Raw genomic sequence first — 57,671 nt, 5'->3', positions numbered from 1 at the left:
GTTTAATTCTTGCATTGTTTCGTTTGAAATTTGATTGGCTAATTTTTTGAAAATACCATCTAATTCAGGATATTCTGCTCGAGCCTCATTGGTCGCTACTGCCGCTCCATCATATGGTGGGAACAGTCGTTTATCATCCTCAAGTACGACTAAGTCCTCAGAAATGATACGTCCATCTGTCGAGTAACCTAAGACGACATCTACTTCTCCACTAGAAACAGCAGAATATACTAAACCAATTGTCATCGGGTATAGGTTTGGAAAATCAAAACCATACACTTCTTGAAAGGCTGGATATCCATCTCCTTCACGGTTAATCCAGGTATTATCCACACCTACTTTGACGTCGTCTGCAAGTGCTTCTAAATCAGATACTTTCTCTAAGCCATATTCTTCCGCATCTTCACGGCGTACCATAAAGGCATAAGTGTTTTCAAAACCATAGCCTGGTGTATACCAAGTCATATCAAATTGATTATCAAATTCATCGATAACTGTCTCCAAGGCTAACTCAGGATCAGTTTCAGCTTCCATCCCTAATTCTCCAGTTAAGGAAGTCCCAGTATAGTTAACTGCAGACACATTCGCATCGCCAGTAATCATAGCTTGATGGTTCATGGTAGACGATCCTAAGTTTGGAATAATATTTGTTGGATAGTCAGTATAGTGTTCGACCATACCTGCAACAATGTGCCCCATAATTTGACGTTCAGTTGTTGAACCCGATACGATGGAAATACCGGAATCTGCTGACCCACCTAAACCTGGTAATGAGCAGGCGGATAAGATTAGCGCCGCTAGTATTGACACTACTGCTGTTTTTACATTATTAAGTTTACGCAAGGGATTCAGCTCCTTCCTTTGAAGAGGTTGTCGGTGAAACCCAAGCTTCCACACGGGCCATGATGAAATCAGCTAATACAGCTAGAATAGTTACCGGAATCGTTCCACCTAAGATTAAATCAGGTCTAAACAGGTTCAAGCCATTGAAAATCATATCACCAAGGCCACCACCACCAATATATGAAGCTAGGGTTGTCCAAGCAATCACATATACCGTTGATAAACGAATACCCGCCATAATAACCGGTACCGCTAACGGTAATTGTACTTGTCGAATAATTTGACTACGGGTTAACCCCATTCCCTTCGCTGCATCAAGTAAATCTGGATTTACCTTAGACATACCAAGATAGGTATTTCTTAAAATTGGCAGCAAGGAATAAATAAATAGCGCTACAATTGCAGGCAATTTTCCTACACCTAGAATAGGTATCATTAAAGCTAACAAGGCTAGTGTAGGAATGGTTTGTAAAACTGATACGATACCAATCACTACGTTGGCTACCTTAGGCACTTGAGACAGTAAAATACCTAGTGGTACGGCTACGATAATCCCAAGGCCTAATGAGATGGCTGACATGTAAATATGTTCCCATAATAATCGAAGCAGTTCGCTACCTTGTGTTGCAAAGAACTCTTGCATTACAAATCAGCTCCTTCGCTTGTGGCGTTAATGGTTGTAGGTTCATTGGATAGGACAGGCTCATCTGTTAAATTTTCAATGTCTTCTTCATCTCCCCAAATGGAGTTGTAAACAAGATTCACTAGGGCTGAACGTGTCACCAATCCAGTTAAGCGACCATCCTTATCAACAACTGGCATGTTGGGAATACGTCCCTTCAAAATACGTGTTGCTGTATCTTGTACCAAAGCATCTTCTTGCACTGGACGAATCTTGGTGTGCATGACATCTGCAACAGAAAGATTTGAATGGGCAGACCGAGAGGCGACATCATTCAAGGTTAACAAACCTTTTAAATGGTGATCATCATCAATAACAAATAATGAATCGACACGGTGATCACGCATAACACCGATTGCTCTAGCAAGGGACATTCCCATGGTTGCTGTTAGAGGACTAGTAATCATGATTTCTTTCACAGTGATAAACTCAGTTTGTGCTTGCATTAAACGTTCTTCCCCTAAGAAACCGCGTACGTGCTCATTTGCAGGGTTACGTAAAATTTCATCTGGCGTATCATATTGAATTAATTCACCTTCATGCCATACTGCAATTCGGTCTGAAAGATTTAAAGCTTCGTCCATATCGTGCGTTACGAAGACGAAAGTTGAACCAAATTCAACTTGTAATTCTTTTACTAGTTCTTGTAGTGCTTCTCGAGTAATTGGGTCTAAGGCACCAAAAGGCTCATCCATTAACACAATTTTTGGATTAGCTGCTAATGCACGAATAACCCCAATACGTTGTTGTTGTCCACCAGATAATTCACTTGGATAACGATCTAGATACTCTAATGGTAGTTCTACACGTTCCATTAAACGTTCTGCAATTGCTCTATTTTTCTTTTCGTCCCATTTTAATAATCTTGGCACGGTCACGATGTTATCGTATACGGTCATATGTGGCATTAAACCTGTTTGTTGAATTACATATCCAATACCGCGACGTAATTTTACTGGATCAATAGCCGTCGTTGGCTCACCATCAATTAAAATTTGTCCACTCGATGGATCATGCATTCTGTTAATCATTCTTAATGCTGTTGTTTTACCAGAACCTGAAGTTCCGATGAAACATACAAATTCACCATCATCAATTGTCAGCGTGGCATCCTTTACGGCAGTCGTGCCGCCTGGATAAACCTTCTCAACATTCTTGAATTCAATCATTCATTAGTCCTCCTAATTTTTCGTTTGTGAAAAAATACCCTTTTAACCTTATCAAAATTTGAGCAAATGCCCAAATATATAGCGGTAATTCAAGTCAAAAAAGCCGACAAATCGCTCTTTTAATCACTTAACCTTTGATGTATCAAGGTATAAATTATAAGGGATTGACGGCTTTTTTCACAAATAAAATAAACTTTTCGGAATAATACAATAATTGTATTATTTTTAGTGAGGAATCTAATTTCCACTAAAGAATTAAAGTGCTTCAATAATGACAGTAGCGGTTGCATAATGCGCTGTATGGCTGATGGTCAAATGAACTTGATCTGTAAGTTTACTTGATCGAATGTAAGGTTTCCCTTGGTCATCATTTGCCACCTCAATATCATGAAAATGTAAGTGGCTAGAGATACCTGTTCCATAAGCTTTCGAAAAAGCTTCCTTAGCTGCCCAACGACCAGCCACATACTCATACCACCTTACATCATTTGAAAACGTCTCATAGACGCTTAATTCATCTGCAGTTAATACTTTGCTGACAAAGCGAGGATTACGCTCAACAGCTTGCTTAATACGCCCAATTTCTACAATATCGGACCCTAAACCAATTATCATACCTATACTTCCTCTTCATTTTCTACCTACCTAGATGGCATCTACTGCTTCCAAGTTGTTTTTCTTATTTTAGCCTATTTCATATAGGCCTGAAAGGTTTTCTTTATAAGAAAAAACCAGCTAAGTCTCAAGGATGATCCCCGAAACTTATCTGGTTTGTTCTATTGATAACTATCTAATTTTAAATTCTGCTGACTTACCCTTAGATGGTTTTCCGCCGCCTTGGCCACCTGATTTTTTACGATCATAGCTGTTACGGTTTTTATCTTTGTTGTTACCTTTGTAGCCACCTTTACGGTCACCACCACCTGAACGTTCGCCGCCGCTACGGTTACCATTGCGGTTACCTGAACGGTTACGGTTGTAGTTACGTTTTTGGCCGTTTCCACCACGGTTAGGTAATGGACGTTCTGGTGTGATTTCAACTTTAACATCAGAAGGATCTTTCACTAATGAACGAATCAAAGCGATAGCGATTTGATCTTCAGTATAGTGTTCTGATAAGTAGTTCACAGCAGCTTGGTATTTATCAGTGTCATCAACATCAGTAAGTTCTTTTACTTGTTCAACAACGTTTGATAATTGACCACGGAATGCTTCTTGTGGCGTAGGTGGACGTAGGGCAGTGATTGGTTTCTTGGTTAAGTTTTCAATCGTACGTAGGTAAGACATTTCATTACCCGTTACGAAAGTAACTGACATACCTTCTTTACCAGCACGACCTGTACGACCAATACGGTGAACGTATGATTCTGGGTCTTGTGGAATATCGAAGTTGTAAACATGTGTTACGCCGGTGATGTCTAATCCACGGGCTGCAACGTCTGTTGCGACTAAGATATCTAATTTACCATTTTTGAAGTTACGTAAAACGCCTAAACGTTTTTCTTGACTCAAGTCACCGTGAATACCTTCAGCAGAGTAACCACGTTCGATTAAACCACGTGCTACTTCGTCAACACGACGTTTTGTACGTGCAAAGACGATTGATAGATCTGGATTTTGAACATCTATAAATTGTGTTAATAAATCGAATTTTTCATAATCTTTACAACGAGTGTAGTATTGATCGATTAAGTCAGCAGTCATCTCTTTTGCTTCAACGTGAACACTAACTGGGTTCTTCATGAAGTGGTCAGCAATACGTTTAATTTCTTTAGGTACTGTTGCTGAGAATAATAATGTTTGACGTTCAGTTGGTAATTCACGAATAATTGATTCAATATCTTCGATGAATCCCATTTTTAACATTTCATCTGCTTCATCTAAAACCAATGTTTCCACATTGTTTAATTTTAGAATACCACGTTTGATTAGTCTAAGATACGACCTGGTGTACCGATTACAACTGGTGGGTTTTTCTTCAATAACTTGATTTGACCACCGATTGATGCACCACCGTAAACAGTAGTTGTGTGCACGCCTTTGAATTTACCTAAACGGTATAATTCTTCACCTGTTTGAACAGCTAACTCACGTGTTGGTTCAATAATCAAGGCTTGTACACTAGTATTGTCATTGATTTTTTCTAACAAAGGCAAACCAAAGGCTGCTGTTTTACCAGTACCTGTTTGCGCTTGTCCAAAGATATCTTGCCCCTCAAGTGCCATCGGAATTGTTTGTGCTTGGATGGGTGTTGCTTCCTCAAAACCCATTTCTTCGACTGCGCGAAGCACTGGCTTTGATAGATTCATTTCATTAAATTTCATCTAGTCTCTCCTTTTTCTACTTGAGTGAACTATTTATCTGTGAAAAATTTTCTCACATAACAAAAATAGTCGAGTATGCCAAATGCACCAGGCTCGACTATTTCTCATTTGATATTTATTACGTTGGTAGTAGACATTTCTACTACTCCTCTAAACATACTCAAGCTAGTACAATATAGCATAGATACTTCAAATGCACAAATGAAATCACCTTGAAATTCAAGACTTTTCATAACTTTGTGAATGTTAACCTATAAATGAAGCCGTCATCATTCTTGTTCTGATGATACTCTTAACGCTTCCACAACTTCGATTAATCCCATCCCATTACTTGCCTTAATTAAAATTTTATCTTCCGGTTCTAGAATGGCTTTGACCTGTTCAATCAAGGCATCCTTATCCGTTTCGATATGCGTAATGTTACTTGGATCAACACCTTTTTGTACTAAAGCATCCATCAACGGACGAATACGTGGGCCGAATAGGAAAATATGTTTAAAAATATTCAACCCAATCACTGTCGCAATTTCCCCATGTAATTCATCGGAGAATGTACCCAGTTCCAACATATCCCCTAAAATGAGAATTTTCTGTGCGCTACCTTTAGTAGGAATCGCTGAGAAATTACGGATAACAGCTTCATTGCAGAAGGACTGGCATTGTAAGTATCGTTCAAGATTTGGGTATCTAAAATACCACGTTCCCAAGCTCCACGATTAGCCGTCATTGAGAAATCAGCTAAATTAGCACGTACTTGTTCCATTGATAAACCTAAACTATAGGCAATAGCAAGTGCTGATAAGGCATTTTGTACATTGTAACCACCTGATAAAGGAATTTCCATTTTTAATTCAGGGGATAAATTCGTAAATAAAGTCGAACGGAATTGATCCATCGTTACATCAAAGGCGAAGATATCTTGTTGATCATCTAAACCAATCGTTAACGTCGATTGTGGCATATCTTGTGGCATTTGATTGACGATTAACGTTTCATCGCCAGGATAAATGAAGGTGCCCTCTTCTTTCAAGCCATCCAAAATTTCTAATTTGGCCTTGGCGATATTGGCACGCGAGCCCAAGAATTCAATATGATTTTCACCAATCATGGTAATGACAGCCACATCCGGTTTGGCCAATTTACTTAGGAAGGAAATCTCACCCGCAGCTGACATGCCCATCTCAAGTACGATAACATCTGTATCTTCAGGCATATCCAAAATTGTTTTAGGTAACCCAATGTCATTATTGTAGTTGCCATTTGTTTTGTGTACCTTTAGCGCTGTTGATAGAACAGCCGCCGTCATATCTTTGGTAGTTGTTTTACCAGAAGAACCCGTAATACCTACGACTTTTGGATCAATCCATGCTAAATATGCGGCTGCAAATTTTTGCATGGCAACCAGGGTATCTTCAACTAGGATGATAGGAAAACCAACAGGTGCTTGTTCAGCTGTATTAGACCATAATGCTGCAACAGCACCATTTTCAATGGCTTTGTCAATGTAGCTGTGACCATCAGTTTCGCCTTTTAAGGGCACGAACAAACTGCCTGGTGTCACTAAACGGGAATCAAATTCCACGGAAGTGATCTCTTCAAATCTGGCCGCTGATGTAAAATCAATGGCCCCAACGGCTTTTACGATATCTTTAATTTGTGTGGGTTTCATAACTACCTCTCTAACTATGAACTTGCGCTAAATGCAGCGGCTACGAGTGCCAACAGCATAGGGATTGGTTCATCTTAGCGTTCTATAGCTTCTGTTTGTGTCTGAGTTACGCTTGCATCGATTATTTTGATAGCTCGCTTTTATAATTCAAATGCTTTTTGAATACTTTGTTTCTTATTATATCTGTTCAAGGCTAATTGAATCAATTCTTCAATCAATTCGTCAAAGCCTTTGCCTGATGCTTCCCATAACGATGGGTACATTGAGAATTGTGTAAATCCTGGTAAAGTATTCACTTCATTGATATAAATGTCCCCGTCTTTGGTTAAGAAGAAGTCAGCACGTGACAAGCCTGAGCCGTCCAATACAAGATAGGCTTCCTTAGCATAAGCCTGTAATTTAGCTACAGTTTCATCATCGATTTTGGCAGGGATAATCATTTCTGTGGTGTTATTGATATATTTTTCATCGTAATCATAGAAACCTTGTTCCTTACCTAGTTCACCTGGCACTGAAACGAAAACTTCTTCATTTCCTAGAACAGCTAACTCAACTTCACGTGGATTTTCAACGCTAGCTTCTACCAAGACGCGACGGTCAAACCGGAAGGCAAGTGCTAATGCTGCTTTTAATTCAGCAGCATCTGTTGCTTGAGAAATCCCTACACTTGATCCCATGTTTGCTGGTTTAACGAATACTGGATAAGTTAGGCTCTCTGTTACTTTTGCAACAGCAGCATCTGCATCATTCTCCCATTCAAAAGCATTTAACGTTGTGAATGGTACTTGTGGTAAGCCAACTTGATTAAATAAGTGTTTTGAGACAATCTTGTCCATACCCGCTGCCGAAGCAAGTACACCTGCTCCTACATAGGCAACATTTAAGGTTTCAAATAAACCTTGGATCGTACCATCTTCACCGTTAGGTCCGTGAAGCGCTGGGAAAATCACTTGATCCTTGTCCTCGTTTAGGATATCTGTTGGTACAACAGCATGGCCATTTTCAGCTTGATTAAAACGTAGGTTGATATCAGCTGCCGGCTTTTCGCTCAAGTTTGGTCCTGCAAACCAGTGACCATTTATATCGATGTAAACTGGTGTAACTGTATGTACATCATATTGAATATGTTGGATAATCGAAGTTGCGGTTAAGACTGAGATGTCATGTTCCGCACTCTTGCCGCCGTATAATACGATAATTTCCATTGATAAATGCCTCCATTATTAAATTGAATATTTTTGACCTGGATTATGCTTCAAAATTCCAGCTTGCTTCTTTTATGTCATAGATTAGTGTACCAAATAATGGTTGTTTTGCCTTGTCGGCTTCCACAAAACGTGGATTGTCTTCTGCTAAATAAACATGGAAGACGCGTTGATTCGGTCCCATATCAGCCCGTCCCTCAAACGTAATCGCTATACCATCATGACTTAACCGCGCTAAGTGACTCAAGATTGGTTTACTTGGAATCGACACTGGTTTACTTGGTGACGTTACGGTCTTCTTGCGAAAAACGAATAACGGCTTTTGTTCCTTCAAGTCTTCTGCCACCCGTTCGGCTAAAACATAGCCCAATTGTTTGGAAAAATCATGAATATCACGGTAATACATTTTGGTCGTTGGAAATGAATTCGGATAGGTCGACCCAAAAAATGTATAGCGATTTCCTAATTTATAAAAGGTTGGTTGATTTAAAGGTGAATCTGTATGGCCTAGAAATAATAATTCTGCAATTTCTTGGTCGGATAACTGTTGGAAAAGTGACTCATATTTAAAGTCAATCCATTTCGTCTTCGCCTGTTTGCTACCTTCTTGGGATTCGATAAAGTCTTTGACCTCTTCTGTACCACTAACAATATGAAAACGAGAAAATTCATCAAAGCGTCCCAAATTTTTAGGATTCTTGATTAGTAACAAGTGATTTGGTAATGTTGTTACTGCAGTCGTAAAATATTTCAAGCCCACCCCTAAAGACTGAACTTGGTTAGAGATTGGGTTTGTAAAAATGTAAATATAATCATTTGTCACAGATGTGCACCTCTTATTCCAAATTATATTTTAACAAATTACATATCAAAACACTATCATTCATCTGGTAAAAGCTTTAAAATACCAATGACTCATAGGAAAATCTATAAGGAGGTTCTTACATGCATTTACTTGCATCTCCATTGCAAAAACAATTTTACACTTATTTACCCAAATCACCAATATATAAAACATATTCCGTGGCTGATTTACCCGTTGCCTACCATAATTTAGTCAATCACCAAAACGGTGGCTATACTTCCAAGAGTTATGTACCAACCAATACCCCCACTGAAGATGCTTTAAATGCGGTCTATATTCCCTATATCGCGGGTATGTTTGAACAACAAATTACCGCCGACTACCATATCCCGAGCATTACGCGACAAGAAGATTTCAAACATCGGATGCATGTACCAGATACAGGCATCATCTTCTATGAAGACCAGGATCGACTAGCCTATATGGATTATACACATGCCCCTAGCGGTAACCAACCATCTGTTGTGTATATGAATGTTGGTTTAGGGCAACAAATTACACTAGCGGAAACTTTTGATGATTTCATCGCCATGTTTGAAGACCGTTACCTAGGTAATCCTGCGCCAACCTTAATTTCTTATCACCGCATCAATGCCGCCATCTTACGTGAATCATCCTATGAAAATATCAATTATTTAATTGATACATACGGTTTATTCTTAAGCAAAGAATGGCAAAACGACTGGCGACAATTAATAGCGCATTATCTGGACAAACCCTTTCACCAGTTCCAAGAAAGCATCCTGGCATATAGCCAAACACACGAACTCCTATTATAGGGATAGGATGAGAGCAATAGCGGTCAGCCCTCAACTGGTGGAAGGTGAATGAAGGTGATGACGCTAGTCATCGACTAGTTCATCTGAAGCAGGCAGAGGGTTGCTATTGCGAACTCGACTACAGGATGAAAGCGCGGGCGTTTAGACAGGTAGCACTGGAGGGAATATGCAGTAGCAAGTGCAACTTGCTGCAAATATTTCCGAAGTGGAGACCTGTCTGCCCAAGCGAACTCGACTAAACAGGATGAGAGGACCGACGCTCAGAAAGGCACCGGTGGAAGATTAGGGCAGACGGTGACGCTAGTCATCGGCAATCTAATCTGAAGCGCAGGCCTTTCTGAAGGTCCGAACTCAACTTTATAGGATGTGAGCAATAGCGGTCAGCCCTCAACTGGTGTAAGGTGAATGAAGGTGATGACGCTAGTCATCGACTAGTTCATCTGAAGCAGGCAGAGGGTTGCTATTGCGAACTCGACTATAGGATGTGAGCGCCTTTCTGGAGGTTGGAAATCATCATTACAGAATGTGAATAAAAGCGGTTGGAACCTTTAGTCCCAACCGCTTTTGCTGTATTGTGAACGAGCTCATTATAGAATAATTTGAGATACTAGAAAATAATGCGAAATTTTATAGTATAAAATTTCATACTATAAATAAATGACCAATATTATTAAATGACAGCTCGTTCTTTATAAATCATAAAATCTATCAACTATGGGAAAATATATTATAAAAAAAGAACATATTTTACAGAACCGCTATTTATTCTTGATAAAAACGCCAAAAATTATAGAATGACAGTCCCATTCTAGAATCGCAGTTTTTTTAACTAGTATAGGACAACTATCCCTCGGTAATGCTCTTGTGTTTTTTCTCCTTTTTTATTTGCGGTCTAATCGACACAGGTTTTCCGAGCGATTTAAGATTGAGTACTCAATCGACTAGAGTATAAAAATAGCCCGCTTCGACCAAAATCGAAGTAGGCTATTTACTTTATTTAAAATATCCTTGCATCTCTGGACTTGCATCTTCAAATGCAACTGTTTCTACTAGTGTTCCTTGTACAATTCGGCGTTGTGTTAAATCAGCCGTACATGTTTGTAGGGTAATAATAGGATCCCCTTCAACCTCTTGAGAAATATATTGGACTTGATCTGGATTCACGTCTTCAACGAAGAATGCATCGTACACATATATATTTTCTAAGTCGGTTAAGTATATTTTATCCCCAACCGAAACTGAATCTGTAATATTATTGAGCAAAATGTCTGTCCCATAACCGATATGGTGACTGGCCAAAGTATAATTCCCTTGCCCCATAACTTGATCAGGGTACATGGTGCCGGCTCCAGAAACTAAGGCCGCGTCTGACATTCCTTTGATAACTGTTGTTTTCAAATTAGCTGTTGGAATTGCTACTGCACCCAAGACTTCTAACCCGGCTTTTCCCGATTTAATATCTTGACGGATTTCATTGACCTCTGCTGCAGAAACATTCCGCACTTCATTAAAATCAAACTGGCCACTTGATGTATCTTCCTCGTTTGCTTGAATTTCCTCTGCGGTAAATTTCTCAATCGCAACATCATTCTGATTGAAATACACTTGTAGTAAAGGTCGCAATTGCAAACCAACCAAGCCTATCCCTAGAACGATTAACGCAAGACCTACAATTCTACGCCATCCCCATTTTTTCAATATTTCCGACACCTCTTCGACTTTATCTTTGTCTCTATTATGGCATAACTCATTTGACAGAGCTATGAAAAATTCGTTTCAAAAAATGTATTCACAGGACTAATTTTGATTTGTACCCATATTTTCCACAAGGATGTGAAAAAGCTGTGCTTATATATCAAGTTTTCAACCGTTTTTACAATAGTTACCCACAAACTGTGTATAACTATCTGGATTTGTGCACAAGTTTTTCCTTATTTATCCCCAGTTATACACATACTTATCCCCAATTGTGTATTTCCCCACAGAAATATATACGTTTTACCCAAAATCATGGGATATTTGTGTATATTTCTGAAATTTCGGGCTTTAACCGCCGACACTTATACACACGCTATCCCAAAATGGTTCGCCAAATAAAAAAAACGACACACAAGTTTACACTTGAGTGCCGCTTTTGTTCACATTCTGTTAAGTCGAGTTCGGAATAGTTCACATCATGAAGTTGAGTTCGATTGGGCAGACAGGTCTCCACTTCAGAGATATTTGCAGCGAGTTTCACTCGCCACTGCATATCTCTTCCAGCGCTACCTATCTGAACGCCCGCGCTCACATCCTAGATTATGTATTCACCGATTCTATTCCAGTTTTTGTCATGCAAGATAATTCGTGCAGGGACACCAACTGCTGTGGCATATGGTGGCACATCATGGATGACAACCGCATTGGCGCCTACTTTGGCATGGTGACCGACTGTCACATTACCCAGAATAGTTGCATTGGCACCAATTTCAGCGTCATGTTTAATGGTTGGATGACGTTTCGCACCCTTGTCGTTACCCGTACCACCAAGTGTTACGCCGTGGTAGAGCTTTACACGATCGCCAACAATAGCTGTTTCGCCAATTACAATACCCATGCCATGGTCAATAAAGACATTTTCACCGATTTGTGCACCAGGATGAATTTCAATACCTGTTTCCTTGCGCGTTGCTTCAGCTTCTAAACGAGCTTCGTAGTATTGCTCTTGCAAGTACAAGTCGTGTGCCGCTTTGTGGCGAATAATTGCCTGGAAGCCAGGGTAAAGAAAGACTTCTTCTACTGAATGCGGTGCAGGATCGTGGTCATAAATATATTGGGCTAGATCTCGATGTTCTTCGTTCAGTTTCTTACTTAGCACTTCCGTCACCGAAGAATCCAGTTGATAGGTAACGTTCACCTGAATCTGGGAATACAGTTACGACAACTTTACCTTTACCTAATTCTTTTGCTAAACGAGTAGCAGCAACATAGTTTGCACCAGATGAAATACCAGCGAAGATACCTTGTGTTTTCGCTACTTCAATCGCTGCATTAATCGCATCGTCGTTAGAAATTGTTACGACTTTGTCTAATACATTTTGGTCTAATACGTCAGGAATAAAGTTTGCACCAATACCTTGAATTTTGTGAGAACCTGCTTTACCTTCTGATAATAAAGGAGAGTCAGTAGGTTCGCCACCCCAGACAACAGTTTCAGCGTTCGCTTCTTTTAAGACGTGACCTACACCCGAAACAGTACCACCAGTACCGATACCAGCAACGAAACCGTCAACGTTTGGTAAGTCTGCAAGAATTTCTTTGGCTGTCGTTTCTTCATGAGCAGTGATGTTAGCAGCGTTTGTAAATTGTCCAAAGACTACTCCACCACGTTCTTCAGCGATTTGTTTAGCAGTATCACCAGCTAATTTCATACCACCAGCTTTATCTGTTAAAACAAGTTCAGCACCGTAAGCCGCAATCAATTGACGACGTTCAATACTCATTGATTCAGGCATAACGATAACAATGTTTAAGCCTAAAGCTGCACCAACCATCGCTAAACCAACACCAGTGTTACCTGAAGTAGATTCAACAATTGTACCGCCTTTTTCAATTTTGCCAGAATTTAATAAATCTTGAACGATATATTTTACTGGACGGTCCTTGATAGAACCAGATGGGTTATTCTTTTCTAATTTGACATAGATGTCTGCAGAATCTTCATCTAAACCATTAATCTTTACTAGGGGTGTGTAACCAATTGCATCTACAATATTTTCAAATAACATAATATCCCTCCAAGAATTCTTATCACTTATATTTGCTGTTACTCGAATGTTACCCTTTTCAAAAAGCTTGGTCAATCACTTTGCTCAACCTAGCATAATCGATTTTCGAAGTGCCTTGATATCCACTAACTATCACCTTGAAACTTGTAGGCCAAACTAACAAGTGTATAATACAAGTACTACATCAACGGAGGTTACATATGGACATTAGATACGCACAACCCCAAGATATTGACGATATTTTACATTTATTAGGCCAAGTAAATCTGATTCACCATCTCGGCCGGCCAGATATCTTTAAGAAGGCAACCAAATATACCCGCGACCAACTCGAAAAACTCATAAAAGACGAGCGGCGACCTATTCTAGTAGCCGTTGAAAACAATCATGTACTTGGCTACATGTTCGGTATCTTCGAAATTACCCATGGTGACAACATTTTAATCGATGACAAAACCCTATATATCGACGATATCTGTGTCGACGAAAACGCCCGTGGCCAACACGTAGGCCAAACCCTATATGAAGCCACCAAAAATTTTGCCCGCGAACACGGCTGCCGTCGCATCACACTAAACGTCTGGTCCTTTAACGATAGCGCAAAATTATTTTATGAAAAGATGGGCATGCACCCCTTAAAAACCACTCTCGAAGATGTGTTATAATGCTAATCAAAAAATCGCTTGGACCTAGTGGCCAAGCGATTTTTCCTTTACATCATCTTTTATTCGGCAACTGCTACAGCTTCAATTTCCACTAAAGCCCCTTTAGGAATTGCTGCAACTTCAAATGCTGCGCGCGCAGGCGTCACACCAGTGAAGAATTCAGCATATACTTCGTTCATCGCAGCAAAGTCATCAATATTATCCAACAATACAGTTGTTTTCACAACATTCGATAAATCCAAACCAGCTTCTTGTAAAATTGCTTGGATATTGGTTAATGATTGACGTGTTTGGCTTTGAATATCAGTACCCGCAAATTCACCCGTAGCTGGATCAATTGGTAATTGACCTGATACGTATACTGTACCATTGGCTTTTACGGCTTGTGAGTATGGCCCTAGGGCTGCGGGTGCGTTAGTTGTTGCGATTGCTTCTTTTGTCATGTGGCATCTCCTCTAATCTAACCTTAATCTCTCTTCTATTATGTAACAAATTGATTTAATTGTCGAGGGTAAATTAGTGATTGGTTATTTTCATATCGTGCGGATTTTATTTCAATTTTTAGTTTCCTTTTACGGTGATTTTGGCTACTTTTTGATGAAATAGTAGCCCTTTTTTCTAATTGTGGAACTATTGTTAACAATAGTTTCCACAATTGACATTGGGGTGTTTTATTTTGCTAAATAGTTTCGCATTTTCGCTTATATGCATTTCAATACATACAATCGTCATGAATTACGGGTGAAAATCCTACGCATAACAAAAAAAGACCCATCGCCGGAGCAATGGGTCTTTTTAATTGGTTGAAGCTTATGCTTCTGGATCTGCGTTTGAGTCTTTGAAACCGTATTTTTTGTTGAAACGGTCCACACGACCATCGGCTTGTGTGAATTTTTGACGTCCAGTGTAGAATGGATGTGAGTCAGATGAAGTTTCAACACGGATCAATGGGTAAGTGTTACCATCTTCCCATTCAACTGTTTCGTTTGAAGAAACTGTTGAACCTGATAAGAATTTGAAACCTGTACTAGTATCCATAAATACTACTGGATGATAATCTGGATGAATATCTTGTTTCATAAGTTTGTACTCTCCTTTTCGCCCTGAACTTCCTCAGCCCAGAGATTATTTTTAACATAACACGAGTAGTCTATCACAATGAGCTATCACTTTCAAGTATATTTTTAACTTTTACGTTTATTTTTATCCTTGTTTAGGAAGGCATCCAAGCGGTCGACAAACTGTTCATTGTTTTCTGTTTTTTTCATTTCTTTTAGCATTTCATTGGTATATACCAACATGTCGCCCTTCATGGTTTGACGTAACTTCCATAGAACTTTCAAGGTTGGTTCATCCAGCAATAATTCTTCACGACGTGTGGAAGAACGACGAATATCGATGGCAGGAAAGACGCGACTTTCTGCTAAATCTCGGTTTAAATGAATTTCCGCATTCCCCGTTCCCTTGAATTCTTCATAAATCATATCGTCCATGCGGGACCCAGTGTCAACAAGTGCCGTTGCTAAAATAGTTAGGCTACCCCCATCTTCAATGTTTCGGGCAGAACCGAAAAATTTCTTAGGTTTGTAAAAAGCTGCTGGGTCAATCCCACCTGACAATGTCCGGCCACTTGGTTTTTCGACCAAGTTGTAAGCACGCGCTAGTCTGGTGATGGAGTCCATTAAAATCACAACATCACGTTTGTCTTCGACTAAACGACGTGCGCGTTCTAATACCAGTTCGGCCACACGTACATGATTTTCTGGCCGTTGATCAAAGGTCGAAGATACTACCTCGCCTTTAATTGAGCGTTCAATATCGGTTACTTCTTCCGGACGTTCATCAATTAAAAGCATAATTAATTCAACCTCTGGATGATTTGTGGTAATCCCATTGGCAATTTCTTTCATTAAAATCGTTTTACCTGCCTTAGGAGGTGCCACGATTAAGCCACGTTGACCAAAGCCAACAGGTGAAATCAAATCAATCATACGCGCTGACAAGCGTCCTGGTGTTGATTCTAACTTTAACTGACGGTCTGGATAAATTGGTGTAAGTGCTGGGAAATGCGCACGTTCTTTGGCTTCGTCTGGATCTTTACCGTTGACAGCATATACATGCATCAAACCAAGATAACGTTCGCTCGCTTTTGGTGGTCGTGCTGTTCCTGAAATAAGATCACCGTTCCGTAAACCAAAACGACGAATTTGTGAGTTAGAAATATAGATATCTTCTTGACTCGCAGAATAGTTAATTGGACGTAAGAAACCAAAATCGGTGCCCGTAATATCTAATATCCCTTCAACGTTCATAAATCCTTGACTTACTTCCTGCGCACGCAAGACAGCCATGATTAATTCACGTTTGTTCATTTGACTGTAGTAAGGAATCTTATATGTTTTGGCATATTCGTAGATGTCCTTCAGTGTCATTGCCTGAAGATGATTCAATCTTAATGTTTCGGCTTCTTTTTGTTCTTCAATTTCATTTGTTGACATAATAGAACCTTCATTTCTATGGGAATATGGCGACATCATAAAAGAAATTATCATGTGCCTGGGGAAAAGCTTGGTCGATGGCGTATGCCTTTTAGCATGTGCATTTGTAAGCCAAAAACACATTTTGCCCTAAAAATAGGAAAAGTCCCTATGTAGCTATAGGGACTCAGGTTTTCCAATTACTTTGGAAATGATAATTAGTCTAGGGCAGAGTAGTCAAAATGAACTAACTCGATGTCTGCTCCGACTGCTGCTAATTTTTTATCGATATGATCATAACCACGTAAGATATTACCTGCACCAAATAATTCTGTTTCGCCTTCAGCCATTAAAGCTGCAATCACTAGACTAGCACCTGCACGTAAGTCAGAAGCAGTCACTGTTGCACCTGTAAAGGCATTTGGACCTGTATATGAAATTTGATCATTTTGAACAGAGATATTTGCGCCCATACGTGCTAATTCTGGTACATGTTTCACACGTTTTGGATAGATCGTATCTAAGATTTTCCCTGAACCTGTTGCTGTTAATAACAGAGGTGTCATTGGTTGTTGTAAGTCTGTTGCGAATCCTGGGTATGGCGCTGTTGTAATGTCGACAGCTTTTAGTTGACCATTTGTTGGATGAACGTAGATGGCATCATCAGTGATGTCCATCTTCACACCCATTTCACGTAATTTCGCTAAGAAACTTTCGATATGTTCAGCAATCACATTCTTAATTGTGACACCATCACCTAATGTAGCAGCAGCGGCAATATAAGTACCCGCTTCGATACGGTCAGGAATTTGTTGATGAGATGTACCGTGCATTTCAGCTACACCTTCAACTCGAATAGTTGAAGTACCTACACCCTTGATTTTGGCACCCATTTTATTTAAGAGCATGGCAATACCAATGATTTCTGGTTCGCGTGCCGCATTTTCAATAATTGTTGTACCTTGTGCACGAGATGCAGCTAACATAATGTTGATTGTAGCACCAACGCTGACAGCATCTAGGTAGATTTCAGCACCTACTAGACCCTTGCCATCTGTTGTTAAATGCATGGCACCAAGTTCGTTCGTTACTGTCGCACCTAAGGCTTCAAAACCTTTCAAGTGTAAATCCATTGGACGTGGTCCTAAATTACAACCACCTGGTAAACCTACGACACCTTCGCCGTACTTACCTAATAAGGCACCCATAAAGTAGTATGACGCACGTAAACTTTGAATTTTACCGTTTGGCATTGGGATATTTTCCATATGCGTTGGATCGATTCGGATGACATTTTCACTGAATTCTACGTCTACATTAAAGTCTTTAAGAATTTCAATTAAAGCAAATACGTCATCAATTTCTGGTACACCTTCAATTACAACAGGTGAATCTGCCATAATTGCTGCGGGAATTAAGGCAACCGCACTGTTCTTAGCTCCGGAAACCGTAATTTCTCCCTTTAAAGGATTACCACCCTTGATGATAAACTTTTCCATTAAAAAACTCCTCACTCATCATTTTTGTTTTTTGTTTTCTTTCAATTTTAGTCTTTCACAGATTGTTATCTATAAGATAAAGGACAAGTATGTCCTAACGATTAGCCCACTTGTCCCAATTAGCGTAATAATGCATGGTTGATTATACCTAATTCTAGGTCATATAACTAGCATAGTCGCCAATTTTAATGGATTTTTTAACTTCTGTGTTATTTTCTTTGCAAAAAATACAGACAGTCAACTAACCTTTGTCCGTCTATTATAACCTATAAGGGGCTAAATGTTCATTTTTAGCTATCAAAATTGACCGCATTTACTCATTTAAGTGATTTTTAGTAAAATTTCAATACAAAAAAAGAGCAATAACCCAAAGGCTATTGCTCAACATGTATATAGAACAAGTTATTCGCTCTAAAGAGTGAATTATGCTTTGTTGCTTGAACCAAACATACGTAAAGTTTGACGAGCAGTTTCAACGATAGCAGCTTTACCGGGTGCTAACACTTTACGTGGGTCGTAAACTTTATCGTCGTTGTTTAAGTTTTCACGAACAGCAGCAGTGAAAACAATTTGTAATTCAGTGTTCACGTTGATTTTAGCGTGGCCACGTTCGATTGCTTTCTTAACTTGCGCTTCAGGAATACCAGAACCACCGTGTAATACTAATGGTACGTTAGTGTATTCAGAAATTTCTTTCATTTCATCGAAACCTAAAACAGGTTCACCAGAGTAAGGACCGTGAACTGAACCTAATGCAGCTGCTAAAGCATCTACGCCAGCTTCGTCAACGATACGTTTACATTCTTCTTTATCTGCGTAGTTGATTCCAGCAGTAACGCCATCTTCAGTACCACCAACAGTACCAACTTCACCTTCAACAGAAACACCGCGTTCGTGAGCGTATTCTACAACTTGTTTAGTCATAGCTACGTTGTCATCGATTGGGTGGTGAGAACCGTCGATCATAACTGAAGTATATCCAGCATCAATTGCACGTTTAGCAGATTCAAAAGATGAACCATGGTCTAAATGCAAAGCAACTGGTACAGTAATATTCATGTTTTCAACTAAAGCTTTTACCATAGCGGCTACAACTTCTGGGCCACCCATGTATTTGCCGGCACCTTCAGAAACACCTAAGATTACTGGTGAGTTTTCTGCTTGTGCTGCTTCTAATACAGCTTGAGTCCATTCCAAGTTGTTAATATTTAATTGTGCTACTGCGTATTTACCGTCTTTTGCTTTTGTAAGCATGTCGACCATATTTTCTAATGGCATAAATAGATCCCCCTGATTTTTAATTTTGATGTGCTCGTGCTTATTGTAACCCTTATCAATTGCATTTTACAAGAGTTTTGACTCATAAAAAATTAAATATTAATTGATGCCATAAAATAACCATTCGCAAACGCATACATCGTTTTTATTATTCTGTTCATACAATTTTTGCAATAATAATCCTAATCGTTTATAGGCTTTTTTGACTGAAAATAATCATTCTCCCCTAAACCAGGCTATTCCACTGACTAAGACTGGCTAGCACTCGAATCTTCATCAGTAGCAATAGCCGCAGTGGTTGTATCTGCTACTTCTGCATCACTTGCACCACTTTTAGCATCAGCTTCCACAGCGTTTTTGTCATCGTGACTCCATGCACCATTCATTGAAGCGCTAGTTGAAGCATCAGTTGTATCTTCCTCAATTTTCACTAACTTTTGTCCTGTTTGTTCTAGATACCACTCAATTACAGGTTGCAAGTCTAAAACATGCTCGTTGATTCCACGATACTTACCATCTTCATCATGAATAGCCACATAATTATGGACAACATAATTTTCTTTATGGATTGGTACGTGTACATGAACACCTTCCATGTTTCCTGACCGCAATTGAGAGATTACCCAAGAAACGTTCTTCACAGCACGTGGTGGGTGAACAGCACCAAGTGGGCTACCAACATCTTTTTCGTAACGAGAAGCAAACATGTCTTGACCAGGCTTCACGCGATTATAATAGATGTATTGGTTATTTTCATCTGCATAAGTCAATTCAAGTGGAATTGTCTTTAGGAACCAGTTTAATTGGTCTACTGTTAACAACCCTCTATCCAGTTTCACATAGGTATCGCCTTCGACAGCGCCCACTTTTGCTGCAGCTTGCTCAACCCAATCCGGTGCGGTCATGTCTACACCCTCAATGGTTGTGTCACAATGCTTAGTTGCAGTTAAATCTTCCTCAGGGAATACGGGGTTATCTTTAAGTGGTTGAACAGATTCAACGTATTTCATAAACTTCTCTAAGCTACCTTTCAAGAAACTTACAGTGCTAGGTTCAACTAAATCACCATTAGCGTTGATTGCCTCTTTACAATTTCCTAATAGGAACTCTTGCCCTGGCATGACTAAAGCATCAATTCCTGGTGCCTCAAGAATTTGACGTAAGTGTAATTGTGATCGTGATGTTCCTTGATCTAGATAAGAAGCACCGATGATTTTTACAGGTTTGTTTTTCAATGGATGAATTGTGAAGGATAACCATTCCAATGCACTCTTCAATGGCCCTGGCGTTGTATGGTTGTGCTCCGCTGTAGCAATAATCACACCATCTGCTTGGCGGATTTTCCGATTCAATGTATGAACAGGCCCCTCCGTCGCTAACTCCGGGTTATCTTGGTTAAATAAAGGTATTTGGTCAATTTCAAGAATCTCTAGATCAAATAAATCAGTGAATTCTCTTTGAATATATTGTAATAATAAACGGTTATATGATTTTTCAGCAGTTGAGCCAACAATTCCAACAATTTTCATTTTGTCACCCTAGTCCTTTCTACTTGGTCCACTCGTAGTTTTCAGCAGCTGCTTTTGTATCAGTTCTTAGCTGCGTAAATTCTTGTGTATGATCAATAAATTGAATAAATTCTTTAAAAATAGCTTCTAATTGTTCAACAGATTTTTGGTCACTTAAATCACCATCATCATCAAAAGCTTGTAAAGAATTTCCTAATAAAAATTCTGAATTTGGTATCACACGTGCTCTAATATCTGGTGAGTCTAGAATTTGGCGCAAGTGCATTTGTGCTCTAGAAGATCCTAAACGACCGTTAGAAGCACCAGTAATCATAATTGGTTTATCTGCTAAGGGATAAATATAATAGCTTAACCAATGTAAGGCATTAGTTAGTGAAGAAGTAATGGAATGATTATATTCTGCAGCACTAATAATGACCGCATCTGCTTGCTCGATTTTTTTCGCGTCCTCTTCAACAATATTTGGAAGTGTCTTATCTTCTGGTTTAGTAAATATTGGATAATCACGGATTTCCAATAATTCAATTTCAGCTTGATCTGCAAAATGTTTCTGAATATATTTAAGAAGTTTTCTATTAGTAGATTTCTTAGAATTTGTACCTACGATTCCGATAATATGCTTCATGATTTTCTGTCCTTTCTTATAGTAGAAATATAACCTGCTAACAAATAAGTTCGACTTTGCTCTCTAAACCAGATGTATAGGTGATTTGTCCTTGTTGGTCAACAACCAACACTTCAATCTGGTCTATTTGTTCTGCTTGATTGATAATTGCTTCCTTAGATAAGGGAAACAATCGCGTAGTCCAAATCTCACCATCTAACGAAGATTCACTTACCACAGTGACACTGCGAACGTCCGCTTGAAAGGGCTTACCATTTGTGGAATCTAAAATATGGTGGTAAAGATGTCCATCCTGTTCGAATACACGTACGTAATCCCCTGACGTTACAACCGATCGGTTACTTAAATCGACAATAGCCTTGTGATAACCACGCGTTTGGTCGGGATCTTGGATACCTATACGCCATTGTGTACTTTCTGTATGATTGGGTCGATGGCCATAGAATCTAAGGTTACCGCCAAGATTAATAGATGCCCTGGTTACGCCTTGATCTTTGAAATAAGCGATAATTTGATCTGCTGCATACCCTTTTGCAAGCGCACCTAGATCAATCGACATCCCTGGCTTAGCAAGGTAAACTGTTTTTTCTATTTCATCCAGATGAATGTCATTCGGGTCTACTAAAGTCAGCCGGTCATCAATCTCTTGTTGGCTAGGTTTACGATAATCCGCAAAACCAATCCGCCACAAGTTAACTAAAGGCCCAATAGCTATATTTAGCTTTCGTTCCGATGCAATACTTTCTTTTTTACCGATTTGAATGAGATGAAATAGCTCTGGATGAACGCGTACAGCCTTTAATCCTGCCATTTGATTAACCGCCATTAATTCAGAAGATAGGTCATTCGCTGAAAAACGCGCTTCCAATTGAAACAAACGCTGGACTGCAGCAAGTAATAAAGAATTACTATTTGGATGGTCAACCATTAGGTCAATCGTCGTACCCATCAAATTTATAGAATGCCGTTGCTCAAAGTCCAAATCACTAGCCTCCAACTCCTTAAACCTCTTCCACCCTAAATAGTAGAAAGTAACCAAAAACTAAACCGCAAACGCCTACAAAAATTTGTACACCTCTTAACGGCATAAGTAACATTGATAAACCCATCACAAGATAAGTTGTCATTAGGATATGAACTTTTTTGCGCTTGCTGATACCACCTTGTCGCTTAAATTCGCCAACATACCGTCCATACAAACGAGTAGATTCTAACCAGTTTTTAAATTGCGGTGAACTTCGCGTGAAAAACCAGCCAGCAAGCAACAAGAAAGGAGTTGTCGGTAGAACAGGTAATATGACACCTACACTTCCTAGGACCACACTTAGCAAGCCCAATATTAGAAAACCCTTTTCTTTAATAGTCCTCATTTTCATTCCTCACCTCTTGAGAAAACATTCACATGATAGGTCTACCTCAAATTACCAAATTACATTTATTTCGTCAATGAAATATCCAAATACTAAAAAGAGAGTGCAACATTTGTGTTACACCCTCTAAAATATGTCTTATTTTATTATCAATCTTGAACAAAATTGTATTACTTATCTAGCGCCTTATGACGAATATTTAATTGATGTTGTTCATAGTTTGCTTGCTTTAGTTGCGGCAAACTCATCATAGCGATAAAGCTGACTAGATAAAGGCTTGCTAAGAAAAGCATTACCATACCTACACCTGAAGCATCTAAGATAAAACCAATGATAACTGATGAAAAACCACCCACTGCACGTCCAACATTCAAAATAGTATTATTGGCGATGGCATTCACTTTAAATGGATACAAACGAGAAATCATTGCACCATAGCCAGCAAACATGCCGTTTACGAAGAAACCTACAATAGCGCCTCCGATTAAGATGGTGAATGCTGAATTGGCAAAGGTGAACAGATACACTGAAACTGCTGATGCAATTAAATACATACCATAAGACAATCTTGGTCCTAGTCTATCTAAAATTTGCCCAAATGTCAGCATGCCCAAGCACATACCCAAGATTGTCGTTACCATCCAAGTAGATGACCCAGAAACTGTCACACCAACTTGTTCTTGCATGATTGTTGGTAACCAGTTCATCATCCCAAAGTAGCCAGCGATTTGAACAGTTGTCATCACCATTAAGATGATTGTTTGATAGGTTTGCCCTGGTGTCTTAAATAATTCGCTAATAGAAGGTTTTTCATTTTCATTAATATCTACTAGGTCTTCTGTGACTTCATCTGTATTAATCCCTAATTCATCTTCTTTAATAGTTAATTTCGCCCATACCACCACTAGGATTGGTAAGATACCGAATAGGAATAAGCCTCTCCAACCAAGTGTTGGCACGATAAAACCTGCAAGTAAGGCTGATGAAATTGATCCGATTTGACCGACAATCCCATTTAAGGATGAAATTCTCCCTAACTGTTTAGCCGGCACAAGTCCAGCCATGATGGAAATCGCTACACCGTACTCACCACCAACCCCGATACCCGCGATAAAGCGTAGTAGGTATAGGTATTGAATATTCGGCGTGAAGAAGATTAAAGCTGTTGCGATAGAGAAAGTTAGAATCGTTAAGTAGAAAACCTTCATTTTGTCCCAACGGTCAGCTAAGACCCCGAATAGTAAACCTCCAGCTAACATCCCTAAGTTGGTAATTGTCGCGATCCAGCCGGCAGCTACACTTGAAATCCCTAGTTGGCTGATGATAGATGACATTGAAAATGATAAGAACATCACGTTCAAATCATCTGTCCCTGATGCAACAATAGCAGCAATCAAGGCATTACGTTGCGATTTGTTTAATTTGTGATCTTCCGCTTGTAATGCCTCTTCTCTTGTATTCTTTTCGATTATTTTTTCCATTTTTGTACTCCTTTTTTGGTAAAACTGGTGTAATTCCCTCATTTAATCACCATAAAAATAAAAATGGGCAAAAAAAAATAAGGTTGTAAATCTGGTAAAGCTATTTATATAGTAGAATTATCCACATTAACCGTGAATTTCTGACCAAGCTTTCGGATCCTTATACCAATCCATCAACTTGTCATAGTACGGTGATAATTTAGGATCTTGCACGGCATGATCAAGGATTTTGACATAGTTCGTTAGCGTTAGTAGTGGGTACCCTGCTGCTTCAAAAGCATCCTTACTTGCTGGTAATAGGTAGTCAAAGATAGCAACTACAGCTAAGACTTGACCGCCAGCTTCTTGGACTTTATCCGCTGCTTTAATGACGCTACCACCTGTTGAAATTAGGTCTTCAATAATAACAACCTTATCTCCTGCGTTCAAAGCACCTTCAATGGCATTTTGTTTACCATGATCCTTAGCCGAAGAACGAACATAAATCATTGGTAAGTTTAACCGATCACTCACAAACGCTGCATGTGGTATGCCCGCTGTTGCAGTACCTGCAATCACATCAACATCCGGGAAATTTTCTTTGATTAAGTCTGCTAAGGCATCCTCAATTACTGAACGCACTTCAGGAAAAGACATGATTAAACGGTTATCTGTATAGATTGGCGACTTCAAACCACTTGCCCATGTATAGGGTTCGTCTGGACTAAAGTTCACAGCTTTAATTTCTAATAATTTTTGGGCAACTAAGTCCGCTTTTGCTAATGTCATGAAAATCCTCCTTATTTTTGTCCTGACCAGTCACTTACAATTTGGTGATAGGTTGCTACAGCATCATCAGCTTGCGTAATGGGGCGGCCAACGACGATATAATCTGACCCGCTACGTGATGCTTTTGCCGGTGTCATAATTCGTTTTTGGTCATCTGCAACTGAACTATCCAATCGAATACCAGGCGTAACCGTCAAGAAGTCTGGTCCGCAAGCGGCTTTAATCGCAGCTGCTTCAAGTGGTGAACATACAACACCATCTAAGCCGGCTGCTTTCGTTAGTTCAGCATAGCGTAATACTGAATCTAAAACTTCACCAGGAATGCCTTGCTCTTGATTCATTTGGTCTGTCGATGTTGACGTCAATTGCGTCACACTAATTAATAATGGACGTTTGCCGTTAGATCCAGCTTCTAAACCGCGTAAGGCAGCTGCCATCATCTCTTTTCCACCTGCTGCATGTACATTCACCATCGCAACACCCGTGCTGGCTAGAATCGCCATAGCGCGTTCAACCGTGTTAGGAATATCGTGTAATTTTAAATCTAGGAAAATATCATGTCCTTGGGCTTGAATACGCTCTAGGAAGGGCTTGCCACCCGCATAGAATAGCTCCATACCCACCTTTACATTCAGTTGCTGACCCTCAAATTGTTGTAAAAAATTAAACAGGTCCTCTTGGTTGGAAAAATCTAGGGCAATAATCGGTTTCTTCGGATCCACAGGGCACTTCCTTTCCATAAATACAAGTTTGTTTTCTAAAAATGGGCAAAAAAAAATAACCAACAACGAAAACAGGTTGCTGATTATACTAGCCGATGCCGGTTATGAAAAATGTTCGCTTTTATTGATCTGGGTACAAATATCGGCGAACAGCTCTGATAAGAAGGGCCATCTTTGTTTCGCTAGTTCAGTTCTCCCCGTTTTTTACTCTGTTGGCTATTTTACAGAGATATCCAAACAAAGTCAACACTTATTTTTAGAAAATTTTAATTATTTTTCTCAGGAAAATTGTAAAATGAAATGCATAAGGAAATAAACAAAAAAATCATGTAGATACGATATACTTGTTAGCAACCAAACCAAAAGTATAAGGGGTATCTACATGACCAAAAATAATTGTATCACAGAAAAGCGCACCTTCAAACAACTTACTGACATCCAACGCGGAATGCTGGAACAGATGGTAAAAAGCGGCACCTATAAACAAGCTGAAATGGCGCGAGAATTAGGGGTCAGCCAACCCACTGTTTCTCGTGAGTTGAAACGCGGTAGAACGCGCCAGCTTGACTATAAGCGCAATTATTACGAGCAGTATATTGCCGCCTCAGGCGCACGGGTTTATAAAGAAAATCGTGAGAACTCGCATGCGCGGGATCATAATAAATATTCTGCGGCTTTCCTTGCTGCCTTACCTGAAAATCTAGCACCCAAGAAGGGGTTGCGGATTCATAGTGTGGATACTTTTGTACACTCTTATAGAAAGTTGCACCCTGACGAACGCGTACCATGCACGAAGACCGTTTACGCTTTGATAAATGCTGCCGTACTTCCAATCCGTAATATCGATTTGCCTATGAAGACTAGGATGCGGCCACGAAAAACAACCGTTTCTGAACCTAAAGGTCATAACGCTAAACACTTGGGACGCAGTATCGAAGAACGCTCTCCAGAAGTACTCTCGAGGGAAGAATTTGGGCATTGGGAAGTTGATTTAGTATTAGGTAAGAAAACAAAAAATGAGCCTGTCATCATCACTATGGTTGAACGGAAAACACGCTACTGCCTCACTAAGAAAGTTTGGGGAAAAGGCGCAGCGCTGGTTCAAAAAGGCGTGCTTGACTTGATGAAAAAACAGGGGCTAGAACAGTTCAAGTCACTCACAACTGATAACGGCTCTGAGTTTTCAAGTCTGTCTCTTATCGAAAGCATCGCTGAAGACGTTCAGGTTTTCTTTACTCATGCGTATGCTTCTTGGGAGAAAGGAACGAACGAAAGGCATAACCGCATGCTCCGAGAATTTATCCCAAAGGGAGTCACTCTGCGTCCATTGTCCTATTCGTATTTACTGGAAGTAACCGATACGATCAACCACAGACCAAGAAAAATAATGGGCTATACAACACCTGCAGAACGCCTTCAGGAAGAACTGGCCGATTTACAAGCAGCTTAAGGTGTTTTGTTGGTTCTATAGGATAAGAGAATAGATTAGCTGAGTCAAGAGCCGCTTTGCTCCTTCTCTTGACTCAGCTAACCTATCCTCTTGGGTCAGAACCACCAACAACTCACCTGAAAAATGGTAAGGGATGAAACACTCCCTGCCGTCAATGGCTTCAAAGCATTGGTAATACTGGATTATTGAGTAATTCGCTGTCTATAAAGGTTTTTAAAATTTTTTATGCATTTGATATTGCAATTAAGCATTATTTTTCTCATAAAAAAAGGTGCTGGAAAACGCCCAGCACCTTAATCTGTTATTCAAATCTAAACGCCTCTTGTCGCACTCTATTTATTTTGGTTTGCTGCTAATGATGCGCCAATGAATCCATTAAAGATTGCTTGTGGACGGTTTGGACGTGAAGCAAATTCTGGGTGGAATTGAGAAGCCACGAAGAATGGGTGTTCAGGAATTTCAATAATTTCTACTAAACGGTTGTCTGGAGAAGTACCAGAGAATACCATACCTGCTACTTCAAATTGTTCACGGTAGTCGTTGTTGAATTCCCAACGGTGACGGTGACGTTCTTCAACTAGCGCTTGGTTATCATATAATTCACGAGCTTTTGAACCTTCTTTTAAAGCACATGGGTATAGACCTAAACGTTGTGTACCACCTAAGTTTTCAACGCCAGCTTGTGTAAGCATTAAGTCAATTACTGGGTGTTCTGTGTTCGGATTGATTTCTGTTGAGTTAGCATCTTTGTAACCTAAAACATTACGCGCAAACTCAATAGAAGCCACTTGTAAACCTAAACAAATACCTTGGAAAGGCACATTGTTTTCACGGGCAAAACGGATTGCTTCGATTTTCCCTTCGATACCACGGTTACCAAAACCACCTGGAACAAGGATACCGTCTGCTTGACCTAAAATAGCTTCAACGTTTTCCGCTGTTACTGTTTCAGAGTCGATCCAGTCAATATCAATTTCTGCATCGTGTGCATAACCTGCATGACGTAATGATTCTGCTACTGAAAGGTAAGCATCTTGAAGTGATACATATTTACCTACTAAAGCGATCTTCACTTTCTTAGATAAGTTCAATACCCGATTTTCAAGGTTACGCCATTCGCGCATGTCAGCTTCTGGTGTTTCATCTAAACCTAATACTTCGCAAACTTTGTCATCTAAACCTTCTTGTTGTAAACGTAAAGGTAAGGTATAGATTGTTTCTACATCACGGTTTTCAATAACTGCATCTGCTTCTACGTCACAGAATTGTGCAATTTTTTGACGCATGTTGTCTGGTAGTGGTTTTTCAGTACGTACAACTAAAATATTTGGTTGGATACCCATACCACGTAATTCTTTTACAGAGTGTTGGGTAGGTTTTGTTTTTAACTCACCTGCCGCTGCAATGTAAGGAATTAAAGTCGTGTGGATGTAACATACATTTTCCGGACCCACTTGGCTACGCATTTGACGTAAAGCTTCGATAAATGGTGTCGACTCGATATCCCCAACAGTACCACCAACTTCAGTAATGACAACGTCAGCACCTGTCGTTTCACCGGCACGTAAAATCTTGTCTTTAATTGAATCTGTGATATGTGGAATCACTTGGACTGTTGCACCCAAGTAGTCGCCGCGACGTTCTTTTTCGATTACCTCAGAGTAAATTTTCCCTGTTGTAACGTTTGAATATTTATTCAAGTTGATATCAATGAAACGTTCATAGTGACCTAAGTCTAAGTCAGTTTCAGTACCGTCATCTAATACAAATACTTCCCCATGTTGGTATGGCTCATAGTCCCTGGGTCAACGTTAATGTATGGATCAAATTTTTGGATGGTTACTTTCAAACCTCTGTTTTTTAATAAACGTCCTAATGATGCTGCTACTAAACCTTTACCGATTGAAGAAACAACCCCACCGGTTACAAAAATATATTTTGTCATGATATCCTTCCTTTTCCTAAAAATTTTATGCTGTGCTAAGAAGGGAGAATCGAATAAATATTTTCCTTTGAAAAAATAAAAAAACCCCCGCCTTTCAAGCAGAAAGACAGGGAGTAACGTGTTCAATCACCTTAGTTGAAAACTAAAGTGCCCAAAAAGAATAATAATGCATTTGCCATTGTGAGTCAAGAAAAAACATTATTTTGATCTTAAATCACGTTTTTTATGATCGACTAGAAATCTTCTTCGTCTTCTTCGTCATCATCAACCAATGTTAAATCGCCTTCAAGGCCATCTTCTAGGTCGTCTTCTTCTTCGTCGTCGCCTAAATCACCTAAATCTGATGAGTAAGCTGCGATTTCATCTTCGTCTTCTTCGTCTTCTTCATCGTAGATTTCTTCTTCATCATCTACGTAGTCACCATCTTCAGGGTCATCTGAAGCGTAGTCAATTAAGTCATCATCTTCAGTAGCCGCAAATAGACTCTTCGTTGTTTTGTGTTTAGATTTGATGTCTTCATCATCAATTGAAGAAATGATTTCTTCATCGATTGAGTCAACAGCATACCATTCACGTAAGCCCCAACGGTTTTCACCTAAAGAAATAAAGCTACCATCGTAGTTCATTTCTGTGTAGAAGTTTGCCATTTTGCTTTCTAATTCGTCTTGAGACATGTTCAAGTAGTCTTGAATTTCAGCCAATAAATCATTGAATTCGTATACGTTGTTCGTTTCAACTAAAATTTCGTATGCTACTTCAATCATTGATAACTGTTCTCTGTTTTGACCAACTAATCCTTTTAATTCCACTGCTAGTTCATCCTTTCGCCTTATAACCAACGTTCTGTGATTAATCGTCTAGTATATCCACTATATATTACTACACTTGGGCCCTTGATTGCAATGTGATTTGGTATTGACCAATCATTTCACCCGCTTGATAGAGTTTATAGCGAATATCTGCATCTACTTGTTGATTGTCGCCCACTTCAACCTTCATTTGTGTCAGCATACCTTGGAATACAATGGTGTGCTGATTAGCAATCGGATATAAGATATCTGTCATAGTATCTTTGACCAAGGTCATGGTAGTTTCCGTACCGAATGCCTGGCGCCGAATCACCACTTGTTGGTCGCTCACAAATTTCAACCGTACATTGACTGGCGCTTCTGTAATTTCTTCTAGATATTCAATATAAAAGGCTGAACCCACTTCATAGTAGAAACCATCTGTGTTGGTTGTAAATACTTCCTTCACTTGTTCGCCGTCTCGCGCTTGTTCTATGTAATTGTTTGCTTGAACACGTATTGCTTTTTTTCCAGCCGCAGCCATAGGTAGCCTCCTCTAAATTTTCATCCTTTCTATTTTACCATGATTCAAGCTGGTGTGAAAGGATTGCGACCTTTAGAAACCGCCTTGAAATCACGATTGCAAGCCTTTTTATGCTATAATATAGGCAAAAGTTACGAAAGGATAGACTTATGCTATTTGATAGTTTTCTACCATCGGATCAACCATTGCACATGGCAGTGTATCAAGATATTCATCATGATAGTCATCCCCTATCTTTGGCAGACCATGATCAGTTATTGACGCCATTTGCGGTGGACGACGCTATTTTGAATGCAATTAACCGGGGACAATTTGACGCCCCGTTAGCCTTACATTTTTGGCCAACCAGTCCAACCGTGATTCTTGGTGGTATGGACACGCGTTTGCCCAACTTACCGGATGCTGTGAAGCATTTATATGCTACAAGCGGCATTGTACCTGTCGTTCGTCCTGCCGGTGGTTTAACGGTGGTTTCAGATCCCAACGTCCTGAATTTCACCCTGTTATTGGATACCAAATCCAAACGTTTGGCCATCGATGACGCCTATCAGCTGATTGTTGACCTCATGCAGGAAGCCATGGACGCCCACAATATTGAATTAACAGTTGGCGAAATTGAGACATCATATTGTCCCGGTAAATTTGACGTTTCGATTCATGGCAAAAAAATTGCCGGCATCGCCCAACGTCGCATTGGTCATGCAGTAGGCATCTATGTCTATATTTCTATCTCCGGAGATCAGGCCAAGCGCGGACAAGTAGTTCGGGACATGTATGCCGCTGGTCGCGCCGACCTTGATGATAAAGGGCGTTATCCGCAAGTGGATCCCGATATCATGCGTAACCTCAGTGATTTCACCGCCATCACCAGTGTTCAAGATTTTATTGATGATTTCTTGACGGCCTTTAAAGTGAATGGCGTGATGGTTGAAAACCGTGAAATAACAATGATAGAGACGAACGAATACCTAGAACGTATGCAGAAGCGCAACCAAATAGTCTATGATATTCTAGCAAGAGACTAATCATTCAAGCGCTTTGCGTCAAAAATAACGTATATATAGAGTGAAGGACTTTCACCAAAGGAGACTGTTATGAGTATTGCCGAAGCAAGTAAACGAATCCCAGAAAAAGTATTCCGGGACCCTGTCCACGATTACATCCATGTCCAACAACAAGTCATTATGGACCTTATCAACACCAAGGAAATGCAACGATTACGCCGTATTAAACAAATGGGTACAGCTTCTTATACTTTTCATGGGGCTGAACATTCTCGCTTCAGCCATTCCCTAGGCGTGTATGAGATTGCCCGCAAGATTTGCGATAAATTCGTCCGTAACTATGCCATTGAAGATGGTGGCGTTTGGGATGATTCAGAACGTTTGGTGGTACTATGTGCAGCCTTACTACACGATATTGGTCACGGCCCTTTTTCTCATACGTTTGAAAGCATTTTTAATACCAATCATGAAGAAATCACGCAACAAATTATCTTGTCTGAAAATACTGAAGTCAATCAAGTCTTGCGTTCAGTGAGCGAAGAGTTCCCGAATAAAGTGGCCTCTGTCATTAATAAGACATATCCAAATCCGCAAGTGGTGCAATTGATTTCTAGTCAAATCGATGCAGACCGGATGGATTATTTGTTACGCGATTCGTATTTTTCGGGAACCAACTATGGTAATTTTGATTTGAGTCGTATTTTACGCGTCATGCACCCATATAAAGACGGGATTCGTTTTGACTACAACGGTATGCATGCAGTAGAAGATTATATCACCAGCCGTTATCAGATGTACATGCAAGTCTATTTCCACCCTGTTTCCCGAGGCATGGAAATGCTCCTAAATCATTTACTGGAAAGGGCGCAAGAACTCTTTTTAACAGAAGATCCTTACCTAGATCATGAAACCTATGCGCCATTCTTAGAACCATTTTTCATGCAAAACTGGACATTGGATGACTACCTACGTTTAGATGATGGGGTTTTACAAACCTATTTCCAACACTGGATTCATTTTGCCAATGATCCCATTCTGAAGGATTTGGCTATTCGTTTTATTGACCGAAAACCATTTAAATCTGTTACTTATAGTGAAGAAGAAAATCAAGAAGACTTAAAAGTGCTGATTGATTTGGTGGGTAAATTGGGCTATGACATCCGTTACTATGTTGCCTTAAACTCTCGTTTCGATTTACCATATGACTTCTATCGCCCAAGTGCTGAGAAACCGCGAACTCAAATTGAATTGGTCGAAAAAAATGGCAACATGGTTGAATTATCTGTTGCTTCTAGTTTGATTGCCGCCTTTACCGGGCAACAACGCGGGGATGAACGCATTTTCTTACCAAACGAACTTTTCTATGGTAAGAATCGTAACCACATTACCCTGTTTGAACCAATCTTGAAGCAGATTCATGCAATGACGAAAAGTGGTAAACTAACACCGCTAGACGAGCATTTGGATATTGATTAGCAAATGTACGTCTTCAATTGAAGGGCTTACATCATGAATACGAAATGCTTTTCTTATATAATAGAAGCAACGGAGGTGGCAACATGGAATATATTCGCTTAAATAATGGTATTACCATGCCTAAACTAGGTTTTGGTGTTTTTCAAATCAATGACTTTGAAGAATGTGAACGTTCAGTACTGGATGCATTAGAAGTGGGCTATCGTTCTATCGATACAGCCCAATATTATCAAAACGAGGAAGCTGTCGGCTCAGCCTTAGATAAATCTGACGTACCTCGTAGAGAAATTTTCCTGACAACTAAAATTTGGCCTACAAATTTTGGCGAGCAAAAAACAGAAGATGCTGTATACGGTTCATTGAAACGCCTGGGCACAGACTATCTTGACCTTGTCTTATTACACCAACCATTTGGTGACTACTACGGTGCTTGGCGTGCTTTGGAAAAATTACATCGTCAAGGTGTGATTCGTGCTATTGGGGTATCAAACTTCTACCCGGGACGCTATCTTGATTTTGTTAAATTTGTAGACACTGTGCCTGCAGTCAATCAAGTGGAATCGCACGTCTTCCACCAACAAGATGAATTGGCAGACACCATGTCTCATTACGGTACTGCATTCGAAGCTTGGGGACCACTCGCTCAAGGGAAACATGATTTCTTCACCCATCCAGTGCTTGCTGAAATTGGCGGAAAATATGGTAAAAGTAACAGTCAAGTTGGTTTACGATTCTTACTGCAGCTTGACCGCATCGTGATTCCAAAAACCACACACCGCGACCGCATGATTGAAAACTTCGATATCTTCGACTTCACCCTTTCCGATGAAGACATGAACACATTGAAAGCACTTGAAACTGGTCAACCCAATACTTGGCCCCATTGGGATCGCCGCCGCGTCAACCAAATCTTACAAATGAAAAACGCCGACTGGAAATAATCTAGGCAAACAAAAACATCCGCGAACCCAATTTTTGGTTCGCGGATGTTTTTTGATTAATAAAAAATGGATTGGGTAGGTATAGGTTAATGTTGTGACTTATATGCTTTTATAAGTCACACATACGCTATATTTATGACTTATTCTGTTGGATAGGTCACACTGAGGGAATCTTGTGACTTATTTGCTCTTATAGGTCACACATGCGCTATATTTATGACTTATTTGTTTTTATAAGTCACACCCTCCAAAAACCGCGACCTATATACTTTTATAAGTCACACTCCTGCCAATTTTGTGACTTATTTCCCCTCAATAAGTCACGCCACTATATAAAAACTGAACACCACGGTGGCTGATGGATGCTCATCTAGAAACTCGTATACCTGCAAGCTACATGTATCGTAAAAATATCCTTTGCTTTAAAAATTTTAGTTGTCATGCGGTTGGGACAAATAGTTCCAACCGCTTTTCCTGTATTGTGAATGAGTTCGTTAAAGTATAATTCGAGATACTAGAAAATAATGCGAAATTTTATCATATAAAATTTCATACTATAAATAATTGACGAATATTATTATATGACGGCTCGTTCTTTATAAATCATAAAATCTATCAAATATGAAAATATATGCTATAAAAAAATAACCTATTTTATAGTACCGCCATTTATTCTTGAAAAAAACGCCCAAAATTATAGAATGACAGGTTCATTCTCTAATCACAGTTTTCTCAATTTAAAACATGATTAGAATAAACATAACCAATTGTATATAAAAAGCCATTCAAGTGATGTCGACACTTGAATGGCTTTCGTTTATCTTTGATTCGTCAGTTTTTATGGGCTAACTTATTTAGAAGTTAATGCGTTTACTGCTTGGATTGCGTAAGCTACGTCTTCTGCAGTTACTTCTGGATCAAAGTTTTGTAATGTTTCACCTTCAGAAGTTGCTAAGGCACCTACTTTTATTAAGTCTTCGAATGAAGCATTTTCCAAGTGGATGTCTGCTAATGTTGTTGGTAAACCAATTGCTTTGAAGAAGTTAGCGTATTTCAAGATTTCTTCTTCTGAACGGCCTTCTAATACTAATTGTACCAAGACACCGTAAGCTACTTTTTGACAAAATATTAAACGTCAGTCTTAGTTAAAGGCTTACCGGCTGCGATGAGTGCTTTGTTTCGGCTAAAGGCAAAGGCAATGATCATGAGCACGATACCCGCAAATATTAGAATAATTGCAATTGGCATGATATCGGCTAGCGGGCCAAATAGAGACATACCAAGTGGTATCATAGCGGTATTGATCATGGACATGACGCCGAAGACACGACCGAGATAGGCATCTTCCACGTGTTCTTGAATAAGCACCATAGCTGGCGTATTGAAGAAGGGTACGGCTATGCCGGTTAGAACCATCAAGACGACATAGGCCCAGAAGTTAGTCGTCATACCCAAGCCTAAGGTACATGCTGCGAGCAGCGCTGCACCAACTGAAATGGTTTTTGTACGATTAGAAAACCCACCCCACCAGGAAATGATTGCGCCACCAAGGACAAAGCCAGCAGAAAAGGCAATTTCTATAGTAGATAATCGCCATACTTCACCACCATAGGTACGGGTAACGACAAGTACGGGCAGCATGGATGCGGGTGCAACCATGATCATAAACAAGGCTAGCAAAATAAAGAGATTGCGTAAGAATTCGTGTTCCCATACGTAACGTATGCCTAGTTTAAAGTCATCCATATAGCTAGCTTCTTGATCTTGGTTGGCCTTATCATGTGTTTTGACTTTTAGGAATAGCATAGTAAAGATGGCTAATCCGGCTGTCACCACGTCCACTAGGAAAATCTGCGATAAGGGCCAAACGGCAAACAATGCTGCTGCGATTAAAGGCGAGCCAAAGTTTAAGATTCCTTGAATAGAGGAATTTAAGCCATTAATACGTGTCAAATGTTCTTTAGGAACAATTTGTGGTAAGACAGCACCGACAGCTGGCGTTTGGACGGCCGCACCTAGGGCACGAATTGCCGCCACAATCAGCAACATCCAAATTTCCTGATAGCCTATGCTATAGAAATACACCAGGATTAGTGTCGCAAGGGCAATCCCCCCGTCGGCTAACATAATCAATAATTTTCGGTTGTAACGGTCGGCCCATACTCCTGCAAAAGGTGATAGCAAGAAAGTAGGTAGGAAACCGCAAACCATATATAAGGTCAACATAAGGCCCGAACCGGTTTCAATCGTGATATACCACATGATGGCATATTGGACGATAGATGAACCAAAAAGGGATATACCCTGGCTCGTTAAAAATATGATGACGTCGCGAACCCAATTGACTTGCTTTATTTCATTTGATTCACTCATTCAATCCCCCCTCAAAATGTATCTTCCCTTCATTTTACTTGAAGAAGGCTAACCCTGTCTATTTTGGTCGATACTTAGCCCAAATGCTTTCAGGGATTTTTGCTTAGCAAATAGCGAGCGCCCCGACTAAGGAATTTTAAACATTTCTCACAAAAGGTACTTATTTAGCTAATGTTTGCATGAACGCATCCATCCGGTCCATAGCTACTGCAATGTCCTCGTAGGCAGCTGCATATGAAAATCGGAAATGCCCTTCCCCTCCTGGTCCAAAGGCTGAACCTGGAATGACACCTACTTTGCCTTTTTCAGCTAAATCGATGGCAAAACGTTCGTCGTCATCTCCATAGCTTGCCGGAATACGAGGGAAGACATAGAAAGCCCCCGCTGCTTCAGGTACTTCAATTCCCATGCCTTCTAAACGACCCACTATTAACTGACGGCGACGATTATATTCATCGCGCATCTCGTCAACAACTTGATCGCCTTCATTATAGGCAGCTGCACCCGCCCATTGATCTGGTGTGGATACACACGTCACCATTGTTTGGAATATTTTGAAAAATTCTTCATATTGATTTGCTGGAATGTGCAAGAAACCTAAACGGAAGCCCGTCATAGCAAATGATTTTGATGCACCAGCTAATAAAATCACTTGATCAGGTAATTCTTCCAATATTGAGTAATGTGGGTCCCCGTATACTAAATCAGCATAAATTTCATCTGACATGATATAAACATCCGGGTGTTTACGCAAAACGGCTGCAAGTTCTTGAATTTGAGCCTTGTTATATGTCGTACCTGCCGGGTTATTCGGGTAGTTTAACATGACTAATTTAATTTCAGGATGGGCCGTTAATTGAGCTTCTAAAGCTTCCGCTGTTAAGGTGAAGCCATCCGCTGAAGTGTCAAATTTAATGGTATCAGCACCTGACAAAATAGATGCATAACCATATAAAGGGAAGTAAGGTGATGGAATAAATACTTTGTCTCCCTCATTCAATAGCGCCATCATCGTAATCATAAAACCTTGTGTTGCCCCGACTGTCACTAGAATTTGATCCCAGTTTAAATCAAGATTTTGACGGCGTTTGTAGTAGTCCGCAATCGCATGGCGTAATTCAGGTAAGCCATCTGACGGTGCATAGTGGGTTTGATTCTCATCAATCGCACGTTTGGCTGCTTCTTTGACAAAAGTTGGTGTATCAAAGTTGGGTTCTCCAATGGTGAAATTTAGTAGATTTGGAATATTTGAAACCTTGGCGTCAAAGGCGCGGATTTCTGATTTGGTAATTTGTGCTAATCGTTTGTTGATAGTCATTGGGAACATCCTCTCATATACGGAAATTTAGATATTTGTTAGTATTCTATCATTAATCGCTCATGAAAAGTAGTGCAGGTAGCAGAAGCTTCATTCGTTTTCATGAAAATACTTAGAAAAACTGATTTTTTCCTCAATTATGGACACTGCACCATTTTTTCATTCAGTAGATAGGGTCAACATACACATTACGCGCAATTAAAAAGCCATGTATCATATGACTTTTCTTGGATTTTTTGCCGTATCACTATCGAACTATTCTGAGGTAAGCTATAATAAAATAGTATAAAAATAGCCGATAATCATCATCTGCCTATTTTTCTAGTATCAAGTGTAATGAGGAGTGTATCAAATGGCACAACGTAGATATAATACCGATATGGTGAACGACCAGGCCCTTGCCTTGCGCGATGAAAACCGCCAAAAGGCCGCAGCCTTATCGAAAGACATGCGATCATTTTACGATGATTGCGAAACCTATTTCCTAACCAGCGCACCTGGACAACCAGCCATTTATCAAGAATTAAGCAAACTGATTGAACGACTACAAGTCGCAGAATTACGTCAAATTTCCGCTGAAGAAGTCTTAGGCATGTCAGGCGAGGATTATTGTAAATTAACCCTTCGTCGTCTAAACATCGCCCGTTATGATTTCGACATTCGTAAATACATCCCTAGCGTAGTAGCCTTCGTGTTGCTTACCCTAACAATCTATGCAACCTATATGTTCATCGCAGGCTACGCATGGTGGGGGGATTTCGCATCCGCAATCCAGATGCCGGTCGCAATCTCAGGACTAGGACTACCTTTGCAAATATTCGTCATTTTCTCAGCTCTATTCTTCTGGGTCCAATTCCGACGCAACACATCATTTGGCCGTAAATGGTATCAAGACTTCAACATCCTATACCTATTTTCAGCCCTATTCGCCAGCGTCTTGGTCATCTTCCTACCATATGTCATCCATAACTATCGGGTAGCCCAATTTAATTTACCCGTGTGGTTCATCTGGTTCATCGATGCCATCTTCCTTGGCTACTATATTCTGTCTGAATACTTCAACGTCGGTGACAAGGTAGACGATTGGATTTCAAACCGTGTAGCGAAAAATAATACTGCAGCTGAAGACGCACCTATAGTAGATACTTACATGACTGGTCAAACAACAGCTAGCGACGACACGCCAAGCCCTGTGAAAGAAGCCGAACGAAACAATGATGAAGCAAATGGCTCATCTTTTTCAGACGAACCAATGCGCTTGAATAATTTGTGGAATACTTTGATGCTTAAACGTCCCATCTTAAACCGTAAAACCTACCGGGAAATGCAAGAACGTCAAGAAAAAGAAGACCACAAAGCTTCAAATGACAAGAAACACAAAAAATAAGCAATATAGATAAAGGAGCAATTTACGTGAAGATTGCAATCATTGGTGGCGGGATCGTAGGATCTACCGCTGCCTTTTATTTATCCCAAGACCACGATGTAACGCTATACGACGATGGCGTGGGTCAAGCCACCAAAGCCGCAGCAGGCATCATCTGTCCCTGGTTTTCTAAACGCCGAAACAAACCCTGGTATCGCCTCGCCAATGGTGGCGCGCATTTTTATCCGGCTTACTCGCCGATTTAGCTGAAACTGGTATTGATAGCACAGCTTATCAACAAAAAACAACCTGGCTGTTGAAGAAAACGCCCAAATTAATTGATGATTTGATGACAATCGCCCAAAAACGCCAAGTTGAGGCTCCCTTAATTCAAGAAATTCACAAGTTATCCCCAAGTTATCAACAGGTTGCTTTTCCCGATTGGACCTATAGTAGTGATCTCATTCAAACCGATGCCGGAGCCGTTGTAGATGGCCAAGTCTTATGCCAAGATTTACTTGCCGGTGCGCGCACCTTTGGGCTACGTGTCAAGAACATGAAGGTATCATTAGATAGTATTTCTGACCATGAAATTACCGTGAAAGAAGACAATGAATCCTATGATACCGTAGTTTTAGCTAGTGGCGCTTGGCTGCCAAAATTATTGACTGACCATGGATTTCAAGTGGATATTCGCCCCCAAAAAGGACAACTTGCCGTCATCCAAACTGACTGGGATACCAGTCAAATCCCCTTGATTATGCCAGAAGGTGAAGGTGACATTATTCCCCACCTAGATGGCAAAATATACATTGGGGCCACTCACGAAGACGATCAAGGTTATGATTTATCCACAAACCCTAGTCAATTAACGGATATATTATCCACAGCATATGCCCTTGTCCCTGCTTTGGCTCAGTTCCCAGTTAGCGAATTGAAAGTCGGCACGCGCGCCTATGCCAGTGACTATGCCCCATTCTATGGGCCAGTTCCTAATCAAACGAATCTATTTGTTGCCAGCGGGCTTGGTTCTAGTGGCTTAACTACCGGCCCCTTAATTGGCCGCGAAATCGCACGCATGATAAACAAAGAAACGACAGCACTGGATCCAAACGATTATCCTGTAGGCAATTATATTACACGGGTATAAAAAAATAGGACAACAATAAAGGACAATTACCGAGAGGTAGTTGTCCTTTATTTGTTACGAAAACTGCGATTAGAGAATGAACCTGTCATTCTCTAATTTTGGGCGTTTTTATTGAGAATAAATGGCGGTTCTATAAAATATGCTGTTTTTTTAGAGAATAGAATCCCGTTCTTGATAAATTTTACCCTTCTATAAAGAATCCATCGTCATACTATAATATTGGTTATTTATTTATAGAATGAAATTTTATATGATAAAATTTCGCATTATTTTCAAGTATCGCGAATTATTCTATAATAAGCTCGTTCATAATTCTGTGAACGAGGTTGGAACCATTTGTCTAATCGCCCGCGCTCTCATCCTAAAGTTGAGTTCGGGCCTCGCATCCTATGAAGTTGAGTTCGGACCTCCAGAAAGCCCTGCGCTTCAGACTATATTGCGCCACACTGCGTGCGTCACTGCTATAGTCTTCCACCGGTGGCTTTCTGAGCGTCGGTCCTCTCATCCTATGAAGTCGAGTTCGATTGGGCAGACAGGTCTCCACTTCAGAGATATTTGCAGCGAGTTTCACTCGCTACTGCATGTCTCTTCCAGTGCTACCTGTCTAATCGCCCGCGCTCTCATCCTATGAAGTCGAGTTCGATTGGGCAGACAGGTCTCCACTTCAGAATAGTTTGCGTCACATTACATGTGCCACGGCACTATTCTTCCAGTGGTTAGGGCCAAAACGCTTTTTCTCACATCCTATAAAAAAAGGTTGAGGCGCAAATGCGCTTCAACCTTCTTCTTTATTTAATGTCACGTAGACATGTGGTTTGTGGGCCATGCCCACAACCATATAGGACTATTCATTGTTCATTAAACGATATCAAAAATTGCTAATTATTGACGATTGTTTTGTTCGCGTAATAAGTCACGAATTTCAGTTAATAATACTTCTTGGCTATCAACTAAAGCAACTTCGTCTTCTGCTGCTGCTGCTGCTGCTTCTTCTTTAGCAAATTGGCTCTTCAATGAAGCTACTGCTTTCATAACGAAGAACAATACTAAAGCAATGATTAAGAATGAGATGATTGCTTGGATGAAGTTACCAACTGTTAATACAGCTGAACCAACGTTTACTTTGATTGAAGTAAAGTCTGTAGATCCTAAAATCAAACCAACAAATGGCATAATAATGTCATTAACTAATGAGTTCACGATACCTGTAAAAGCTGTCGCCATTACAACCCCGATAGCCATATCTAATACGTTACCCCTAGCGATAAAATCGCGGAATTCTTTTAACATGTGTTTTTTCCCCCCTAAAATAAAATAAATATAATGAATAGTACATACTCATTAAATCATACGTATGAAAAAATGTAAAAAAAAAAAGCCAAAATTATACAAAAAAAGCACAATTTTGGTCTCATTCATTCAATATTGTATTAAAAATGGACATAATTGATAACGCCCAACCCAATCATTAAGATACTGACAGCCAAGTGTAATTTTCTATGCATGAAAAGAATGGCGACAAATTCGCGTACCCAGTTTAGCAAACGCTCGGGGAAATCGGCGCGTGCCCCCACACCGGACATCTGATACAAGCCCTCCATATTGGCGTACAACTGGCTACGATATAGATGATAAGACGAAGTCACGAAAACCGCTTTGACCGTCTGAATCTGCTTGGTGTTTGCCTTGATAATTTTCTTCGCATAGATAAAATTCTCATGCGTATTCGCTGCCTGACACTCCATCAAAATCGCCTCTTCTGGTACCCCATGATCCACCAGATATTTGGCCATAATCTTAGCCTCACTGATATCCGAATGCGTTCCCGTCGAGGTACCCGACACAATAATCTTCGGCACCTGTTGATAGTGAAACTGTTGCCGTCCAATATAATCCAGTGCCATATCCAAACGATTAACAAGCACCTTAGAAGGCTTGCCATGCTTGGACAATTGTTCCCCCAAAATTAAGACAAAATCCTGTTTCCCTTCATCTTCAAGCAAAGTTAGCCTCAGCGTCACCACCATATAATTGATAAAGGCGAGCACGAAATAGGTCATGGCAAATTGAAAAATACGGACAATCTCTTGATGGAAAAAACCACCCAAGAGGAAAGTCGCGATATATTGGAGCACTGTCCCGGCAATCAACACGGAAGCCAAGATTAAGCCCACGACCAGCTGTAGTTTCGAGCGTTCCACTGAGTAAACTTTCAAAGCATAGGATATCATACCAATACCGAAAATCAGGGTAAATAATGGTGCAATCAGACGAACCGTCCTGTCCAACCAGTAAAAGACATGTTGGAATACGGGATGATGATTAAAATTAGGGTCATTTAAGACCGCAATAAATAATATGATGAAACCCGCTAGAAATAGAAAATTATCAATCAAATTTCTAGGCGCGATAAAAAACATCAAGATAGCAATTAGAAATAATACGAGTGCTGCTAAATAAGCTATCATAGTGCCTCCTAGATTTCGTGGTATTTGGCGTAGACTTCCCGTTTGTTGATGCCTGTTTGTTTGGCTACCTGTTTGATAGCATCCTTGGTGGACATGTTTTCATGTGTTTCCCACCATTGAACTTGATCTTTAATAGGCATATCATCTAATGCTTCTTGCAGGAGACTTTCATCCGTTGACGGGTCATCGTTGCCTGCAATATAGAAGCATATTTCCCCTTTTATTGTTTTATTTTCGTCAAAATGACTCACCAAGTCAGCTAGGCTACCACGGGTGATTTCCTCAAATTTCTTGGTTAATTCACGCACGACTACTACTTGTCGGTCAGGGCCGAACGCTTCCTGGCAAGCTTCCAGTGTTTGTCCTAAACGGAAGGGTGATTCGTAAAACATCATGGTGTATGGGAAATTCACCAGATTGTCCAAGAATGCCTTTTTCTCAGATTTCTTACGCGGAAGGAAACCAATAAAGGCGAATTGATCGGTCGATAAACCGGAGGCGATCAAGCCGGTCAAAGCGGCGTTGGCACCTGGTAGCGGTACGACTGTTAGATTTGCTGCAATAGCTGCTTGCACCAATTCAAATCCCGGGTCGGAAATGGCTGGCATTCCGGCATCTGACACTTGAGCGATATTTTGACCAGCTTCAAGCATTTCGATAATTTGCGGAATCCGACTTTGGCTATTATGTTGATGATAAGACATTTGTCCTGTCGTGATATCAAAATGATTGAGCAATTTTTGTGTGTTGCGGGTGTCTTCGGCTAAAATGACGTCCACCGTTTTTAGGGTGTTGACGGCACGGAAGGTCATGTCTTCTAAGTTTCCAATGGGGGTTGGCACTAAAAAGAGTGTCCCTTTTGTCCCCTTGTCAGGCCCTGTAAATGAATGTTGAATTTGTAACACACTATCCCTCCTCATCTTGGTTTGTGGTGTCATCCGGCATAAAAGCTAAACTGCCCGCAAGACCCTCGTCCACTCGGTTTGTCCAAGCACTTGGTGGCCATACACGGGCAATGCCTTTATCACGGAGAAAGTTTTCTTTCTCACGCCGGGTAAATTGTTTGAATCGATATTCGGCTGACATAGCCTTCGACTTACTGGTGAAAGCCTTACTATACAGCATGTGGACCGGTCTACGATAGTCGGGTTGCGTATATTTAGCACCCTTCCCCCTATTATGTGCTGCTTCGCGTCGATCGGGATTCGTGGTATAGCCCGTATATAGGGTATTGTCACTGCATGCTAGGACATAGAAATAATGCAGCTTTTCTGACTTGATTGCTTCACTAATTTCTTCGCTAGTTTCTGCTTTAGTCGCCATAAATTAACCGTCTCATTTCAGGTGTGTAGGTATCTTCAGCCGTTTGCGTATAGAAAGGTGGCAAGACACGTAGTCCCTTATCATGGCCATCTTTCATAAATTCTAAGAGAATTGTTTTGGCTTCCTTACCCGGTTTTGGATAGATAAATTGTAATTTCTTCAATGTTAAACGGTACTTGTTGCCAAGAACAATCAATTCGCTCAATCGTTCAGGACGGTGTACGATATATAATTTACCCCTATTTCGTAAGACAAATTGTGCTTGTTGGAAAATATCCTCAGCCGTCATGGCTACTTCATGGCGGGCTAGCGTTTTCGCATCCAGGAGATTGACCTTTGATTCCTCGTAACGTTTGAAATAAGGTGGATTGCAGGTAACGATATCCATAGAATCCTTTGCGAAAACTGTATTCACCGCTTTTAAATCCATATTATGAATGGTAATTTGCTCATTTAAGCCATTATGCGTTACCGATCTGGCTGCCATATCAGCGACTTGCGGTTGAATCTCAATACCATGAATATGGGCATTTGTCTTTGCAGATAGTAATAAAGGAATGACCCCATTGCCCGTGCAAAAATCAGCAATCTGCTTAATGCGGCTAGACGATACTTGGGCAAAATGCGCCAATAAAATCGCGTCCACCGAAAAAGAAAAAGTCAGGTCGCTTTGAATAATTTCTAATGCTTGCGGAATCAAGGCATCGAACCGCTCACCGTCCAATAGTGTCACTTGATTCATTAAGCTTTGGCTCCTTCATTCTCACGTTCGCCATATAGGATATCCAGACAGAACATGCATTGTTCATCGTTACCACGGCGTTGACCGTAGGAAATATTACAAATATGGAAGCCGTCTTCATAAATGTTCATTAAATTTTGGCGCGCCTTAGACATCACTTGAGGAGTGCCATCGGTGTCGTCTTCAGTATGTTGTTTATTCTTAGCACTTAAATGATCATTTAAATCAGTCAACTCCTGTACGCGTTCACGCAAATAGAAATTTTCCATCTTTAAATTATGGGAAGAGATTAACAATTTATCCCACTCTGCATTGATCGTATCTAATTTGGCGATCATCGTGTGTAAGTCATTTTTTAGTAAAGCAATTTCATCTGCAACTTGGTGTTCATCCACTTACCCACACCCACTTTCTACGCTTATTTGTATACTTCTGGCAAAAATGCGCTAGCTTCTTACAACCGCAACATCTGCCCTTTTTCATCCTCAATGATACCACATGATGTGCTAGACCGACATGGTAAGTTGATTTTTGTTAGGGTCAATTATAGCACACCCGTTCGGTATTTTGGGGGCCAAACACGAGACAAAAATTCTTTTTTACGCTAGCTGTGGTAAAATATAGAATGAAAATATTGTTCACGTAACCCATATCCTAAGTATGACAGGAGTCACCCACATGAAACCATTTACCTTTGAAGATAGCTTTGTCCTTGCAGACACCTATGATGAAACAGAATTATATTATTTTATTGGTAACAGCAAGGTACCAAGTATGTACAACAACAACAAAATTGTCCTAGATTTTGTACCAAGCGCCGAAGAATTGGATATTCTAGAAGAAAACTTTCTAGATTATGCCTACGATTTAAATCTTTCATACTATAGCTTCGTTATGCCCATGAACCAATCTCTAAGCCCCGAACTCTTTGCCAGCATTGGTGAAGTTGGCTACCAATTAGCCATGACAAAATTAATGGTGCTTGATCCAAAAGACTTCAAAGGCAGCACAAAAGCTAAGGATACTTATGGCGACCGACTTGTTATCAAGGAAATTGACGAGAGCGATGCCCAAGCCTATATCGACTTCAATCAAATTCATGACCAGGCCATTGATGCTGAATTTGCTCAACAAAAACAAAATTACTACCCCTGGTTTTTGAACGAACACAATACCCACGCCCTTGCTGCTTTTGTTGATGGCAAGTTGGTTGGTCTAACAGATATTATCCGTCATGCACGTTCATACGAAATCGACAACTTCCAAGTCCTTGAAGCATATCAACGCCAAGGAATCGGTACATTGCTACAAGCTTGGGTTGTGGAAAAAGCATTAGCTGCTGGTAAGATGGTCATCTTGGTAGCCGATGCCGACGATTCTCCTTACGAAATGTACCGCAACCAAGGATATCAAGACGTCGGTATGGAAATCGAAATCTCGCGTAAAATCGAAGAACCCATAATCGCCGATATCCAAGTCTACCAAGCAGACCCTGTTGCTTACATGTTAGAAAATGAATAGGATGTGAGCAATAGCGTTCAGCCCTCAACTGGTGGAAGGTGAATGACGGTGATGACGGTAGTCATCGACTAGTTCATCTGAAGCAGGCAGAGGGCTGCTATTGCAAACTCAACTTCATAGGATGTGAGCGCGTGAGTTTAGACAGGTACCACTGGAGGAGATATGCAGTAGCGAGTGCAACTCGTTGCAAAGATCTCTGAAGTGGAGACCTGTCTGCCCAAGCGAACTCAACTTTAGGATGTGAGCCCCAGGTCCAAAACATCTAGCACTGATAGGCAGTCACTTGCGGGTGGCTGTTTTTTTGTTACTTGGTCAACTAGTTTCAAATATTTAGTTGACAATAAAAATACAAATTGCTAACCTTGTAGCATATGACATTCTCATGAAAGGAGCCTTTATGACTGTAAAAGCTGATTTACTTTCCTATTTATTAGATCATCCAGGGCATTTCTTTACTGGTCCAGATTTAGCCGATCACTTCCAAGTGAGCCGCAACGCAATTTGGAAAGCCGTCAAACAATTGGAAACAGATGGCTATGAAATCTTGCGTCATCCAAAAAATGGCTATGCCTTAGCTAAACGCAATCAGGCGATTGATCCCGAACAGATTCAGCATGGTTTACAGCAAGTTTGGCCTGAATTACAAGTCCATTTTCAGCAGTCAACTACGTCAACCAATGATTTGGGCCGGAAACATGCGACTGATTTCCCCAACCAACCAGCAATTTTCATTGCAAGTGAACAAACGGCGGGTCGTGGACGTCGTGGGCGCCCCTTCTATTCGGCACTGACACAAGGTTTGTATTTTTCCTTGGTCATCACGCCACCGGCAAATGCCGACAATGACTTGATTGCTTCCTTCACCATTGCATCCGCCTCTGCCTATGCACAAAGTCTGAATCCGTATCTAAGCGACGCCATTCAAATTAAATGGGTGAACGATTTGTTTTATCAAGGCAAAAAAGTCGTCGGCATTCTAACAGAGGCAACGTTTGACTTGGAAAGCCAAACGATTTCCCAACTAGTTATCGGCATTGGCTCCAACTTGGCTGGCGATTTTGCCAACGAGAATCCGGAAAACCAACATGTGGCTGGCACACTTTTTGGTGAACGCTTGCCTAGCAATTTCAATCCGAATGACCTGTTCGTTGACTTTCTGACAAGGTTTAAAGATTACTATGATCATCTGGCCGACCGTGCATTTCTAGCGTATTATCGTGAACACTTATTAGGTAAGGGCCAATGGGTGACTTATCAAGAAAATGGTCAGATTTTAAATGGCAAAATTCTTGGTGTAACCGATGCTGGGCACTTACGTATTGAAGATGATCATGGCCTTGAAAAGCATTTAGTTTCAGGCGAAGTCAGCTTTGGTAGTCAACAATTTGTTTAACAGCACAGGCGCACTTCTGTATTTGAACCTAGCTTTTAACATATAGGACCACCAGTGGTTGGCGGCCTTGAGGATAACTACCTACCACACATGTGGGTTTGGTGGGTATTTTATAGCATCTAGTTTTTTATTTTTACCAACGGTCAACCTATCTATAAAAACAGGTGACCAATACACACAAAAAGGAGAATTTTTATGCATACATCTACTACTTATAACTGGGTTTTGGCGGCTTTGATGGCGGTTATTACGCTCATTGCATCGTATATTGTGGTGCCGTTTGGTGCGATTCCGTTTACCTTACAAACGATGGTTGTTGTTCTAACTGGTTTGTTGTTGCCACGTAAATATGCTTTTGTGGCGATGTTTATTAATGCCATTTTGCTATTTATGATTAAAGGGGCCTTTGTCTACAGTCCGTCATATGGTTTCATCATCGGTTTTATCGTTGCGATGGTATTTGCGCGTGCAAACGGTAGTTTGAAAGATGAGACTTGGCAACAGTTTACCCTACGTGCACTGGGTATGAATGCTATTATCTACCTCTTTGGACTTGGTTACATGTACCTCGCTTTGAATTTCTTATTGAATACGCCAATTACTTGGGGACAAACGTTCATGTCCGGTATGATTGTCTTTATACCCACTGATATCATCAAAAATGTGGCTGCCATCGCCCTAGCCTTGGCCTTAAACAAACGCCTCGCTAAATAACATAAACAAAATGCAGGGGGAAAGTGTTCATCGCACTTTCCTCCTGCATTTTTCAATCTTGTTATTTTTTCCAAAAGGCTAGCACCAAATATTCCATTGCTGCTTGGGGGGCCACATTGGCTCTAATCATTCGTTGGGCTTTACCCACTAAGTGCAAACCCTTGGTAATCAAGGCCGCATCCAAATGTTTCAACATGGCCTGGTATTTCCCTAAATCATTTGGGAAAACCAATTTGTCCATCTGACTTTGGTCATCATTCGACCCTAGTTTTAAATACAACAGGTCATGAAAGTGGAAACCCACCAGATTCAACGCTTGAATCATAGCTTTACGGCTAGGTTTATCTTTGACCCAATCCGACTGGACCATGGTTAAACCTCGGGGATCACCCTTCACCATAAGGTCAATCCATTGAATCGATTGACCAATCTGCGTTTGAAAGGTTTCGTTGTCCGCCAAGTCCTTTGCCTCCTCAACATCATTGGTTAAGTATGACAGGGTCGTAGCCAAACTCGCCTTAATGCCAGCTGCCTCAAAAACTTGCTTCACCTGAGCTTTACGCAATTCAGGAAAATGAATCATTTGGCATCGGGATAAAATCGTTGGTAAAAGGGCATCCTGATTCGATGTAATTAAGAAAATATGCATATTTCATAGGGTTCTTCAATAAACTTCAACAAAGAATTTGCCGCACCCGTCGTCATTTTCTCTGCCTCATGAATAACAAAAATTTGATGGTTGCCTTCAGTAGACGACATAGACATCCGATGCTTCAATTCGCGCACTTGGTCGATTTTAATGGCATTAGATTCCGGTTTAGCCTTATCTTCCGATTGTTTGGCCTGCTCAATTTCTTCATCAGTTGCGAAAATATTCGCCTTGGTCTTATCATTTCCCTTATCGTCACCCGGGCGCACGTGCAAGACATCCGGATAATCTTCTCGTAAAATACGCACGCAGTGATTACATTCACCACAGGGTTGCCCTGTAATACTTGGGTTCAGACAGTTCAAACCGGCCGCTAAATACAAGGCCATATCTTCTTGACCGGCACCCATCATGCCCTCAAAAATATAGGCGTGACCTAAGCGATCGTTGGCCACAACACGGTCCATCATGGCAGTTAAATCGCCTTGTTTTTCAATAATATCAAATGCATTTAATCCCAATTGATGGACTCCTTTCTGCGCATATACACGAGCAAAACCTATGATTAGTTACTGAAAAATTGAGGGAAATGTGCTTGAACGATACGCAAGGCTTCTGCCTGCATGGCTTCTGGACTTTGGGTCGCATCAATCACTTGAATACGGTCTGGATATTGCGCACGCAAGACTTGATAGCCTTGGTGGACGCGTTGATGAAAATCAATGGTCTCCACATCCAAACGATTTTGGTCAGCTTGGCTACGATTGGCTTGAATGCGGCGAATGCCCTCCTCAGCCGAAATATCCAAATATAAAGTCAAATCAGGTTGACGACCATCCGTGGCGAAGGCATTAATCGCTAAGATACCCTCCTCACCAATTTCGCGACCATAACCTTGATAGGCAATGGACGAATCCACAAAACGGTCACACAAAACCAATTGACCTGCTGCTAAAGCCGGTAAAACAGTATGTACCAGATGTTGGCGACGACTAGCCGCGTACAACAAAGCCTCAGCTCGTGGGTCCAGGTCTGTATTGGCTGGATCCAAGATGATGCGTCGAATTTGTTCCGCAATCGGGTCGCCACCTGGTTCACGCGTCAAGATTAAGGGTACATTTAAACTTGCCTCTAACTTGGCAGTCAATCCATTAATCAGCGTTGTTTTCCCCGCACCATCTGGCCCTTCAACCGTAATAAACTTCCCTAGTAATTGCTCAGTATCCATAAAATATCCCCTAATTCCTTCCATTTTGGTCGCATCCGGCCTCGGACAATTTACATCCTATTGAATATCGCGACGCCCTTCTAAGGCACGAAGCAAGGTCATTTCATCCGCATACTCAATATCACTACCCACAGATAAACCATACGCAATTCGTGTAACCTTTATACCAGCTGGCTTAATCAAACGAGACAAATACGTTGCCGTCGCCTCACCCTCAGCAGTTGCATTGGTCGCCACGATTACTTCCTCAACTGCTTCCTCTTGCAAACGCACCAACAAGGGCTGAATATTCAAATCCTCTGGCCCAGTTCCTTCCATCGGTGACAGCACACCATGTAGCACATGATACAAACCATGATACTCGCGCATCCGTTCCATAGACACCACATCACGCACCTGCTCCACTACAAGAATACGCGTCCGGTCACGCCCTTCATCCGCGCAAATCTCACACGGATCAGACTGCGTAATGTTGCCACACACCGAACAATACCGAGCTCACGTTTGGCATCCACCAAAGCCGATGCAAACTGCAATACGTCCGCTTCTGGCATATCCAACACAAAGAAAGCAAGGCGCGAAGCCGTTTTGGCCCCAATACCTGGCAACTTACTAAAACTATCAATCAACTTGGCAATTGGTTCTGGATACTGCATCTTAACTCTCCCACCTACTACTTACGAACGCTTTGAAAAATATCACCCTTCACTAAGGCACAGACCAATTCAGCCGACTGAACCCACCTACGACACCCCGCCGCAAGCCCGCTAACTCCTGCGAGCAACAAGAAAAATACCATGCGTAGTCAAACCTACCCATGGTAAAGACGGTCATCTAGATACGCCTGTGGCCTTATGTATTAAAGACCTGGGATACCTTTTGTATATTTGCCCATTGTGTTTGCTGTTTCAGCATCCACTTTTGCTAGGCCATCATTGACTGCAGCCAACAATAAATCTTGTAACATGTCGACGTCTTCTGGGTCAACCGCTTCTGGATTAATATTGATTGCTTTCAAACGACGGTCACCTGTAACCGTAACTTTAATCATGCCTGAAGGTTCAGAACCTTGAAACTCTTTTGTTTCTAAGTTTTTTGTTCTTTTTCCATTTCTTCTTGTAATTTTTGCATTTTACGCATCATTTGTTGCATATTTGCCATTCCGCCTGCCATATTCGACACTCCTTTTTTATTCGTTTTATATTTTATACGTTAATCTAATCGTCTACTATTGTAACATTTTCTTTGCCAAATAGTGAAACAGCTTGGTCCACTTGGTCTTGACGAATGCGTGCCTCTTCATCTTCGAGGCCATCCACAGCCATAGCTTCGTTAATTGCATCACTGTCTTGGCTAAAGGCTTCCGCATCTGACGCAGAACCCTTGTCCGCGACTGTAGCCGCATCGTCGCCTACTAAATCACTTAAACCGCCATTCTTCATCGCTTTGACATATGTTTGGCGCGCTTCTTGCCATTGGTCACTCGTTAAATAGTACATTTTGGTTGGGTGACCCAAGCGATTAGACAACATTTGTTCAATCTGACGTCTGGTTTCTTCATCATCGTCTACCTTCTTACACAAGACTTCATAATCGAAACGCACCACAAAAGCCGTTGGTGATGCCGCAGCTGGGAAAGTTGCCTTCAACATAGCTGCTTGCATGCCAGGTAGACTGGCAATCAATTCTTCCCATAAAGAAGAGACATCATTCAGATCTTTCTTGGTGGCTTGATTTAAGACTTGGAAAACTTTCGTTAAGTTTGGTGTAAATCCGGTTGTATTAGAACGTTTAACCGGTCTATTTGCTGGCGTTGGTTTTGCCGCTTGGCCTTGGCCATTTTGTAATTGGCTAGATAAGCTAGCTACCTGTTCTTGAAGATCAGCAATCACCTGACTAATATGTGTTGGCAGTTCATGTGCTACTGGGACAGCTTGATTATTGGCACCAGCGTCTACTGATAGACGACCTGCTTTACTAGCGCCACCCTTTTGACATAATTGTACGGTCGCAACTTCTAGATAAATACTTGCTTGCACGGTGTAGCGGATTTCAGCCTGGGTTTCTTTGAAGACGTCCATCATTTGATAGAGGAGGGCCACATCGATTTCCTTGGCTAGGGCATAGAAGCTGGTATCATAACGTTGCGTCAGACTTTCTACGGCATCGGTTCCGCCTCCGATTTCCTTGGCGATAAGTAAATCACGCACGAAAATCAGTTGCTCTTCGACGAAACGGGCTGCTTCTTGGCCGCTATCAAGTAGTTTGTGTAGGTCAGCTAAAGCGACTGTGACATCACCGTCAGATAGGGCCTTGGTATAGTGAATTAATTCTTCTTCAGACAGAACGCCTGTGACTTGACGACTCGTTTCCAAGGTAATGGTACCCTCAGAGAAGGATATGACCTGGTCTAGAAGTGATAGGGCGTCACGCATCCCACCATTGGCTGCACGTGCGATGACTGCTAGGGCGCCATCTTCGTATTGAATATTATCTTGTGCCAATATATAGGCCATGCGATTTTCAATGTCTTGATGGGAAATTCGTTTGAAATCAAATCGTTGGGTCCGAGAAATAATGGTTGCTGGTATCTTATGAATTTCAGTGGTTGCTAAGATGAACAGCACGTTTGCTGGCGGTTCCTCCAAGGTCTTCAATAAGGCGTTAAAAGCGCCTGTTGAAAGCATGTGGACCTCATCGATAATATAGACTTTATAGGCTGCTTCTGTGGGTGCATAACGGACGTTCTCACGAATGTCGCGCATTTCATCTACCCCATTGTTTGAGGCAGCATCGATTTCAATCACGTCAGACAAACTGCCGGCATTGATTGCTTTACAGATTTCACATTGATTACATGGTTCACCATCGACTTGATTTGGACAGTTGATGGCTTTAGAGACAATCTTAGCTGCACTCGTTTTCCCAGTTCCTCTAGGACCGGTAAACAAGTAAGCATGACTCATTTTGCCGGTTTTTACGGCGTTTTGTAGGGTATGGGCTACTGCTTCTTGCCCCACAATATCACCAAATGTTTGTGGTCGCCAAACGCGGTATAATGCTTGATAACTCATTGTTGTCTCCTCTCGTAACGGTTTTTAATCATCTCGAACATTATACCATGAATGTACGGGTCACTGCACGACTTGTCTATCTAGACTTCGATTATAGAAGATTGAGAAAAGTTGTAAAAAATTACAGGAAAAGCCTTTTTACACGTGCCTTTCTGACCAAATCATGTATAATGAGTAACGTTACAATAAATTATTCCCGATAGGTTTGCGCGTTCGCAAAGATTCCTTGTAACCATAAAATTTATATTTTGGGGGAAACAAAATGAATAAACGACTATTTACTTCTGAGTCAGTTACAGAAGGTCATCCAGATAAGGTCGCTGACCAAATCTCCGATGCCATTCTTGACGCGATTCTAGCACAAGATCCACAAGCACGTGTTGCCTGTGAAACTGCCGTTAATACAGGACTTGTCCTTATTTTCGGGGAAGTCACTACGACAGCATATGTTGATATCCAAAAAATCGTCCGCGATACCATTCGCCGTATCGGATACCACTCAGGCCAATTTGGCTTTGACGCTGATTCCGTTGCCGTATTAGTATCTCTTGATGAACAATCTCCAGACATTGCACAAGGTGTAGATGATGCTATCGAAACACGTGAGAACGGTGAAGACAGCAACAAACTTATCGGTGCTGGTGACCAAGGTATCATGTTTGGTTACGCAACTGATGAAACACCTGAATTTATGCCCGTTGCTATCGCCCTAAGTCATCGTCTATCTCGTCAATTAGCCAAAGTCCGTAAAGACGGTACGATTGACTATTTAGGACCAGATGGAAAAACACAAGTAACCATCGAATACGATGAAAATAATCAACCACAACGTGTTGATACAATTGTTATCTCAACCCAACATAAAGCAGGCATTGAACTTGATCAAATTCGCCAAGATGTGATCAAACATGTCGTAGACCCAATTATTCCAGCCGCTTGGTTAGACGAAAATACACGTTATTTCATCAACCCAACTGGTAAATTTGTTTCTGGTGGTCCAGAAGCTGACTCTGGTTTAACTGGTCGTAAAATTATCGTCGATACATACGGCGGTGCCGCTCACCATGGTGGTGGTGCTTTCTCAGGTAAAGATGCAACTAAAGTGGACCGTTCAGCTTCTTATGCAGCTCGTTACATTGCGAAGAACATTGTAGCTGCTGGCTTGGCCCACAAAGTGGAAATCCAATTAGCCTATGCAATCGGTGTTGCTGAACCTGTTTCAATCGCCATCGATACTTATGGTACTAGCCAATTATCTGAAACCGAATTGGTAGCACTCGTTCGTAATAACTTTGACCTAACACCAAATGGGATTATTGATATGTTGTCATTACGTCGTCCAATCTTCAGCAAAACTGCTGCATACGGTCACTTTGGCCGTGATGATGAAGACTTCACATGGGAACGTACAGATAAAGTAGCACAATTACAAAAATAACAACATGAAAAACGGATGGAACGCTTGGTTCCATCCGTTTTTTGTTCTATAAAAGATTTTAAGCATCAGTTGTGTTTATTCTGCTATTTCTTTCATCAGGATATAGTCCACTTGCCGGTCGTCCCCCACCATAAAGACATGTTCTCCTCTACGCTTAAAACCATTCTTTTGATAGAATTTCATTGCATTTGCGTTTTTTTCCCAAACTCCGAGCCATACATGGGTTAAGCCCTTTGACTTCGCTGTTTCAATAGCATGTGTCATCAAAAGTTGACCAATACCACGACGTTTAAAAGTAGGGCGGACATAAATGCGTTCAATTTCCAAGGTGGCTTCATCGAATACTTCTGTCTGCGCGTCTTCCCAATTTAATTTTAAATAGGCGACTATTTCAGCAGTAGCTGAATTTTTGACAAAATAGAATGCGCTGTTCTCGTTAGTAAGCTCATTGCTTAGTTTAGCTTGATCGTAATTTGTTTCAAGATAGACGGCCAAATCTTCTGGTGTATTGTATGAACCAAAAGTATCCGTGAATGTTTCAATACTAATTGCACGCAATGCGTCTAAGTCTTCAAGATTTAATTGTGCCAAGATATAATTTCCCATATACTACCTCTTCCGTATAGCCATTTTGATGATGTTGAATGACTTTAGGCTACCTTAATTTCGCCCTTATTTCAATAAAAGGATAAGAAAAAAGCATCCCATACGAGATGCTTTTTTTATATATGCCGGCTAAAGGACTTGAACCCTCGACCCTCTGATTACAAATCAGATGCTCTACCAACTGAGCTAAGCCGGCCTATATATTATTCATAAAGAATATGACCCGTGTAGGATTCGAACCTACGACCCACTGATTAAAAGTCAGTTGCTCTACCAACTGAGCTAACGAGTCATGGTGGAGGATGAGGGGCTCGAACCCCCGACATCCTGCTTGTAAGGCAGACGCTCTCCCAGCTGAGCTAATCCTCCATCACGTGTTGCATTTGTTTAAGACAACTATTAAATAATAGCATCTGTTTTCGATACTGTCAACACGATTTCACTAGTTTTTTTGATTTTTCTCAAAAAAATAGCACTTTTTTGAAAAAATAACGTATATATAAGGTGAAGGGAGTGAAATCCATGTTTTATATGTTATATTACGCCATTCTCGGCCTCTTATTCGCCTGCTTCGCATCATTTTTTATGGTGGTGGGCGCGCGTACCGTCCAAAATCAATCTTTTATCATCAGTCGCTCTCATTGTGACCATTGCCAAACTAGTATTCCAACATATGCGCTAATCCCCGTTCTGGGCTACCTACTCTCAAAAGGACGCTGCTATCATTGCCAGCAAAGCATCCCAATCAAGTATCCCATTTGCGAGGGTTATTTTGCCATCTTTAGTCTAATACTATACATCACGCACCCGCTAGCAGATGCTGTATTTCTCATCAGCTATTTCGCCATCCTCACCATCATGGCTGCTAGCGATTGGACTGACCAATGGATTCCCGACCGTTTTCAAATCCTACTCCTATTTTTTGTCGTGGGCCAATTCAGCGTACATCCTAGTGGTCGCATCCTCACCCATAGCCTCTTTGCTGTCGGGATAGGCCTCTTATTCCTTCTACTCAACCTCCACTTCACCAATGGTATTGGCGGGGGTGACATTAAAACCATCTCCATCCTGGCGCTAGCCCTTGGACCCTATCAAACTGCTTGGTTGCTGTTTCTTGCCACAAGTTTCATCCTCTGCCACATTATCGTACTCAAGTATCGGGGCTATCCGCTGCCCAGAGGTTTTCCTTTTTTACCCTATCTCTTCTTTGCCTATCCTCTAATCTTCTATATACTGTAAGTAACAACAATAGATTGCGAGGGACCGATATGCAGATACCACATACATTTATTCAGGGTAAATTTGATGATCCGAACCAATGTGAGGACGCTATATTCTATAACGATCACTTCGTCGCTATTATCGATGGTGTCACTGCTAAGTCTGATTATCGTTATGAGGGCTTGAAAACTGGGAAAATAGCGTCCACGATTATTAAAACATATTTAGCGACTGTGGACTCAACTGCCACTATCCAAGAAATCATTCATGGAGTCAACACGGCATATGAAGACCACTTCTACAGCAAAGTCGATTTTCCTTTGGACGGCGTGTCTCATGGTCCCCAAGCGGCGATGATTCTATACAGTCATTTCCATCATCAAATCTACATTATCGGTGATTCACAAGCCTTAGTTAACGGACAACTGCATACCCAACCTAAAGCCTCTGACGAGATTTTAAGCAACTTCCGCTCTCTAGTCTTACATATCGACCCAAGTCAGCATGAGGAAGCCCGAGCGGCCATATTACCCTATTTAATTTCCAGCAATATCTTTGCCAACACGACTGGCACGCGCTTTGGGTATTCGGTTTTAAACGGCCAAGAAATTCCAGATGACTTAATCAAAGTGATTGATGTTCATGACGGAGATCATATTATCTTTACGTCAGATGGTTATCCCACAATTAAAGAAAATTTTGCAGCTACGGAAGCCTATTTGCAACATATCTTAACAAGCGATCCAGATTTAATTACAGCATATCTTTCCACCAAAGGTTTGCAAGCAGGACAAGTATCCTTTGATGATCGTTCATATATCGAGTTTACTGTGTAACAAAAATCTGCACAAAAAAGCACCTGTCACTAGGTGCTTTTTTGCGTTGGTCCTCTCATCCTAAGCAGTCGAGTTCGCTTGGGCAGGCAGGTCTCCACTTCAGAGATATTTGCAGCGAGTTTCACTCGCTACTGCATATCTCTTCCAGTGCTACCTGTCTAAATGCCCCCCCCCCGCTCACATCCTAAACAAAATAAAAAACCTTAGGCACTATAGTGGACCCAAAAAGTTAGACTAAATTTTATGAGAGTTGACCGAATGGTCAGCTCTTTTTTAATACATGCAATTTGGCTTAATTCCTGTTGTCGACAATACTTCTCATAAATTTCAATCTGTCAAGAGTAGTAGCGGAGCGACTCTTGATAGATTGAAACTTTATGTGAAAC

Annotated in this window: 52 protein-coding genes, 3 tRNA genes, 5 pseudogenes and 1 riboswitch (1 of these 61 running past the window's edge); of the genes and pseudogenes, 14 read left to right on the top strand and 46 right to left on the bottom strand. The window is 40.8% G+C overall.

The window, feature by feature from the left end; genetic code table 11:
• The 9 genes and pseudogenes from B9P78_RS02770 to B9P78_RS02735 form a co-directional block, all read right to left on the bottom strand.
• Positions 1–852, bottom strand: the 5' portion of a protein-coding gene (locus tag B9P78_RS02770) for an osmoprotectant ABC transporter substrate-binding protein (protein ID WP_094518044.1). The gene continues 132 nt to the left of window position 1, outside the view; the window shows 852 of its 984 coding nt (coding positions 1–852); its start codon is at positions 850–852; its stop codon lies beyond the left edge, outside the window.
• The gene (locus B9P78_RS02765; protein ID WP_094518035.1) at positions 836–1,486 is read right to left on the bottom strand and encodes an ABC transporter permease; all 651 of its coding nucleotides are present in this window, start codon (positions 1,484–1,486) and stop codon (positions 836–838) included. Before B9P78_RS02765 ends, B9P78_RS02770 begins: the two co-directional genes overlap by 17 nt.
• Positions 1,486–2,694, bottom strand: a complete 1,209-nt coding sequence (locus B9P78_RS02760) for an ABC transporter ATP-binding protein (RefSeq protein ID WP_094518034.1) — start codon at positions 2,692–2,694, stop codon at positions 1,486–1,488. Before B9P78_RS02760 ends, B9P78_RS02765 begins: the two co-directional genes overlap by 1 nt.
• Positions 2,695–2,949: 255 nt before the next feature.
• On the bottom strand, positions 2,950–3,309 hold the full coding sequence (acpS, locus tag B9P78_RS02755; protein WP_094518033.1) for a holo-ACP synthase: 360 nt from the start codon (positions 3,307–3,309) through the stop codon (positions 2,950–2,952).
• 171 nt (positions 3,310–3,480) lie between these two features.
• Positions 3,481–5,018: pseudogene (locus tag B9P78_RS02750) on the bottom strand (DEAD/DEAH box helicase).
• 269 nt (positions 5,019–5,287) lie between these two features.
• Entirely contained in the window at positions 5,288–5,587 is a 300-nt protein-coding gene (locus B9P78_RS10010) for a hypothetical protein (RefSeq protein WP_233487669.1), read from the bottom strand.
• Positions 5,588–5,592: 5 nt separating this feature from the next.
• Positions 5,593–6,687 carry a UDP-N-acetylmuramoyl-tripeptide--D-alanyl-D-alanine ligase gene (gene murF, locus B9P78_RS02745; RefSeq protein WP_233487668.1) on the bottom strand — a complete coding sequence of 365 codons (1,095 nt, stop codon included), beginning with the start codon at positions 6,685–6,687 and terminating at the stop codon, positions 5,593–5,595.
• A 140-nt stretch (positions 6,688–6,827) separates the two neighbouring features.
• Entirely contained in the window at positions 6,828–7,892 is a 1,065-nt protein-coding gene (locus B9P78_RS02740; RefSeq protein ID WP_094518032.1) for a D-alanine--D-alanine ligase, read from the bottom strand.
• A 43-nt stretch (positions 7,893–7,935) separates the two neighbouring features.
• Entirely contained in the window at positions 7,936–8,715 is a 780-nt protein-coding gene (locus B9P78_RS02735) for a hypothetical protein (RefSeq protein WP_094518031.1), read from the bottom strand.
• Between the two features lie 122 nt (positions 8,716–8,837).
• On the opposite strand from B9P78_RS02735, the gene B9P78_RS02730 reads away from it, so the two are divergent.
• Positions 8,838–9,536 (top strand): SMI1/KNR4 family protein, encoded by a 699-nt coding sequence (locus tag B9P78_RS02730; protein ID WP_094518030.1) that lies wholly within the window; start codon positions 8,838–8,840, stop codon positions 9,534–9,536.
• A 993-nt stretch (positions 9,537–10,529) separates the two neighbouring features.
• On the opposite strand, the gene B9P78_RS02725 is transcribed toward B9P78_RS02730, so the two are convergent.
• From B9P78_RS02725 to cysK, 3 genes are all read right to left on the bottom strand, one after another.
• Positions 10,530–11,234, bottom strand: a complete 705-nt coding sequence (locus tag B9P78_RS02725; protein ID WP_094518029.1) for a class A sortase — start codon at positions 11,232–11,234, stop codon at positions 10,530–10,532.
• A 595-nt stretch (positions 11,235–11,829) separates the two neighbouring features.
• Entirely contained in the window at positions 11,830–12,393 is a 564-nt protein-coding gene (gene epsC, locus B9P78_RS02720) for a serine O-acetyltransferase EpsC (protein WP_094518043.1), read from the bottom strand.
• Positions 12,383–13,303 (bottom strand): cysteine synthase A, encoded by a 921-nt coding sequence (gene cysK / locus B9P78_RS02715; RefSeq protein WP_094518028.1) that lies wholly within the window; start codon positions 13,301–13,303, stop codon positions 12,383–12,385. Before cysK ends, epsC begins: the two co-directional genes overlap by 11 nt.
• 200 nt (positions 13,304–13,503) lie before the next feature.
• Between cysK and B9P78_RS02710 the strand changes: the two genes are divergently transcribed.
• Positions 13,504–13,968, top strand: a complete 465-nt coding sequence (locus B9P78_RS02710; RefSeq protein ID WP_094518027.1) for a GNAT family N-acetyltransferase — start codon at positions 13,504–13,506, stop codon at positions 13,966–13,968.
• 59 nt (positions 13,969–14,027) lie between these two features.
• On the opposite strand, the gene B9P78_RS02705 is transcribed toward B9P78_RS02710, so the two are convergent.
• From B9P78_RS02705 to pyrF, 12 genes are all read right to left on the bottom strand, one after another.
• A complete protein-coding gene (locus B9P78_RS02705; RefSeq protein ID WP_094518026.1) occupies positions 14,028–14,411 on the bottom strand; it encodes a RidA family protein in 384 nt (127 codons plus the stop codon).
• 367 nt (positions 14,412–14,778) lie between these two features.
• Entirely contained in the window at positions 14,779–15,048 is a 270-nt protein-coding gene (locus tag B9P78_RS02700) for a type B 50S ribosomal protein L31 (protein ID WP_094518025.1), read from the bottom strand.
• A gap of 104 nt (positions 15,049–15,152) precedes the next feature.
• Positions 15,153–16,466, bottom strand: coding sequence for a transcription termination factor Rho (gene rho / locus B9P78_RS02695; RefSeq protein WP_094518024.1), 1,314 nt, complete (start codon positions 16,464–16,466; stop codon positions 15,153–15,155).
• Between the two features lie 197 nt (positions 16,467–16,663).
• Entirely contained in the window at positions 16,664–17,944 is a 1,281-nt protein-coding gene (locus B9P78_RS02690) for a UDP-N-acetylglucosamine 1-carboxyvinyltransferase (RefSeq protein WP_094518023.1), read from the bottom strand.
• Positions 17,945–18,367: 423 nt separating this feature from the next.
• Entirely contained in the window at positions 18,368–19,222 is an 855-nt protein-coding gene (gene fba, locus B9P78_RS02685) for a class II fructose-1,6-bisphosphate aldolase (protein WP_094518022.1), read from the bottom strand.
• 248 nt (positions 19,223–19,470) lie between these two features.
• On the bottom strand, positions 19,471–20,751 hold the full coding sequence (locus B9P78_RS02680) for an NAD(P)H-dependent oxidoreductase (protein ID WP_016897841.1): 1,281 nt from the start codon (positions 20,749–20,751) through the stop codon (positions 19,471–19,473).
• Between the two features lie 19 nt (positions 20,752–20,770).
• The gene (locus B9P78_RS02675) at positions 20,771–21,376 is read right to left on the bottom strand and encodes an NADPH-dependent FMN reductase (RefSeq protein ID WP_016897842.1); all 606 of its coding nucleotides are present in this window, start codon (positions 21,374–21,376) and stop codon (positions 20,771–20,773) included.
• 37 nt (positions 21,377–21,413) lie between these two features.
• Positions 21,414–22,358: an FAD:protein FMN transferase gene (locus B9P78_RS02670; RefSeq protein WP_094518021.1), complete on the bottom strand. Its 945-nt coding sequence runs from the start codon at positions 22,356–22,358 to the stop codon at positions 21,414–21,416.
• A 19-nt stretch (positions 22,359–22,377) separates the two neighbouring features.
• Positions 22,378–22,752, bottom strand: a complete 375-nt coding sequence (locus B9P78_RS02665; RefSeq protein WP_094518020.1) for a YbaN family protein — start codon at positions 22,750–22,752, stop codon at positions 22,378–22,380.
• A 164-nt stretch (positions 22,753–22,916) separates the two neighbouring features.
• A complete protein-coding gene (locus B9P78_RS02660) occupies positions 22,917–24,227 on the bottom strand; it encodes an MFS transporter (protein WP_094518019.1) in 1,311 nt (436 codons plus the stop codon).
• Between the two features lie 126 nt (positions 24,228–24,353).
• The gene (pyrE, locus tag B9P78_RS02655) at positions 24,354–24,995 is read right to left on the bottom strand and encodes an orotate phosphoribosyltransferase (protein ID WP_094518018.1); all 642 of its coding nucleotides are present in this window, start codon (positions 24,993–24,995) and stop codon (positions 24,354–24,356) included.
• Between the two features lie 11 nt (positions 24,996–25,006).
• Positions 25,007–25,717, bottom strand: a complete 711-nt coding sequence (gene pyrF, locus B9P78_RS02650; RefSeq protein WP_094518017.1) for an orotidine-5'-phosphate decarboxylase — start codon at positions 25,715–25,717, stop codon at positions 25,007–25,009.
• Positions 25,718–26,099: 382 nt separating this feature from the next.
• Between pyrF and B9P78_RS02645 the strand changes: the two genes are divergently transcribed.
• Positions 26,100–27,167 (top strand): IS30 family transposase, encoded by a 1,068-nt coding sequence (locus B9P78_RS02645; protein ID WP_094518016.1) that lies wholly within the window; start codon positions 26,100–26,102, stop codon positions 27,165–27,167.
• Positions 27,168–27,499: 332 nt separating this feature from the next.
• Here the strand turns inward: B9P78_RS02645 and B9P78_RS02640 are convergent.
• The 3 genes and pseudogenes from B9P78_RS02640 to B9P78_RS02630 all read right to left on the bottom strand — a co-directional run bounded on the left by B9P78_RS02640 (position 27,500) and on the right by B9P78_RS02630 (position 30,444).
• A pseudogene (locus tag B9P78_RS02640) lies at positions 27,500–29,112 on the bottom strand (CTP synthase).
• Positions 29,113–29,345: 233 nt separating this feature from the next.
• Positions 29,346–29,921 carry a DNA-directed RNA polymerase subunit delta gene (gene rpoE, locus B9P78_RS02635; protein WP_094518015.1) on the bottom strand — a complete coding sequence of 192 codons (576 nt, stop codon included), beginning with the start codon at positions 29,919–29,921 and terminating at the stop codon, positions 29,346–29,348.
• Between the two features lie 70 nt (positions 29,922–29,991).
• A complete protein-coding gene (locus B9P78_RS02630; protein ID WP_094518014.1) occupies positions 29,992–30,444 on the bottom strand; it encodes a DUF1934 domain-containing protein in 453 nt (150 codons plus the stop codon).
• 149 nt (positions 30,445–30,593) lie between these two features.
• Between B9P78_RS02630 and B9P78_RS02625 the strand changes: the two genes are divergently transcribed.
• The 3 genes from B9P78_RS02625 (at position 30,594) to B9P78_RS02615 (ending at position 33,865) form a co-directional block, all read left to right on the top strand.
• A complete protein-coding gene (locus B9P78_RS02625; protein WP_094518013.1) occupies positions 30,594–31,469 on the top strand; it encodes a lipoate--protein ligase family protein in 876 nt (291 codons plus the stop codon).
• Between the two features lie 69 nt (positions 31,470–31,538).
• On the top strand, positions 31,539–32,924 hold the full coding sequence (locus B9P78_RS02620) for an HD domain-containing protein (protein WP_094518012.1): 1,386 nt from the start codon (positions 31,539–31,541) through the stop codon (positions 32,922–32,924).
• Positions 32,925–33,007: 83 nt separating this feature from the next.
• Entirely contained in the window at positions 33,008–33,865 is an 858-nt protein-coding gene (locus B9P78_RS02615) for an aldo/keto reductase (protein ID WP_094518011.1), read from the top strand.
• 850 nt (positions 33,866–34,715) lie between these two features.
• On the opposite strand, the gene B9P78_RS02610 is transcribed toward B9P78_RS02615, so the two are convergent.
• From B9P78_RS02610 to B9P78_RS02600, 3 genes are all read right to left on the bottom strand, one after another.
• Positions 34,716–34,964, bottom strand: coding sequence for a hypothetical protein (locus B9P78_RS02610; RefSeq protein WP_094518010.1), 249 nt, complete (start codon positions 34,962–34,964; stop codon positions 34,716–34,718).
• Between the two features lie 29 nt (positions 34,965–34,993).
• Positions 34,994–36,238, bottom strand: a complete 1,245-nt coding sequence (locus B9P78_RS02605) for an MFS transporter (RefSeq protein ID WP_094518009.1) — start codon at positions 36,236–36,238, stop codon at positions 34,994–34,996.
• 160 nt (positions 36,239–36,398) lie between these two features.
• A complete protein-coding gene (locus B9P78_RS02600; protein WP_094518008.1) occupies positions 36,399–37,556 on the bottom strand; it encodes a pyridoxal phosphate-dependent aminotransferase in 1,158 nt (385 codons plus the stop codon).
• Positions 37,557–37,908: 352 nt separating this feature from the next.
• Between B9P78_RS02600 and B9P78_RS02595 the strand changes: the two genes are divergently transcribed.
• Both B9P78_RS02595 and B9P78_RS02590 read left to right on the top strand, forming a co-directional pair.
• Entirely contained in the window at positions 37,909–38,943 is a 1,035-nt protein-coding gene (locus tag B9P78_RS02595; RefSeq protein WP_094518007.1) for a hypothetical protein, read from the top strand.
• A gap of 26 nt (positions 38,944–38,969) precedes the next feature.
• A pseudogene (locus tag B9P78_RS02590) lies at positions 38,970–40,072 on the top strand (NAD(P)/FAD-dependent oxidoreductase).
• An 882-nt stretch (positions 40,073–40,954) separates the two neighbouring features.
• Here B9P78_RS02590 and mscL read toward each other — a convergent pair.
• The 6 genes from mscL to B9P78_RS02560 all read right to left on the bottom strand — a co-directional run bounded on the left by mscL (position 40,955) and on the right by B9P78_RS02560 (position 45,000).
• A complete protein-coding gene (gene mscL, locus B9P78_RS02585) occupies positions 40,955–41,362 on the bottom strand; it encodes a large conductance mechanosensitive channel protein MscL (RefSeq protein WP_094518006.1) in 408 nt (135 codons plus the stop codon).
• Positions 41,363–41,502: 140 nt separating this feature from the next.
• Positions 41,503–42,540, bottom strand: a complete 1,038-nt coding sequence (locus B9P78_RS02580; protein WP_094518005.1) for a YdcF family protein — start codon at positions 42,538–42,540, stop codon at positions 41,503–41,505.
• Positions 42,541–42,548: 8 nt separating this feature from the next.
• A complete protein-coding gene (gene rsmI / locus B9P78_RS02575) occupies positions 42,549–43,460 on the bottom strand; it encodes a 16S rRNA (cytidine(1402)-2'-O)-methyltransferase (protein WP_094518042.1) in 912 nt (303 codons plus the stop codon).
• Positions 43,447–43,863, bottom strand: a complete 417-nt coding sequence (locus B9P78_RS02570; protein ID WP_094518004.1) for a GIY-YIG nuclease family protein — start codon at positions 43,861–43,863, stop codon at positions 43,447–43,449. Before B9P78_RS02570 ends, rsmI begins: the two co-directional genes overlap by 14 nt.
• A complete protein-coding gene (locus tag B9P78_RS02565) occupies positions 43,853–44,605 on the bottom strand; it encodes a tRNA1(Val) (adenine(37)-N6)-methyltransferase (RefSeq protein WP_094518003.1) in 753 nt (250 codons plus the stop codon). Before B9P78_RS02565 ends, B9P78_RS02570 begins: the two co-directional genes overlap by 11 nt.
• A complete protein-coding gene (locus tag B9P78_RS02560) occupies positions 44,605–45,000 on the bottom strand; it encodes an initiation control protein YabA (RefSeq protein WP_094518002.1) in 396 nt (131 codons plus the stop codon). The genes B9P78_RS02565 and B9P78_RS02560 overlap by 1 nt, the downstream gene beginning before the upstream one ends.
• A gap of 283 nt (positions 45,001–45,283) precedes the next feature.
• Here B9P78_RS02560 and B9P78_RS02555 point away from each other — a divergent pair, with 283 nt between their 5' ends.
• The 3 genes from B9P78_RS02555 (at position 45,284) to B9P78_RS02545 (ending at position 48,233) form a co-directional block, all read left to right on the top strand.
• On the top strand, positions 45,284–46,126 hold the full coding sequence (locus B9P78_RS02555) for a GNAT family N-acetyltransferase (protein ID WP_094518001.1): 843 nt from the start codon (positions 45,284–45,286) through the stop codon (positions 46,124–46,126).
• 397 nt (positions 46,127–46,523) lie between these two features.
• Positions 46,524–47,519: a biotin--[acetyl-CoA-carboxylase] ligase gene (locus B9P78_RS02550; protein WP_094518000.1), complete on the top strand. Its 996-nt coding sequence runs from the start codon at positions 46,524–46,526 to the stop codon at positions 47,517–47,519.
• A gap of 195 nt (positions 47,520–47,714) precedes the next feature.
• A complete protein-coding gene (locus tag B9P78_RS02545) occupies positions 47,715–48,233 on the top strand; it encodes a biotin transporter BioY (RefSeq protein WP_094517999.1) in 519 nt (172 codons plus the stop codon).
• A gap of 61 nt (positions 48,234–48,294) precedes the next feature.
• On the opposite strand, the gene B9P78_RS10480 is transcribed toward B9P78_RS02545, so the two are convergent.
• The 6 genes and pseudogenes from B9P78_RS10480 to dnaX form a co-directional block, all read right to left on the bottom strand.
• Positions 48,295–48,882: a hypothetical protein gene (locus B9P78_RS10480; RefSeq protein WP_255377062.1), complete on the bottom strand. Its 588-nt coding sequence runs from the start codon at positions 48,880–48,882 to the stop codon at positions 48,295–48,297.
• Positions 48,867–49,403: a hypothetical protein gene (locus B9P78_RS10475; protein ID WP_255377061.1), complete on the bottom strand. Its 537-nt coding sequence runs from the start codon at positions 49,401–49,403 to the stop codon at positions 48,867–48,869. Before B9P78_RS10475 ends, B9P78_RS10480 begins: the two co-directional genes overlap by 16 nt.
• 44 nt (positions 49,404–49,447) lie before the next feature.
• Positions 49,448–50,110 carry a dTMP kinase gene (gene tmk / locus B9P78_RS02535; protein ID WP_094517998.1) on the bottom strand — a complete coding sequence of 221 codons (663 nt, stop codon included), beginning with the start codon at positions 50,108–50,110 and terminating at the stop codon, positions 49,448–49,450.
• 57 nt (positions 50,111–50,167) lie between these two features.
• Positions 50,168–50,766, bottom strand: a pseudogene (gene recR, locus B9P78_RS02530) (recombination mediator RecR).
• A 203-nt stretch (positions 50,767–50,969) separates the two neighbouring features.
• A pseudogene (locus tag B9P78_RS02525) lies at positions 50,970–51,283 on the bottom strand (YbaB/EbfC family nucleoid-associated protein).
• Positions 51,284–51,327: 44 nt separating this feature from the next.
• Positions 51,328–53,184 (bottom strand): DNA polymerase III subunit gamma/tau, encoded by a 1,857-nt coding sequence (gene dnaX, locus B9P78_RS02520; protein ID WP_094517997.1) that lies wholly within the window; start codon positions 53,182–53,184, stop codon positions 51,328–51,330.
• 175 nt (positions 53,185–53,359) lie between these two features.
• Positions 53,360–53,449: riboswitch (SMK box riboswitch) on the top strand.
• Here dnaX and metK point away from each other — a divergent pair.
• A complete protein-coding gene (gene metK / locus B9P78_RS02515) occupies positions 53,447–54,622 on the top strand; it encodes a methionine adenosyltransferase (protein ID WP_094517996.1) in 1,176 nt (391 codons plus the stop codon). It overlaps the preceding riboswitch by 3 nt.
• Before the next feature lie 75 nt (positions 54,623–54,697).
• Here the strand turns inward: metK and B9P78_RS02510 are convergent, their stop codons facing one another.
• The 4 genes from B9P78_RS02510 to B9P78_RS02495 all read right to left on the bottom strand — a co-directional run bounded on the left by B9P78_RS02510 (position 54,698) and on the right by B9P78_RS02495 (position 55,597).
• Complete coding sequence (locus B9P78_RS02510; RefSeq protein WP_094517995.1) at positions 54,698–55,228, bottom strand: GNAT family N-acetyltransferase; 531 nt, start codon at positions 55,226–55,228, stop codon at positions 54,698–54,700.
• 123 nt (positions 55,229–55,351) lie between these two features.
• Positions 55,352–55,424: transfer RNA gene (locus tag B9P78_RS02505), tRNA-Thr, on the bottom strand.
• A gap of 23 nt (positions 55,425–55,447) precedes the next feature.
• Positions 55,448–55,520, bottom strand: a tRNA-Lys gene (locus B9P78_RS02500).
• 1 nt (position 55,521) lies between these two features.
• Positions 55,522–55,597: transfer RNA gene (locus B9P78_RS02495), tRNA-Val, on the bottom strand.
• Positions 55,598–55,750: 153 nt separating this feature from the next.
• Between B9P78_RS02495 and B9P78_RS02490 the strand changes: the two genes are divergently transcribed.
• Together B9P78_RS02490 and B9P78_RS02485 are read left to right on the top strand one after the other, a co-directional pair.
• Positions 55,751–56,467, top strand: a complete 717-nt coding sequence (locus B9P78_RS02490) for an A24 family peptidase (protein ID WP_094517994.1) — start codon at positions 55,751–55,753, stop codon at positions 56,465–56,467.
• A 29-nt stretch (positions 56,468–56,496) separates the two neighbouring features.
• The gene (locus B9P78_RS02485; protein WP_094517993.1) at positions 56,497–57,285 is read left to right on the top strand and encodes a hypothetical protein; all 789 of its coding nucleotides are present in this window, start codon (positions 56,497–56,499) and stop codon (positions 57,283–57,285) included.
• Positions 57,286–57,671: the final 386 nt, after the last annotated feature.

Source organism: Aerococcus sp. 1KP-2016, assembly GCF_002252085.1.
GTDB lineage: Bacteria > Bacillota > Bacilli > Lactobacillales > Aerococcaceae > Aerococcus.
The sequence above is the reverse complement of the archived record's forward strand: the minus strand, read 5'-3'. Positions and strand labels throughout refer to the sequence as shown.

Excerpts from the sequence above, each read along its gene's own strand:
- B9P78_RS02765 (WP_094518035.1), bottom strand. The coding sequence starts at position 1,486 with ATGCAAGAGTTCTTTGCAACACAAGGTAGCGAACTGCTTCGATTATTA.
- B9P78_RS02760 (WP_094518034.1), bottom strand. The coding sequence starts at position 2,694 with ATGATTGAATTCAAGAATGTTGAGAAGGTTTATCCAGGCGGCACGACT.
- acpS (WP_094518033.1), bottom strand. The coding sequence starts at position 3,309 with ATGATAATTGGTTTAGGGTCCGATATTGTAGAAATTGGGCGTATTAAG.
- B9P78_RS10010 (WP_233487669.1), bottom strand. The coding sequence starts at position 5,587 with ATGTTGGAACTGGGTACATTCTCCGATGAATTACATGGGGAAATTGCG.
- murF (WP_233487668.1), bottom strand. The coding sequence starts at position 6,687 with ATGAAACCCACACAAATTAAAGATATCGTAAAAGCCGTTGGGGCCATT.
- B9P78_RS02740 (WP_094518032.1), bottom strand. The coding sequence starts at position 7,892 with ATGGAAATTATCGTATTATACGGCGGCAAGAGTGCGGAACATGACATC.
- B9P78_RS02730 (WP_094518030.1), top strand. The coding sequence starts at position 8,838 with ATGCATTTACTTGCATCTCCATTGCAAAAACAATTTTACACTTATTTA.
- cysK (WP_094518028.1), bottom strand. The coding sequence starts at position 13,303 with ATGTTATTTGAAAATATTGTAGATGCAATTGGTTACACACCCCTAGTA.
- B9P78_RS02710 (WP_094518027.1), top strand. The coding sequence starts at position 13,504 with ATGGACATTAGATACGCACAACCCCAAGATATTGACGATATTTTACAT.
- B9P78_RS02705 (WP_094518026.1), bottom strand. The coding sequence starts at position 14,411 with ATGACAAAAGAAGCAATCGCAACAACTAACGCACCCGCAGCCCTAGGG.
- B9P78_RS02700 (WP_094518025.1), bottom strand. The coding sequence starts at position 15,048 with ATGAAACAAGATATTCATCCAGATTATCATCCAGTAGTATTTATGGAT.
- rho (WP_094518024.1), bottom strand. The coding sequence starts at position 16,466 with ATGTCAACAAATGAAATTGAAGAACAAAAAGAAGCCGAAACATTAAGA.
- B9P78_RS02690 (WP_094518023.1), bottom strand. The coding sequence starts at position 17,944 with ATGGAAAAGTTTATCATCAAGGGTGGTAATCCTTTAAAGGGAGAAATT.
- fba (WP_094518022.1), bottom strand. The coding sequence starts at position 19,222 with ATGCCATTAGAAAATATGGTCGACATGCTTACAAAAGCAAAAGACGGT.
- B9P78_RS02680 (WP_016897841.1), bottom strand. The coding sequence starts at position 20,751 with ATGAAAATTGTTGGAATTGTTGGCTCAACTGCTGAAAAATCATATAAC.
- B9P78_RS02675 (WP_016897842.1), bottom strand. The coding sequence starts at position 21,376 with ATGAAGCATATTATCGGAATCGTAGGTACAAATTCTAAGAAATCTACT.
- B9P78_RS02665 (WP_094518020.1), bottom strand. The coding sequence starts at position 22,752 with ATGAAAATGAGGACTATTAAAGAAAAGGGTTTTCTAATATTGGGCTTG.
- B9P78_RS02660 (WP_094518019.1), bottom strand. The coding sequence starts at position 24,227 with ATGGAAAAAATAATCGAAAAGAATACAAGAGAAGAGGCATTACAAGCG.
- pyrE (WP_094518018.1), bottom strand. The coding sequence starts at position 24,995 with ATGACATTAGCAAAAGCGGACTTAGTTGCCCAAAAATTATTAGAAATT.
- B9P78_RS02645 (WP_094518016.1), top strand. The coding sequence starts at position 26,100 with ATGACCAAAAATAATTGTATCACAGAAAAGCGCACCTTCAAACAACTT.
- B9P78_RS02630 (WP_094518014.1), bottom strand. The coding sequence starts at position 30,444 with ATGGCTGCGGCTGGAAAAAAAGCAATACGTGTTCAAGCAAACAATTAC.
- B9P78_RS02625 (WP_094518013.1), top strand. The coding sequence starts at position 30,594 with ATGCTATTTGATAGTTTTCTACCATCGGATCAACCATTGCACATGGCA.
- B9P78_RS02620 (WP_094518012.1), top strand. The coding sequence starts at position 31,539 with ATGAGTATTGCCGAAGCAAGTAAACGAATCCCAGAAAAAGTATTCCGG.
- B9P78_RS02615 (WP_094518011.1), top strand. The coding sequence starts at position 33,008 with ATGGAATATATTCGCTTAAATAATGGTATTACCATGCCTAAACTAGGT.
- B9P78_RS02605 (WP_094518009.1), bottom strand. The coding sequence starts at position 36,238 with ATGAGTGAATCAAATGAAATAAAGCAAGTCAATTGGGTTCGCGACGTC.
- B9P78_RS02600 (WP_094518008.1), bottom strand. The coding sequence starts at position 37,556 with ATGACTATCAACAAACGATTAGCACAAATTACCAAATCAGAAATCCGC.
- B9P78_RS02595 (WP_094518007.1), top strand. The coding sequence starts at position 37,909 with ATGGCACAACGTAGATATAATACCGATATGGTGAACGACCAGGCCCTT.
- mscL (WP_094518006.1), bottom strand. The coding sequence starts at position 41,362 with ATGTTAAAAGAATTCCGCGATTTTATCGCTAGGGGTAACGTATTAGAT.
- B9P78_RS02580 (WP_094518005.1), bottom strand. The coding sequence starts at position 42,540 with ATGATAGCTTATTTAGCAGCACTCGTATTATTTCTAATTGCTATCTTG.
- rsmI (WP_094518042.1), bottom strand. The coding sequence starts at position 43,460 with ATGAGGAGGGATAGTGTGTTACAAATTCAACATTCATTTACAGGGCCT.
- B9P78_RS02570 (WP_094518004.1), bottom strand. The coding sequence starts at position 43,863 with ATGGCGACTAAAGCAGAAACTAGCGAAGAAATTAGTGAAGCAATCAAG.
- B9P78_RS02565 (WP_094518003.1), bottom strand. The coding sequence starts at position 44,605 with ATGAATCAAGTGACACTATTGGACGGTGAGCGGTTCGATGCCTTGATT.
- B9P78_RS02555 (WP_094518001.1), top strand. The coding sequence starts at position 45,284 with ATGAAACCATTTACCTTTGAAGATAGCTTTGTCCTTGCAGACACCTAT.
- B9P78_RS02550 (WP_094518000.1), top strand. The coding sequence starts at position 46,524 with ATGACTGTAAAAGCTGATTTACTTTCCTATTTATTAGATCATCCAGGG.
- B9P78_RS02545 (WP_094517999.1), top strand. The coding sequence starts at position 47,715 with ATGCATACATCTACTACTTATAACTGGGTTTTGGCGGCTTTGATGGCG.
- B9P78_RS10480 (WP_255377062.1), bottom strand. The coding sequence starts at position 48,882 with ATGCATATTTTCTTAATTACATCGAATCAGGATGCCCTTTTACCAACG.
- tmk (WP_094517998.1), bottom strand. The coding sequence starts at position 50,110 with ATGGATACTGAGCAATTACTAGGGAAGTTTATTACGGTTGAAGGGCCA.
- dnaX (WP_094517997.1), bottom strand. The coding sequence starts at position 53,184 with ATGAGTTATCAAGCATTATACCGCGTTTGGCGACCACAAACATTTGGT.
- metK (WP_094517996.1), top strand. The coding sequence starts at position 53,447 with ATGAATAAACGACTATTTACTTCTGAGTCAGTTACAGAAGGTCATCCA.
- B9P78_RS02510 (WP_094517995.1), bottom strand. The coding sequence starts at position 55,228 with ATGGGAAATTATATCTTGGCACAATTAAATCTTGAAGACTTAGACGCA.
- B9P78_RS02490 (WP_094517994.1), top strand. The coding sequence starts at position 55,751 with ATGTTTTATATGTTATATTACGCCATTCTCGGCCTCTTATTCGCCTGC.
- B9P78_RS02485 (WP_094517993.1), top strand. The coding sequence starts at position 56,497 with ATGCAGATACCACATACATTTATTCAGGGTAAATTTGATGATCCGAAC.